The organism is Bradyrhizobium sp. 147 (assembly GCF_023073935.1).
GTDB lineage: Bacteria > Pseudomonadota > Alphaproteobacteria > Rhizobiales > Xanthobacteraceae > Bradyrhizobium.
Genome location: NZ_JADPKL010000078.1, coordinates 1 through 57,484 on the forward strand (window position 1 = coordinate 1; position 57,484 = coordinate 57,484).

The 57,484-nt window shown below is 65.0% G+C and carries 47 protein-coding genes, 1 tRNA gene and 2 pseudogenes; 20 read left to right on the plus strand and 30 right to left on the minus strand.

Annotated features, from left to right (window positions below):
• Positions 1-101: 101 nt before the first annotated feature.
• The 3 genes and pseudogenes from IVA87_RS18410 to IVA87_RS18420 all read right to left on the minus strand — a co-directional run.
• Positions 102-221: pseudogene (locus IVA87_RS18410) on the minus strand (GIY-YIG nuclease family protein); the annotation flags it as partial.
• 135 nt (positions 222-356) lie between these two features.
• A tRNA-Ala gene (locus tag IVA87_RS18415) sits at positions 357-432 on the minus strand.
• Between the two features lie 93 nt (positions 433-525).
• Positions 526-933 carry a TIGR02300 family protein gene (locus tag IVA87_RS18420; protein WP_247303920.1) on the minus strand — a complete coding sequence of 136 codons (408 nt, stop codon included), beginning with the start codon at positions 931-933 and terminating at the stop codon, positions 526-528.
• 159 nt (positions 934-1,092) lie between these two features.
• On the opposite strand from IVA87_RS18420, the gene aroA reads away from it, so the two are divergent.
• The 12 genes from aroA (at position 1,093) to IVA87_RS18480 (ending at position 13,212) form a co-directional block, all read left to right on the plus strand.
• Complete coding sequence (gene aroA / locus IVA87_RS18425) at positions 1,093-2,430, plus strand: 3-phosphoshikimate 1-carboxyvinyltransferase (protein WP_247334519.1); 1,338 nt, start codon at positions 1,093-1,095, stop codon at positions 2,428-2,430.
• The gene (gene cmk, locus IVA87_RS18430; RefSeq protein ID WP_247334520.1) at positions 2,427-3,065 is read left to right on the plus strand and encodes a (d)CMP kinase; all 639 of its coding nucleotides are present in this window, start codon (positions 2,427-2,429) and stop codon (positions 3,063-3,065) included. The genes aroA and cmk overlap by 4 nt, the downstream gene beginning before the upstream one ends.
• A 266-nt stretch (positions 3,066-3,331) precedes the next feature.
• On the plus strand, positions 3,332-5,038 hold the full coding sequence (gene rpsA / locus IVA87_RS18435; RefSeq protein WP_247276520.1) for a 30S ribosomal protein S1: 1,707 nt from the start codon (positions 3,332-3,334) through the stop codon (positions 5,036-5,038).
• Positions 5,039-5,295: 257 nt separating this feature from the next.
• A complete protein-coding gene (gene sppA / locus IVA87_RS18440) occupies positions 5,296-6,276 on the plus strand; it encodes a signal peptide peptidase SppA (RefSeq protein ID WP_247303915.1) in 981 nt (326 codons plus the stop codon).
• 173 nt (positions 6,277-6,449) lie between these two features.
• Positions 6,450-6,755 carry an integration host factor subunit beta gene (locus IVA87_RS18445; RefSeq protein WP_008539997.1) on the plus strand — a complete coding sequence of 102 codons (306 nt, stop codon included), beginning with the start codon at positions 6,450-6,452 and terminating at the stop codon, positions 6,753-6,755.
• Between the two features lie 71 nt (positions 6,756-6,826).
• The gene (locus IVA87_RS18450; protein ID WP_247303913.1) at positions 6,827-7,219 is read left to right on the plus strand and encodes a lipopolysaccharide assembly protein LapA domain-containing protein; all 393 of its coding nucleotides are present in this window, start codon (positions 6,827-6,829) and stop codon (positions 7,217-7,219) included.
• 65 nt (positions 7,220-7,284) lie between these two features.
• On the plus strand, positions 7,285-7,956 hold the full coding sequence (locus tag IVA87_RS18455; protein ID WP_247303911.1) for a phosphoribosylanthranilate isomerase: 672 nt from the start codon (positions 7,285-7,287) through the stop codon (positions 7,954-7,956).
• Positions 7,953-9,167, plus strand: coding sequence for a tryptophan synthase subunit beta (trpB, locus tag IVA87_RS18460; RefSeq protein ID WP_247334521.1), 1,215 nt, complete (start codon positions 7,953-7,955; stop codon positions 9,165-9,167). The genes IVA87_RS18455 and trpB overlap by 4 nt, the downstream gene beginning before the upstream one ends.
• The gene (gene trpA, locus IVA87_RS18465) at positions 9,164-10,000 is read left to right on the plus strand and encodes a tryptophan synthase subunit alpha (RefSeq protein WP_247334522.1); all 837 of its coding nucleotides are present in this window, start codon (positions 9,164-9,166) and stop codon (positions 9,998-10,000) included. Before trpB ends, trpA begins: the two co-directional genes overlap by 4 nt.
• A 172-nt stretch (positions 10,001-10,172) precedes the next feature.
• Positions 10,173-11,114 (plus strand): acetyl-CoA carboxylase, carboxyltransferase subunit beta, encoded by a 942-nt coding sequence (accD, locus tag IVA87_RS18470; protein WP_247303905.1) that lies wholly within the window; start codon positions 10,173-10,175, stop codon positions 11,112-11,114.
• Positions 11,111-12,454, plus strand: coding sequence for a folylpolyglutamate synthase/dihydrofolate synthase family protein (locus tag IVA87_RS18475; protein WP_247303903.1), 1,344 nt, complete (start codon positions 11,111-11,113; stop codon positions 12,452-12,454). Before accD ends, IVA87_RS18475 begins: the two co-directional genes overlap by 4 nt.
• Positions 12,455-12,471: 17 nt before the next feature.
• A complete protein-coding gene (locus IVA87_RS18480; protein WP_247303901.1) occupies positions 12,472-13,212 on the plus strand; it encodes a metallophosphoesterase family protein in 741 nt (246 codons plus the stop codon).
• A gap of 11 nt (positions 13,213-13,223) precedes the next feature.
• Here IVA87_RS18480 and IVA87_RS18485 read toward each other — a convergent pair whose 3' ends face one another.
• The 12 genes from IVA87_RS18485 to ubiE form a co-directional block, all read right to left on the minus strand.
• Positions 13,224-14,231 (minus strand): ATP-dependent DNA ligase, encoded by a 1,008-nt coding sequence (locus tag IVA87_RS18485; protein ID WP_247303900.1) that lies wholly within the window; start codon positions 14,229-14,231, stop codon positions 13,224-13,226.
• Positions 14,232-14,376: 145 nt separating this feature from the next.
• Positions 14,377-14,697: a thioredoxin gene (gene trxA / locus IVA87_RS18490; protein ID WP_074121876.1), complete on the minus strand. Its 321-nt coding sequence runs from the start codon at positions 14,695-14,697 to the stop codon at positions 14,377-14,379.
• Positions 14,698-14,764: 67 nt separating this feature from the next.
• Positions 14,765-18,274 (minus strand): double-strand break repair helicase AddA, encoded by a 3,510-nt coding sequence (gene addA / locus IVA87_RS18495; protein WP_247334523.1) that lies wholly within the window; start codon positions 18,272-18,274, stop codon positions 14,765-14,767.
• The gene (gene addB / locus IVA87_RS18500; protein WP_247334524.1) at positions 18,268-21,414 is read right to left on the minus strand and encodes a double-strand break repair protein AddB; all 3,147 of its coding nucleotides are present in this window, start codon (positions 21,412-21,414) and stop codon (positions 18,268-18,270) included. The genes addA and addB overlap by 7 nt, the downstream gene beginning before the upstream one ends.
• Before the next feature lie 223 nt (positions 21,415-21,637).
• Positions 21,638-22,360, minus strand: coding sequence for a nucleotidyltransferase family protein (locus tag IVA87_RS18505; protein WP_247303897.1), 723 nt, complete (start codon positions 22,358-22,360; stop codon positions 21,638-21,640).
• A gap of 124 nt (positions 22,361-22,484) precedes the next feature.
• The gene (locus tag IVA87_RS18510; RefSeq protein ID WP_247303896.1) at positions 22,485-22,802 is read right to left on the minus strand and encodes a PilZ domain-containing protein; all 318 of its coding nucleotides are present in this window, start codon (positions 22,800-22,802) and stop codon (positions 22,485-22,487) included.
• Between the two features lie 87 nt (positions 22,803-22,889).
• Positions 22,890-24,410, minus strand: a complete 1,521-nt coding sequence (gene tsaE, locus IVA87_RS18515; RefSeq protein WP_247303895.1) for a tRNA (adenosine(37)-N6)-threonylcarbamoyltransferase complex ATPase subunit type 1 TsaE — start codon at positions 24,408-24,410, stop codon at positions 22,890-22,892.
• Positions 24,407-26,911, minus strand: a complete 2,505-nt coding sequence (locus IVA87_RS18520) for a PAS domain-containing sensor histidine kinase (protein ID WP_247303894.1) — start codon at positions 26,909-26,911, stop codon at positions 24,407-24,409. The genes tsaE and IVA87_RS18520 overlap by 4 nt, the downstream gene beginning before the upstream one ends.
• A gap of 190 nt (positions 26,912-27,101) precedes the next feature.
• Positions 27,102-27,560: a dUTP diphosphatase gene (gene dut / locus IVA87_RS18525; protein WP_247303893.1), complete on the minus strand. Its 459-nt coding sequence runs from the start codon at positions 27,558-27,560 to the stop codon at positions 27,102-27,104.
• On the minus strand, positions 27,557-29,011 hold the full coding sequence (gene coaBC / locus IVA87_RS18530) for a bifunctional phosphopantothenoylcysteine decarboxylase/phosphopantothenate--cysteine ligase CoaBC (protein ID WP_247334525.1): 1,455 nt from the start codon (positions 29,009-29,011) through the stop codon (positions 27,557-27,559). The genes dut and coaBC overlap by 4 nt, the downstream gene beginning before the upstream one ends.
• A 56-nt stretch (positions 29,012-29,067) precedes the next feature.
• Positions 29,068-30,642 carry a 2-polyprenylphenol 6-hydroxylase gene (gene ubiB, locus IVA87_RS18535; RefSeq protein ID WP_247334526.1) on the minus strand — a complete coding sequence of 525 codons (1,575 nt, stop codon included), beginning with the start codon at positions 30,640-30,642 and terminating at the stop codon, positions 29,068-29,070.
• Positions 30,639-31,400: a bifunctional demethylmenaquinone methyltransferase/2-methoxy-6-polyprenyl-1,4-benzoquinol methylase UbiE gene (ubiE, locus tag IVA87_RS18540; RefSeq protein WP_247303887.1), complete on the minus strand. Its 762-nt coding sequence runs from the start codon at positions 31,398-31,400 to the stop codon at positions 30,639-30,641. Before ubiE ends, ubiB begins: the two co-directional genes overlap by 4 nt.
• A gap of 80 nt (positions 31,401-31,480) precedes the next feature.
• Between ubiE and mutM the strand changes: the two genes are divergently transcribed.
• The gene (gene mutM / locus IVA87_RS18545) at positions 31,481-32,362 is read left to right on the plus strand and encodes a bifunctional DNA-formamidopyrimidine glycosylase/DNA-(apurinic or apyrimidinic site) lyase (RefSeq protein WP_247303885.1); all 882 of its coding nucleotides are present in this window, start codon (positions 31,481-31,483) and stop codon (positions 32,360-32,362) included.
• Between the two features lie 136 nt (positions 32,363-32,498).
• Here mutM and IVA87_RS18550 read toward each other — a convergent pair.
• A pseudogene (locus IVA87_RS18550) lies at positions 32,499-33,864 on the minus strand (serine protease).
• Positions 33,865-34,113: 249 nt separating this feature from the next.
• Between IVA87_RS18550 and moeB the strand changes: the two are divergent.
• Positions 34,114-34,917 carry a molybdopterin-synthase adenylyltransferase MoeB gene (gene moeB / locus IVA87_RS18555; RefSeq protein ID WP_247276499.1) on the plus strand — a complete coding sequence of 268 codons (804 nt, stop codon included), beginning with the start codon at positions 34,114-34,116 and terminating at the stop codon, positions 34,915-34,917.
• 6 nt (positions 34,918-34,923) lie between these two features.
• Here the strand turns inward: moeB and IVA87_RS18560 are convergent, their stop codons facing one another.
• Entirely contained in the window at positions 34,924-35,931 is a 1,008-nt protein-coding gene (locus IVA87_RS18560; protein ID WP_247303880.1) for an aldo/keto reductase, read from the minus strand.
• A 117-nt stretch (positions 35,932-36,048) separates the two neighbouring features.
• On the opposite strand from IVA87_RS18560, the gene IVA87_RS18565 reads away from it, so the two are divergent.
• Positions 36,049-36,960, plus strand: a complete 912-nt coding sequence (locus IVA87_RS18565; RefSeq protein WP_247334527.1) for a LysR family transcriptional regulator — start codon at positions 36,049-36,051, stop codon at positions 36,958-36,960.
• On the opposite strand, the gene IVA87_RS18570 is transcribed toward IVA87_RS18565, so the two are convergent.
• Positions 36,957-37,958: a D-glycerate dehydrogenase gene (locus tag IVA87_RS18570; protein ID WP_247303876.1), complete on the minus strand. Its 1,002-nt coding sequence runs from the start codon at positions 37,956-37,958 to the stop codon at positions 36,957-36,959. The genes IVA87_RS18565 and IVA87_RS18570 overlap by 4 nt on opposite strands.
• Positions 37,959-38,299: 341 nt before the next feature.
• Between IVA87_RS18570 and IVA87_RS18575 the strand changes: the two genes are divergently transcribed.
• On the plus strand, positions 38,300-38,830 hold the full coding sequence (locus IVA87_RS18575) for an SH3 domain-containing protein (RefSeq protein WP_247303873.1): 531 nt from the start codon (positions 38,300-38,302) through the stop codon (positions 38,828-38,830).
• Between the two features lie 90 nt (positions 38,831-38,920).
• On the opposite strand, the gene irrA is transcribed toward IVA87_RS18575, so the two are convergent.
• Positions 38,921-39,412: an iron response transcriptional regulator IrrA gene (gene irrA, locus IVA87_RS18580; RefSeq protein ID WP_247276494.1), complete on the minus strand. Its 492-nt coding sequence runs from the start codon at positions 39,410-39,412 to the stop codon at positions 38,921-38,923.
• Positions 39,413-39,764: 352 nt separating this feature from the next.
• Here irrA and fabA point away from each other — a divergent pair, with 352 nt between their 5' ends.
• The 3 genes from fabA to fabI all read left to right on the plus strand — a co-directional run bounded on the left by fabA (position 39,765) and on the right by fabI (position 42,488).
• Complete coding sequence (gene fabA, locus IVA87_RS18585) at positions 39,765-40,286, plus strand: 3-hydroxyacyl-[acyl-carrier-protein] dehydratase FabA (protein WP_247303871.1); 522 nt, start codon at positions 39,765-39,767, stop codon at positions 40,284-40,286.
• Positions 40,287-40,325: 39 nt separating this feature from the next.
• A complete protein-coding gene (gene fabB / locus IVA87_RS18590) occupies positions 40,326-41,549 on the plus strand; it encodes a beta-ketoacyl-ACP synthase I (RefSeq protein ID WP_247303869.1) in 1,224 nt (407 codons plus the stop codon).
• A 138-nt stretch (positions 41,550-41,687) separates the two neighbouring features.
• On the plus strand, positions 41,688-42,488 hold the full coding sequence (fabI, locus tag IVA87_RS18595) for an enoyl-ACP reductase FabI (RefSeq protein ID WP_247303868.1): 801 nt from the start codon (positions 41,688-41,690) through the stop codon (positions 42,486-42,488).
• A 2-nt stretch (positions 42,489-42,490) separates the two neighbouring features.
• Here the strand turns inward: fabI and IVA87_RS18600 are convergent, their stop codons facing one another.
• Genes IVA87_RS18600 through IVA87_RS18610 form a run of 3 tightly spaced genes read right to left on the minus strand, consistent with a single transcriptional unit; the run spans position 42,491 to position 44,483 of the window.
• Positions 42,491-43,087 (minus strand): glutathione S-transferase family protein, encoded by a 597-nt coding sequence (locus IVA87_RS18600; RefSeq protein WP_247334530.1) that lies wholly within the window; start codon positions 43,085-43,087, stop codon positions 42,491-42,493.
• Positions 43,084-43,548, minus strand: coding sequence for a GNAT family N-acetyltransferase (locus IVA87_RS18605; RefSeq protein ID WP_247303866.1), 465 nt, complete (start codon positions 43,546-43,548; stop codon positions 43,084-43,086). Before IVA87_RS18605 ends, IVA87_RS18600 begins: the two co-directional genes overlap by 4 nt.
• Before the next feature lie 8 nt (positions 43,549-43,556).
• On the minus strand, positions 43,557-44,483 hold the full coding sequence (locus IVA87_RS18610; RefSeq protein ID WP_247303865.1) for a hydrogen peroxide-inducible genes activator: 927 nt from the start codon (positions 44,481-44,483) through the stop codon (positions 43,557-43,559).
• Positions 44,484-44,597: 114 nt separating this feature from the next.
• On the opposite strand from IVA87_RS18610, the gene katG reads away from it, so the two are divergent.
• Positions 44,598-46,766 carry a catalase/peroxidase HPI gene (katG, locus tag IVA87_RS18615; protein ID WP_247303864.1) on the plus strand — a complete coding sequence of 723 codons (2,169 nt, stop codon included), beginning with the start codon at positions 44,598-44,600 and terminating at the stop codon, positions 46,764-46,766.
• Positions 46,767-46,878: 112 nt separating this feature from the next.
• On the opposite strand, the gene pnp is transcribed toward katG, so the two are convergent.
• The 8 genes from pnp to rimP form a co-directional block, all read right to left on the minus strand.
• Entirely contained in the window at positions 46,879-49,041 is a 2,163-nt protein-coding gene (pnp, locus tag IVA87_RS18620; protein WP_247303863.1) for a polyribonucleotide nucleotidyltransferase, read from the minus strand.
• Between the two features lie 377 nt (positions 49,042-49,418).
• Positions 49,419-49,688, minus strand: a complete 270-nt coding sequence (rpsO, locus tag IVA87_RS18625) for a 30S ribosomal protein S15 (protein ID WP_008540131.1) — start codon at positions 49,686-49,688, stop codon at positions 49,419-49,421.
• A 2-nt stretch (positions 49,689-49,690) separates the two neighbouring features.
• Positions 49,691-50,812 carry a tRNA pseudouridine(55) synthase TruB gene (truB, locus tag IVA87_RS18630; protein ID WP_247334531.1) on the minus strand — a complete coding sequence of 374 codons (1,122 nt, stop codon included), beginning with the start codon at positions 50,810-50,812 and terminating at the stop codon, positions 49,691-49,693.
• Complete coding sequence (rbfA, locus tag IVA87_RS18635) at positions 50,809-51,243, minus strand: 30S ribosome-binding factor RbfA (RefSeq protein WP_247334532.1); 435 nt, start codon at positions 51,241-51,243, stop codon at positions 50,809-50,811. Before rbfA ends, truB begins: the two co-directional genes overlap by 4 nt.
• 154 nt (positions 51,244-51,397) lie before the next feature.
• Positions 51,398-54,082 carry a translation initiation factor IF-2 gene (infB, locus tag IVA87_RS18640; RefSeq protein ID WP_247303858.1) on the minus strand — a complete coding sequence of 895 codons (2,685 nt, stop codon included), beginning with the start codon at positions 54,080-54,082 and terminating at the stop codon, positions 51,398-51,400.
• A 70-nt stretch (positions 54,083-54,152) separates the two neighbouring features.
• Positions 54,153-54,836, minus strand: a complete 684-nt coding sequence (locus tag IVA87_RS18645) for an RNA-binding protein (RefSeq protein ID WP_247276482.1) — start codon at positions 54,834-54,836, stop codon at positions 54,153-54,155.
• Between the two features lie 77 nt (positions 54,837-54,913).
• On the minus strand, positions 54,914-56,524 hold the full coding sequence (gene nusA / locus IVA87_RS18650; RefSeq protein ID WP_247303856.1) for a transcription termination factor NusA: 1,611 nt from the start codon (positions 56,522-56,524) through the stop codon (positions 54,914-54,916).
• A gap of 2 nt (positions 56,525-56,526) precedes the next feature.
• Positions 56,527-57,282, minus strand: coding sequence for a ribosome maturation factor RimP (gene rimP / locus IVA87_RS18655; protein WP_247303854.1), 756 nt, complete (start codon positions 57,280-57,282; stop codon positions 56,527-56,529).
• Positions 57,283-57,484: the final 202 nt, after the last annotated feature.

Consider the following 57,484-nt stretch of genomic DNA (forward strand, 5'->3'; position numbering starts at 1 on the left):
GGCATCGGGGCATTCCTTGAATCATCGCAAAGTCCTTCTCGCAAAAGAACTTTCGCTGATTCGCGCCCCGATGCGCCTCAATACTGTGAGAAATGCGGGTTAGCGGTGTGGCTAGATTTGCCGGCATTGTGTTCCGGAATTCGCCGCTTCAAATCTTCCGTGGCGCCGATGTATTCCTGATCAGGAAAGTCAACGCTTTGGAGAATGTAGACGTACCACATTGACGGCTATCGCCTGGGTAGTCGTTAAGTGGGCGTCGCACCAGTCCGTCTTCGCCCTTCGGGCTACGCCGGACACCACGCTTCACCCTTCGGGCTCTGCGTGGCTGCGCCACGCAGAGCCCGAAGGGCGAAGCGTGGTGGAGCCAGGCGGGATCGAACCGCCGACCTCTTGCATGCCATGCAAGCGCTCTCCCAGCTGAGCTATGGCCCCTTAACTTAGACCGGATGAACCTGGTGGATCACCCCAACCGGCGAGCCCTGGTGACTCGCGCGGTGCACCCTTTTTCACAGATCAGGGCTGATCTCAAGTCTCTTCATCACCTCCGACATCACCAATGATGTCGGTCACGTCCTCATCGCCCTCTTCGTCGTCGGCAATGAAGGTCGAATCGTCGTCATCGTCGTCCTCGATGGTCTCGTCGACCTCGATGTCGTCCTCGGACTCCGGCACGACGGCCTTGACCTTGCCGGTGTTCTCCTCGGCGTCAGCCTCCTCGAGCGAGACCAACTCCTCGGCCTCTGCCGGCTCCGGCGTCGTGTCCGGGGCCATGCTGCGGGCCTCGGCGCCGCGCGACGCACGTGCGGGCGCAACCGGGGCGATCGGCACCACTTCGCCGGTATAGGGCGAGATCACCGGATTCTTGTTGAGGTCATAGAACTTCTTGCCCGTGGTCGGGCAAATACGTTTAGTTCCGAGTTCGGACTTGGCCACGGCAGGAATCCTGGGAATGTCTGAAAAGCGGTGCTTCACTTGGCTAGTTGGCGGCCCGCTGTCAATAGCGCATTACGGGAGAACGACATCCCCGTGACGGGGCACGGACCATGTGGTACCTGCCCCCAGCCCCTTAGGGGCGCATCCAAGGACACAATCTTGACCCATTCCGACCAACCGCGGCCGCTGCAGTCTCGCGCCAGCGGCCCCCTGACCGGGAAAGTACGGGTACCCGGTGACAAGTCGATCTCCCACCGCGCCCTGATCCTGGGGGCGCTCGCGGTCGGCGAGACCCGGGTTTCGGGCCTGCTCGAGGGCGAAGACGTCCTCAACACCGCCAAATCCATGCAGGCGCTGGGCGCCAGGGTTGAGCGCACCGGCGATTTCGCCTGGACGGTGAACGGCGTCGGCGTCGGTGGCTTCGCCCAGCCCAAGGCGGCGCTGGATTTCGGCAATTCCGGCACCGGCTGCCGCCTGGTCATGGGCGCCGTCGCGGGATGCCCGATCTCGGCGGTGTTCGACGGCGACGCCTCGCTGCGCAGCCGCCCGATGCGCCGGATCCTCGATCCACTCGAACAGATCGGCGCCAGGGTCGTGTCGGGCAGCGAGGGCGGCCGTCTGCCGCTGACCCTGCAGGGCGCGCGCGATCCGCTGCCGATCACCTACAAGACCCCGGTCGCCTCGGCCCAGATCAAATCGGCCGTGCTGCTCGCGGGCCTGGCTGCGCCGGGCACGACCACGGTGATCGAGACCGAGGCGAGCCGCGACCATACCGAGCTGATGCTGCAGCATTTTGGTGCCGCCATCACCTCCACGAAGGAAGGGCAGCACAGCCGCCGCATCACGCTTCAAGGCCAGCCAGAGCTGCACGGTGCCAACGTCATCGTGCCGGCCGACCCGTCCTCGGCGGCCTTCCCCGTCGTTGCCGCGCTGATCGCCGAGGGCTCCGACGTCGTCCTGTCGGACGTAATGACCAATCCGCTGCGCACCGGCCTGTTCACCACGCTGCGCGAAATGGGCGCCTCGATCGAGGAGAGCGACGTGCGACGCGACGCCGGCGAGCCGATGGCCCAGCTGCGCGTGCGCGCGTCGAAGCTGCGCGGTGTCGAGGTGCCGCCGGAGCGCGCGCCCTCGATGATCGACGAATACCTCGTATTGGCCGTCGCGGCCGCTTTCGCCGAGGGCACGACCATCATGCGCGGCCTGCAAGAGCTGCGCGTCAAGGAATCCGACCGGCTCGAGGCCACGGCCGACATGCTTCGCGTCAACGGCGTCAAGGTCGAGGTCTCCGGTGATGATCTGATCGTTGAAGGCCGCGGTCACGTGCCCGGCGGGGGCGTTGTTGCCACCCACATGGACCATCGCATCGCGATGTCCGCGCTGGTGATGGGTTGCGCGTCCGACCAGCCGGTCGGCGTCGACGACACCGCCTTCATCGCCACCAGCTTTCCGGATTTCATTCCGATGATGCGTTCGCTAGGGGCCGAGTTTTCATGATCATCGCCATCGACGGGCCCGCAGCCTCGGGCAAGGGGACGCTCGGCAAGCGCCTCGCCCACCATTACGGTTATCGTCATCTCGATACCGGCGTCATCTATCGCGCAGTGGCTTACGAGCTGATGCAGTCCGGTCACGATCTCCGCGACGAGGCAGCCGCGGTCGCGGCGGCGCTGGAACTCGACCCCGAAAAGTTCGGCAATCACGTCCTCAAGACCCAGACGGTCGGCGAGGGGGCCTCCATCGTCTCGGCCATTCCGAGAGTCCGCGAGGTCCTGGTCAATTTCCAGCGGCAATTCGCCGCCGATCCGCCCGGCGCCGTGCTCGATGGCCGGGACATTGGAACCGTGATCTGCCCCCATGCCGACGTGAAGATTTTCGTCGTCGCCGACCCCAGGGTCCGCGCTCACCGCCGGACCATGGAGGCGCGGGCGCGGGGGGAAGAGGCGGACGAGGCGGCCGTGCTCGCCGACATCATCCAGCGCGACGAGCGCGACAAGAACCGGCCGATTGCGCCTTTAAAGCCGGCGCCGGATGCTTACTTGCTTGATAACTCCCAACTGGATATAGAAGGCGGCGTCCGGGCCGCCATCGACATTATCGAGGCCGTCCGAGCGGGCCGGTCGCGGGGTTAAGCCGCAGCCGTCATTGGAGGAAGCGCCCGCTCCCGCTCTTTGAGGTCGATAACCTTCGGTCCCTATTTGGGGCCGACGCGATCCAGGCTCCGGACAAGAATTTCCACGTATCGAACGCGCGGGCCTCAGCCGGCCCGCTTCCGCTGCTCCAGCACCGAGCCGGAGCCGCGAGCGGTCGCTCGAAGGTCTTGCGGACCTTCCGACACTGCGTGTGCGATGCGCCCATGAACCCAACGGCCGGCAAGACTTCCGCAACTGGAGAACAAATGGCTTCGACTTCTGCTGATACCTATAGCCCCTCGCGCGACGATTTCGCCGCGATGCTCGACGAGTCCTTCGCAGGCGGCAACCTGCAGGAAAGCTCCGTCGTCAAGGGCAAGGTGGTTGCAATTGAAAAGGACATGGCCGTCATCGACGTCGGCCTGAAGACCGAGGGCCGCGTTGCCCTGCGCGAATTTTCCGGCCCCGGCCGTGACAGCGAGATCAAGGTCGGCGACGAGGTGGAAGTGTTCCTCGATCGCATCGAGAACGCCCTCGGCGAAGCCGTGCTGTCGCGCGACAAGGCGCGCCGCGAAGAGAGCTGGGGCAAGCTCGAGAAGGCGTTCCAGAACAACGAGAAGGTCAACGGGGTCATCTTCAACCAGGTCAAGGGCGGCTTCACCGTCGACCTCGACGGTGCCGTGGCCTTCCTGCCGCGCTCGCAGGTCGACATCCGTCCGATCCGCGACGTCGCGCCGCTGATGAACAATTCGCAGCCGTTCCAGATCCTCAAAATGGACCGCCGTCGCGGCAACATCGTCGTGTCCCGCCGCACCGTGCTGGAAGAGACCCGCGCCGAGCAGCGTCAGGAGCTGGTGCAGAATCTCGAAGAGGGTCAGGTCATCGACGGCGTGGTCAAGAACATCACCGACTATGGTGCGTTCGTTGATCTCGGCGGCATCGACGGCCTCCTGCACGTCACCGACATCGCCTGGCGCCGCGTCAACCATCCGACCGAAGTGCTCTCGATTGGCCAGACCGTGAAGGTCAAGATCATCAAGATCAACCACGAGACGCACCGCATCTCGCTGGGCATGAAACAGCTCTTGGATGATCCGTGGCAGGGCATCGAAGCCAAGTACCCGCTGGGTGCCCGCTTCACCGGCCGCGTCACCAACATCACCGACTACGGCGCGTTCGTCGAGCTCGAGCCGGGCATCGAAGGCCTGATCCACGTCTCCGAGATGTCGTGGACCAAGAAGAACATGCACCCCGGCAAGATCGTTTCGACCTCGCAGGAAGTCGACGTGCAGGTGCTGGAAGTCGATTCCGTCAAGCGCCGCATCTCGCTCGGCCTCAAGCAGACCATGCGCAATCCCTGGGAGGTCTTCGTCGAAGCTCACCCGACCGGTTCGGTGGTCGAAGGCGAGGTCAAGAACAAGACCGAGTTCGGTCTGTTCCTGGGTCTCGAAGGCGACGTCGACGGCATGGTCCACCTCTCCGACCTCGACTGGAAGCTTCCGGGCGAGCAGGTGATCGACAACTACAAGAAGGGCGACATGGTCAAGGCCGTGGTGCTCGACGTGGACGTCGAGAAGGAGCGCATCTCGCTCGGCATCAAGCAGCTCGAAGGCGACCCCTTCGCGGAGCCCGGCGATGTCAAGAAGGGCGCGGTCGTGACCTGCGAAGTGCTCGAAGTGAAGGAGAGCGGCATCGAGGTGAAGATCGCCGGTACCGACTTCTCGACCTTCATCAAGCGCTCGGAGCTCGCCCGTGACCGCAACGACCAGCGCGCCGAACGCTTTGCCGTCGGCGAGAAGGTCGATGCCCGCGTGATCCAGTTCGACAAGAAGGCCCGCAAGGTCCAGGTGTCGATTAAGGCGCTCGAAGTCGCCGAAGAAAAGGAAGCCATCGCGCAGTACGGCTCCTCCGATTCGGGTGCGACGCTCGGCGACATCTTGGGCACCGCGCTCAAGAACCGCGACAACAAGTAAGCGAAACGCACGTTTCGCTGCATCGAAGCCCCGGCGCGAGCCGGGGCTTTTTGTTGCGTGCTCGCGGCCCGGATGGAGCGCAGCGTCACCCGGAAAGTCCTTCCTCGGCCGACGATCCCGGATTGCGCTTCGCTCCATCCGGGCTCGGACGGGCCTTGTTTTCTTCAAATTGCGCCGCAATTGATGTATCGAGAATAAGCCGATGGTTACGCTGTGACGGCACAACGCGCTCCGTCTTTCATTTTGGAGATATTCCGATGTCGCTCGATTCGGACATCATCGTCGATCGCCGCAGGATCCGCCGCAAGCTAACGTTCTGGCGCGTGATGGCCGCGTTGATCGCGGTCGCGGCGATTGCGAGCTTTGCACTGATCGCGACACCAGGTGCGCGCGGCACGTTCGCGTCTGCCGGTTCGATCGCGCGCGTCCACATCGAGGGCCTGATCCGCAGCGATTCCGATCGCACCCAGGCGCTGGAGCGGCTGGAGAATTCGCAGGCCGCTGCCGTCATCGTTCACGTCAACTCCCCGGGCGGCACCACCGCCGGCTCCGAGCAGCTCTACGATTCGCTCACCCGGTTGAAGGCGAAGAAGCCGCTCGTCGTCGTGGTCGAGGGCCTCGCCGCCTCCGGCGGCTACATCACCGCGATCGCCAGCGACCACATCATCGCCCAGCAGAGCTCGCTGGTCGGCTCGATCGGCGTGCTGTTTCAATACCCCAATGTCTCCGAGTTGCTGAAGACCATCGGCGTCAAGGTCGAGGAGGTGAAGTCGTCGCCGCTGAAGGCCGCGCCCAACGGTTTCGAGCCCACCAGCCCCGAGGCGCGGGCCGCGCTCGATGCGCTGGTGAAGGATTCCTACGCCTGGTTCAGAGGCCTGGTGAAGGAACGGCGTGGCATGGATGACACGCTGCTCGAGAAAGTGGCCGATGGCCGCGTCTTCACCGGCCGTCAGGCGATCGATCTCAAGCTGATCGACCAGATCGGCGACGAGAAGACGGCGGTGACCTGGCTGGTCGAGCAGAAGGGCGTCAAGAAGGGGCTCAGCGTGCGCGATTACAAGCTCGAGCCGCGCTTCGGCGATCTGCCATTCCTCAAGACGGCCGCCGCTGTGACGCTGGAAGCGCTGGGTTTGAGCTCGATTGCGCATCAAATCGGGCAAACCGGCGTCGCGCAGGCGGTCGATCGGTTCGGAATGGATGGAATGCTGGCCCTGTGGCAGCCGGCCGCGTCAAACTGACTGGAACCGAGGCGAGCGTGCGGGGGTTTTCCCGCGTGACGGGTGCCGGCACAGCCTGCTTTTTCGGCATTTGTCACGTATTTTCACGACGCTCAATCTTGATTTAGCGTCTTGACAGATCAAGGTATTTTCACGGAAATGGTCATCCGCACGCTCCCGGGTCCTATCTCTCGATGATCAAATCCGAACTTGTTCAGCGTATCGCCGAGCACAACCCGCATCTGTACCAGCGGGATGTCGAGAACATTGTGAATGCGATTCTCGAAGAGATCGTAGCGGCCCTCGCACGCGGTGATCGCGTCGAGCTGCGCGGCTTCGGTGCCTTCTCGGTCAAGCATCGCCCTGCACGCGCCGGGCGTAATCCGCGCACCGGCGCTCATGTGCCTGTCGACCAGAAGAGCGTTCCGTTCTTCAAGACCGGCAAGGAAATGCGCGAGCGGCTGAACCGCGACCATCCGGATCCCGGCGCGGCAGATTGAGCCCGGCGTCAGGATTTTCTGCGGTCGCGCATGATGCGGCCGCAAGCTTGATTCAAGGCGAGCGAAGCGAGATGCGAAAGTTCCTGACCGCGCTGATCGTGATTCCGCTGGGCCTGCTCCTGCTGGTTTTCGCCATCGCCAACCGGCATTTCGTCACCGTCTCCTTCGATCCCTTCATGTCGGCCGACCCGTCGCTGTCGGTCACCTTGCCGCTGTTCCTGCTTTTGATCCTGGTCGCTGCCCTTGGCGTGCTGACGGGTGGATGCGCGGCCTGGCTCGGCCAGTGGCACTGGCGGCGCGCGGCGCGCCGGAATGAGGCGGATGCACGAGCTGCCAAGGGCGAACTGGCCGATCTGCGGGCCCAAATGGCCGCGGCAAGGGCCGAGTCCCAGCGCCTCCCCGTCCCCTCGGGGGTCGGCCTTTACGGGCCCATCGGGCGAGACAAGCAGCGCGCGACGTTGTAGAAGCGGCCGCAACCGAAGCCCTGTTTTCCGGCCGCGGGCCCGCGGCCTCCATCCGCTTTGAGACCATGTCCCTGCTCGTCAAAATCTGCGGCCTGTCCACGCCCGAGACGCTTGAGGTGGCGCTCGAGGCGGGTGCCGACATGGTGGGGTTCGTGTTCTTTCCGCCGTCGCCGCGGCACCTGTCGCTGGAAGCGGGACGCGATCTCGGCCGCCAGGTGAAGCGCCGTGCGCTCAAGGTCGCGCTGATCGTCGATGCCGACGATGCCATGCTCGACAACATCATGGACGCGCTGTCGCCGGACATTCTGCAGCTCCATGGCAAGGAGAGCGTGGCGCGGCTGCGCGACATCAAGCAGCGGTTCGGCCGTCCGGTGATGAAGGCGTTGCCGGTCGCCACATCTGCCGATCTCGCGGTGCTGCCCGGCTACGCCGCAGTCGCCGACCGCATCCTGTTCGATGCGCGCGCACCGAAAGATGCAACCCGCCCCGGTGGTCTCGGCGCCCCCTTCGACTGGCACCTGCTCCAAAATCTCGATGTGAGCCTGCCCTATATGGTCTCGGGCGGGCTTCACGCCGATAACGTTGCGGAAGCCATCCGCGTCACCGGAGCCGGCGGCGTCGACGTCTCCTCCGGTATCGAGAGCGCTCCGGGCGTGAAAGATCCGGAGATGATCAAGGCCTTCATCCGCGCCGCGCGCGCCAGCCAAGATACGAGCCAAGAGTTGAGTGTCCGATGAACGTCGCCAAACCCAATTCCTACCGTAGTGGCCCCGACGAGCGCGGCCATTTCGGCATTTTCGGCGGCCGCTTCGTCGCCGAAACCTTGATGCCGCTGATCTTCGATCTGGAGAAGGCCTATACCGAAGCCAAGGCCGATCCGGCGTTCCAGGCCGAGATGAACGGCTACCTCAAGAACTATGTCGGCCGGCCCTCGCCACTTTATTTCGCTGAGCGCCTGACCGAGCATCTCGGCGGCGCCAGGATTTATCTCAAGCGCGAGGAGCTCAACCACACCGGCTCGCACAAGGTGAACAATGTGCTCGGCCAGATCATGCTGGCGCGGCGCATGGGCAAGAAGCGCATCATCGCCGAGACCGGCGCCGGCCAGCACGGTGTTGCCACCGCGACGCTATGCGCTCGCTTCGGCCTCGAATGCGTGGTCTATATGGGCGCTGTCGACGTCGAGCGGCAGCAGCCCAACGTCATCCGCATGGAGATGCTGGGCGCCAAGGTGATGCCGGTGCAGTCAGGCACGCGCACGCTGAAGGACGCCATGAACGAGGCGCTGCGCGACTGGGTCACCAACGTGCACAACACGTTCTATTGCATCGGCACGGTGGCGGGCCCGCATCCCTATCCGACGCTGGTGCGCGACTTCCAGTCGATCATCGGCAACGAGACCAAGACGCAGATGCAGGAGATCGAGGGCCGCTTGCCGGACTCGCTGGTGGCCTGCATCGGTGGCGGCTCGAATGCGATGGGCCTGTTCCATCCGTTCCTCGATGATCCCTCCGTCGAGATCTTCGGCGTCGAAGCCGCCGGCCACGGGCTCACGCAGCTGCACGCCGCCTCGATCGCGGGCGGCCGTCCCGGCGTGCTCCACGGCAACCGCACCTATCTTCTCATGGATGCGGACGGTCAGATCCAGGACGCGCATTCGATCTCGGCCGGTCTCGACTATCCCGGCATCGGCCCCGAACATTCCTGGCTGCACGAGGTCGGGCGCGTCAAATATCTCTCCGCGACGGACGACGAAGCACTCGCTGCGTTCCAATTGCTGTCGCGGCTGGAAGGCATCATTCCCGCGCTCGAGCCGGCGCACGCCATCGCCAAGGTGATGGAGCTCGCGCCGAAGCGGCCTCGGGATCACCTGATGGTCGTCAATCTCTCCGGCCGCGGCGACAAGGACGTCCCGCAAGTCGGCGACATCCTGAGGGGCAAGAAGTGACCACGCGTATCGACACCCGTTTTGCCGAGCTGAAGAAGCAGGGCCGCCCGGCGTTCGTGACCTTCCTGATGGCCGGCGACCCTGATGCGGCGACGTCGCTCGAGATCATCAAGGCGCTGCCGAGGTCGGGTGCCGACGTGATCGAGATCGGCATGCCCTTCACCGATCCGATGGCGGATGGTCCGTCGATCCAGGCCGCGGGTCTGCGCGCGCTCAAGGCCGGCATGACGCTGAAGAAGACGCTCGAGCTCGTGCGCGGCTTCCGCAAGGACGACAACGCGACGCCGATCGTGCTGATGGGCTATTACAATCCGATCTACATCTACGGCGTCGACAAGTTCCTGGCTGACGCGAAGAGCGCAGGTGTCGATGGCCTCATCATCGTCGATCTGCCGCCGGAGGAAGACGACGAGCTGTGCCTGCCGGCGATGAAGGCCGGCCTCAACTTCATCCGCCTGGCGACGCCAACCACCGACGACAAGCGCCTGCCGGCCGTGCTCGCCAACACCTCGGGCTTCGTCTACTACGTCTCGATCACCGGTATCACCGGAGCGGCGGCTGCGGACTCCTCGGCGGTGAGCGAAGCCGTTGCCCGCATCAAGCGACATACCAAGTTGCCGGTCTGCGTCGGCTTCGGCATCCGCACGCCGGAGACAGCCAAGGCGATCGCCTCGCATGCCAATGGCGCCGTAGTTGGCACAGCGCTGGTCGATGCGCTCAAGAACAGCCTCGACGCCGAGGGGCGAGCGACCGATAAAACCGTTGACGCCGTCGCCGAGCTGACGGCGGCCCTGGCCCGGGGCGTCAAGGGGGCGCAGCAAGCGGCGGAATAGGCCATAGTTCCGCTTTAGCTCTTAAGTTTGAGCATGATCTTGTCGGAAAACCGCTTCACACTTTTCCGGATCATGCTCTAAGGCAGGCGATACGGCGGCTTGCCGGGCAGCGGCCCGGCCGCCATATATTCTTCAGGCGACCCGCGAGGCGGTTCGCGCATCGGAGCAAAGCATGAACTGGCTTACCAATGTGGTCCGGCCGAAGATCCGCAACATGCTGCGGCGGGAGACGCCGGAGAATCTGTGGATCAAGTGTCCGGATTCCGGACAGCTCGTGTTCTACAAGGACGTCGAGGCCAACCAGTTCGTCATCCCCGGCTCGAACTACCACGTGCGCATGGGCGCGGTGGCGCGGTTGAAGTCGATCTTCGACAACGAGACCTGGTTCGACGTCGCGCTGCCCGAGGTCACGCCCGATCCGCTCAAGTTTCGCGACGAGAAAAAATACGTCGACCGCATCAAGGATGCGCGCGCGCGCACCAACCTCAACGACGCGATCAAGGTCGGCTACGGCAAGCTCGAAGGCTCCGCCGTCGTCGTCGCCGTGCAGGACTTCGATTTCATGGGCGGCTCGCTCGGCATGGCCGCGGGCGAAGCCATCGTGCGCGGAATGGAGCTCGCGGTTGAGAAGAAGTCGCCATTCATCGTGTTTGCCGCATCGGGCGGCGCGCGCATGCAGGAAGGCATTTTGTCGTTGATGCAGATGCCGCGCACCACGGTGGCGGTGCAGATGCTGCGTGAGGCAAAACTGCCCTATATCGTCGTGCTGACCAATCCGACCACCGGCGGTGTCACCGCGTCCTACGCCATGCTCGGCGACGTGCACATCGCCGAGCCCGGCGCGTTGATCGGTTTCGCCGGCGCGCGCGTGATCGAGCAGACCATCCGCGAAAAGCTCCCCGAGGGGTTCCAGCGCGCCGAGTATCTGAAGGAGCACGGCATGGTCGACATGGTCGTACATCGCCACGAATTGCGTCCGACCCTGGCACGGCTCTGCCGCCTGCTGACCAAGGCGCCGGCGCAGGAAGGCGCGTCGAAATCGGTGCAGCCGGTCGCGAGCCCCGCGCAGATCGTATCGGCCGCCGAGACGGCGCCGGCTGCGCCCCACGCGTGAACGCGTCCTCTGACAGCACAAAGCCGCCGCTCGGCGAACTGATCGGGCGGCTGTCGGCCCTGCATCAGAAACGCATCGATCTCGGGCTCGAGCGGATGCATCGTCTGCTCGCGCGGCTCGGCCATCCCGAACGCAAGCTGGCGCCGGTGATCCACATCGCCGGCACCAACGGCAAGGGCTCCACCCTCGCCTATCTGCGCGCGACGCTGGAGGCCGCGGGCTTGCGCGTCCACGCCTATACCTCACCCTATCTCGTCCGCATCAACGAATGCTTCCGGCTCGGTCGCGTCGGCGGCGGCGTGCTCGTCAGCGACGATGAACTGCGCACTGCTCTGGAAGAGATCGAGCGCGTCAATGCCGGCGAGGCTGCGACATTGTTCGAGCTGAAGACCGCCGCGGCTTTCCTCTTGTTCGCACAGAATCCGGCCGATGTCGTGCTGCTCGAAGTCGGCCTCGGCGGCCGGCTCGATTCGACCAATGTGGTCGATGCGCCGGCGGCCTGCGTGATCACGCCTGTCAGCATGGACCACATGGACTTCCTTGGGTCGACCCTGACATCGATCGCCGGCGAGAAGGCCGCGATCATCAAGCGTGGCGTGCCCGTGATTTGTGCCGAGCAGGCTGCCGAGGCGATGACCGTGATCGAAGCACAGGCCAGGCGCATGCGCGCGCCGCTGTTTGCGGCGAACGAAAGTTGGCACGTCAATGTCGAGCGCGGACGTCTGGTCTATTCCGACGATCGCGGCCTGATGGATCTTGCGGCGCCGCGCCTGTTCGGACGCCATCAGTTCGACAATGCCGGCCTTGCAATCGCGACGCTGCGCGCCCTCCCGGGGTTCAAGATCAACCAGACGGCGTTCGAGGCCGGTATCGTCGGGGCGGAATGGCCGGCACGAATGCAGCGCATCACCTCGGGGGAGCTGCTCTCTTGGGGACCGCACGGCTCGGACATCTGGCTCGATGGTGGGCACAATGCGGAAGGCGGCCGCGTGGCCGCCGCCGCGCTCGGTGATCTCGAAGAGCGGGTGTCGCGGCCGCTGGTCGTCATCGCCGGCATGATGGCCAACAAGGACGCGCGGGGTTTTCTTGCCAATTTCGCCGGGCTTACCCGTCACATCATCGCGGTGCCGATCCCTGATGCCGAGAACGCGATGCCGGTCGACCGCCTGGCGGACGCCGCGCGCAGCCTCGGCATGCGCGTCGAGCCCGCGCCTGGCATCGAAGCTGCGCTGCGCGCATTGGCGAAGCTCGCCTACGAGGTGCCGCCACGCATTCTGATCACCGGCTCGTTGTATCTGGCCGGCCACGTGCTCGCAATCAACGGCACGCCTCCTGCATAGCGACTACGGTGACCACGATGCGTTTTGCTGCGATTGCCGACGTCCACGGAAACTACCTCGCGCTCGAAGCGGTGCTCGCCGATATCCGCACCCTCGGCGTTGCCGACGTCGTCAATCTCGGCGACATGCTGAGCGGGCCGCTCGATGCGCGCAGGACGATCGAGATCCTGATGAGGCTCGACGCCGTGCACGTGCTTGGCAATCACGACCGCTATCTGCTCGACCGCGCTCCGGAAAAGATGGGCTCGTGGGATCGTCCCGCCCATGCGCAGATCGACGCCGCGCAGCTCGACTGGCTGCGCGCGCAGCCGATGACACGGGTCTTCCGAGAACAGGTGTTCCTTTGCCACGCGACGCCCGGCAGCGACGAGGTGTACTGGCTCGATACCGTGCGTCCCGACGGCACGGTGGCGCTGTCGCCGCTCGATCGCATCGAACCATTCGCGCAAGGCATCACGCAGTCGTTGATCCTCTGCGCCCACACCCACCTTGCACGGGCCGTGCGCCTGCGCGACGGGCGGCTGATCGTCAATCCCGGCAGCGTCGGCAGTCCCGGCTTTCGGGACAAGCATCCATTCCCGCATGTCGTCGAAGCCGGCACGCCGCACGCGCGTTATGCCGTTCTCGAACTCGCTGACGGCGCTTGGCAGGTGACGTTGCGCCACGTCACTTATGATCACGAGGCCATGGCCGCGCTGGCGCGACGCAACAATCAGCCCGAACTGGCGAATGCGCTGGCGACGGGGTGGATCAAATAGCTGTGGCTACTTCACTTCAATAACTTCATCGGATCGGCCACTTTCTGCGCCAACTGCTCGAATGTGCATTGCCGCGGTGCCTTGTCGGGACGCCAGCGCAGGATCGAGGTGCCGTGGCGGAAGCGTTCTCCGCTGAAATGGTCGTAGCAGACCTCGATCACCAGCTTCGGCTTGAGCGGACACCATTTGGCCGAGCGCTCGGTGGACCAGCGGCTCGGTCCGCCCGGCGCGTTGCCGGTAAAACCGGGCTCGCCAATCAATGCCTCCAGGCAATCGGTCAGCGCCGGCTTCTCCTGCGCCTTGATCGCCGAGGTGAAGCCGACATGGTGCAGCAAGCCCTTGTCGTCATAGAGCCCGAGCAGCAGCGAGCCGACCACGTTGCGGCCGCCGATCTTGTTGCTGGCATAGCGGAAGCCGCCGACAACGCAATCGGCGCTGCGAAACTTCTTGATCTTCTGCATGCCCTCGCGCGTTCCCGCCTGGTAAGGCAGGTCGACGCGCTTGGCGATGACGCCATCCGAGCCGCCGCCCGACTGCGCCAGCCATTTTTGGGCGGTGGTGTAGTTCGTCGTCGCCGGCGAGAGACGGAAAAGGCTGTTCCTCAAATGATCTTTCGCAAATGCTTCCAGGACCGGGCGCCGCTCGCTCAGCGATTTTGCGGCAAGCTGCTTCTCCTTGGCTGTTTCGAGCAGGTCGAAGACGAGGTAGAGCGCCGGCGTATCCTGCGAGAGTTTCTTCACGCGGCTTGCCGCGGGATGGATTCGTTGCAGCAATGCGTCGAAGGAAAAGCCCTTGCCGTGCGGCACGACGATCTCGCCGTCGAGCGTGAAACGATCCGCTTTCAGGCTCAGCGCGGCGGCGACGATCTCAGGAAAATAGCGCGCGAGATCCTCGCCGGACTTCGAGCGGAGATCGACGTCGCTGCCACTGCGCGCCAGCAAGCAGCGGAAGCCATCCCACTTCGGCTCGTACTGCCACTCCTTGCCGCGCGGGATCGCCTCGACCGACCTCGCCTCCATTGCTACGAGTAAGGTCGATTTTCGGGCGCGTTTTGCGGGAGGGGCTGGCAAGGGAAGGGACTCGTCCTACGCTGAACATGTCCCGTCAACGCAAAACGGCCGGCTTTCGCCGGCCGCTTTCGAAAATAATCCTGCGCGAGGCGGATCAGACCGCGGAGGTGATCCACTGCTGAAGCTTCGCCTTCGGCGCCGCGCCCACCTGGCGGGAAGCCATCTCACCGCCCTTGAAGATCATCAGGGTCGGGATCGACATGACGCCGTACTTGGACGCGGTCTTCGGACTCTCGTCGACATTGAGCTTCACGATCTTGACCTTGTCGCCCATCGCGCCGGCGATCTCGTCGAGGGCGGGCGCGATCATGCGGCAGGGGCCGCACCATTCGGCCCAGAAATCGACGACCACGGGGCCGTTCGCCTTGAGCACTTCGGTTTCGAAATCGGCGTCGGAAACCTTGCTAACGGCCATTGGAGTACCTCACTCTGTTGAAAGAATCGGCGCGACCTGGAATCGCGCTTGGGATCATGGGGTCAACCTATGAACGGCCCCTTGCCGGGTCAAGGACGCTCACACCGAGATGAAGGGATGCCAGCGCCGCGTCCAGCGCGGGGGCCGAAATCTCCATATATTCAAGGGCCTCGGTCCAGAGCAGGACGGCGCGGACCGGCTTTTGGGGATAAAGCCGCGATAGCACTGCCCGGTACAGCGCGAGCTGCCGGACATAGGCGGCGGGTGCCTCGGCCGCGCTTCCGGGCGCCGCCCGGTTGGTCTTGAAATCGACGATCAGGACCTCCTCGGGGCGAACGACCAGCCGGTCGATCTGCCCCGACACCAGCACCGGGACGCCGCCCGGCCGCTCCAATTTGCCGATGATGGCGACCTCGGCCCTGCTGCCGGCGGCAAAGACCGGGGCGAAGCGCGGCTCAGTGATCAAGGCGAGCACCTTGTCGGCCAGCGCGGCGCGGTCGGCCTCCGGCCAGTCCGGGGCATTGCGGGCCATGAAGTCCCGTGCGGCCTCGCGCCGGCGCTCGGCGGCGATATCAGGCAGGGATTGCAGCAGCCGGTGCACCAGCGTGCCGCGTTGCAGCGCCAGCGCGCGCGACTGCACCGATTCGCCTGATCGTACGCTGCGGCCCTGTTCGGCCGACTGGCCGGAGGGGCGCAGGGCATCATCGTCGACGGTCTCGCGCGGAGCCGGCGTCCGCAGCCAGCCCGGCAGCGTGATCGTCTGGCGGACCGATGCCGCCGGTGCGCCCAGTGCCACGACATCCTCCGGCCGCGAGAACCGCGTCACCTTGCCGAGCGGCGTCTCGATGACCTGCTTGTCCAGGCCCGAGCCGGCGAGACCGGTATCGACCAGATCGTACCAGCTCAGCTTGCGGACGGTCTTCATATTGCCGGGCATGCAGCCGCCGACGATCAGGCGGTCGGCCGCGCGCGTCATCGCGACATAGAGCAGGCGGCGATATTCGTCCTCGGTCTCCTCCAGCATCGCCTTGCGCGCCTCGGCGACCGGCTTCGGGTCGTCCGCCTTGCGACCGGCCCAGACCACCACCTCGCCGCCATTGCCGCGCGGCACATGGATCAGCCGCAGCCGCTGCGAGTCCGCGGGCGAGGACGTAGTGTCCACCATGAACACGACCGAAGCCTCCAGGCCCTTGGCGCCGTGCACCGTCATCACCCGCACCTCGTCGCGCGAGATTTCCATGTCGCGCTTCACCTCGGTGTCGGCCGAACGCAGCCAGGCCATGAAGCCTTGCAGCGAGGCCGGCGCCTTGCGCTCGTAGTTCAGTGCCAGCTCCAGAAATTCGTCGAGCGCATCGTTGGCCTCAAAGCCGAGCCGGCGCAGGATGCGCGCACGGCCGCCATCGCCGCCGAGCAGCCAGGCGTAGAACGCGAACGGCGTCTCCTCGCGCGCGCGTGCCTCGCAGGCTTCCAGGCGCCGCAATGCCGTGGCGAACTTCTCGCTTGTGGCTGCATGCTCGCGAAGCGCACGGCGCAGCGATCCTTTGCGATCCCAGGCGAGGGTAAAGAGGTCGTCGTCATCGAGCCCGAACAGCGGGCTCTTCAGCGCCACCGCGAGCGCGAGATCGTCCTGCGGCAGCAGCAGCGCATCGGCGAGATTCATCAGATCGATGATGGCGATGTGCTCGGTGAGCTTGAGCCGATCGGCGCCGGCGACCGGCACGTTGGCATGCTTCAGCGCCTGGATCACGGCATCGAATGCGTTGCCGCGTCGCCGCACCAGGATCAGCATGTCGCCATAGCGCAGCGGCCGGCGTTCGCCTTCGTGCCCCGTCAGCGTGCCGCTCTCGACCAGCCGCTTGATTTCGGCCTGGATGCGATGCGCGAGCTTTACTTCGGGGCTGGTGACGGCGACGCCGTCGAAGGGGGCGCGCCAGCCTTCGATGTCCTGCCGATCGTCGGCCTCCGCGAGATCCCACAGCTCGATCACGCTCGGCCCTGCATCGGCGAGGGCGTTGTGCAGGGGGTGGCCGATCTCGACCGAATGGATGCTCTTGTAGATCTGGGGATCGCGGAAGACGTGATCGACCGAGTGCAGGATCGTGGCGCCCGAGCGGAACGAATAGGTGAAGGCGACCGGGTCGAATTTCAGCCCGGCCGCGGTGAACTTGCGGTGCAGCTCGCGCCGTCGGGCATCGAATTCGTGGGGAGCCGCGCCCTGGAACGAGAAGATCGATTGCTTCTCGTCGCCGACGGCGAAGATGGTGCGGTTCAGCCCCTCCCGCGCGCCTTCGCCTGCGGTGAACTCGGAGATGATGTGCGCGACGATGTCCCATTGCCGCGGGCTGGTATCCTGGGCCTCGTCGATCAAGACGTGATCGACGCCGCGATCGAGCTTGTAATGCACCCAGCCCGCGGAGACGCGGTCCAGCATCGCCAGCGTCTTGTCGATGAGGTCGTCGTAGTCGAGCAGGCCGCGCTCCTGCTTCTCGCGGCGGTAGTTTTGGGCAGCAGCGGTCGCGATATGTAGCAGGGCCGCGGTGCGGTCGCGCATGGTCACCGCGCGGCGCTTCTCGATCAACCCGCCGAGCCGCTGCGCCTCGGCCTCGAACAGCCGGGCCACGGACGGGTTGTGATCGCAAAACTTCTTGGTCAGCACCACCTTGCGCGGCAGCTTGTCGTCGGTAAGGAAGACGCAGAGATAGGCATCGACCTGCGCGCTGCCGGAAAAGACTTTTGCTTCGCGGAGCCGGCCGGCCTGGTCCTTGTCCGACTTGCTGCCGTCCTCCAGCGCAAGCGCGATATCGTCCCAGCGCGACCGCGGCAGGAAAGGGCCGTCGAGAATCTCCATCTCGACATCCTCGATCTGGTCGCCCGCATCGACGCCCAGCACAGCCGCCATCTGTTCGACCGCCGCTCCGGCATCGCCAGCTTGGTCGGTCCAGGCCATGAAATGATCGCGGCTGAGGCACGCCTCGCGTACGACCTCCTTGAAGGTGACGTCGGCGGCGCTCGCCATTGCCGTCAACAGTGCGCGGCCGGTGACGCTCTCGGGATCGCGCGCGGCCTCCAGCAGCACCTTCAGATTGGCGCGTTCCATCATGTCGGTCTGGTCGCGCTCGTCGATCACGGCGAAGCGTGCCGGCACGTTGGCTTCGAACGGGAACTGCTGGAGCAGGCGTGTGCACAGCGCGTGAATCGTTTGCACCTTCAGCCCGCCCGGCGTTTCCAGCGCGCAGGCGAACAGCTTTCGCGCCTCGCGCCGCAGCTTTGCACTGGGATGCGGGATGCCGACCGCGCGAATGGCTGCGTCGAGCGCAGCGTCGTCCAGCGTCACCCAATGGCCGAGCGTGGTGAACACGCGCTCGGCCATGTTGGCGGCCGCGGCCTTGGTGAAGGTGATGCAGAGGATCTTTTCCGGCGGCACGCCCGCGAGCAGCAGACGGAGGACCCGCTGCACCAGCACATGCGTCTTGCCCGAGCCCGCGTTGGCCGACACGAAAGCCGATGCGGTCGGATCGGATGCACGCGCCTGCCGCGCGCGCACCTCGTCGGGGATGGGGCGCGGTGCCTTCACCATTCCTCGATCCCCAATCCGCCGGCCGCCGACCATTCCTTGATCCGGGCGAGATCGTCATAGGTGCCGTAGCGGTTCGCCCACATCGGCAGGTTCAGCGAGGTGTAGGCCTGGTTCTCGTCCTCGAAGGCGCGGATCAGCGCCTCCAATTTGGCGCGCGCCTCGGCCGCCGCAGTGTCTGGTGGTTGCGGCTCGTCGCCTGGCTTGAACTTGAGCTCGAGAACCCGCTCCTCGCCCGGCGGATTGTTGCCGCTGAGGCGGACATAGACGAGCTGGCTCACGGACGCGCCGGCCTCGATGTCGGGGAAGCCTCCCTCGCGCAGGATCGCAGCTTCCAGCGTGAGCTGGGGCGACAGGCCCATGCGGACCTGCTTGCCGGTGGGCGGCTGCCCGGTCTTGTAATCGAGGATGGCATAGCGGCCGCCCTGGCGCCGTTCGATGCGGTCCGCGCGCGCGGAGAGGCGGAAGCTGCGCGCGTTGTCGAGCGTGATCGAGATCTCGCCGTGGGTCTCTGCCGTGATGGCCTCGATCGCATCGCGCCGCGCCGTCTCCCATTCGCCGAACCAGCGCGCGATGCGCTGGAAACGCGGCCACCACAGCGCCCGCGCCTCGGGCCGCTCCATCAGCGGGGCAAAATGTTTTTCGCCAATCGCGCGCAGCACGCGCGCGGGATCGTCCGGCAGGCGTGCCGCATAGGTTTCCGTGAACTCGCCGAGCGCGCCATGGATTGCCGAGCCGCGGTCGGCAGCCGAGAGCGGCATGTCGACGGGATCGAGCGCATCTAATCGCAAGATGCGCTTGGCGTAGATCGTGTAGGGATCGCGCAGCCAGTCTTCGATTTCGGTGACCGACATCTTGAGCGGCCGCGTCGCGCGCGGCGGTCGCGGCTCCGGCTGCTTGATCGGCCTGACCTCGTCGGGCTGGTCCATTGCGCCGGCGAACTGCACGTATTTCTCGCCGGCGCGAACTGCCGCCTTCCAGTGATGGTCGCCCGCAACCGCCTCTAACCGGTGCAGGAAGCGCGACGCCACCGCCGGCGCGCCGCCGGCCTTGGCGGAATGGGTGAGGATCACCTCGTCGGCGCCCAGCAACTGTGCGAAGTCATGCGCGGAGAGGCCGATGCGGCGCTCCGGCAGATCGAGACCGAGCTCGTGCCGCATCGGCCGGCTGAGCCAGGGATCGATGCGTGGTGCCGGTGGCCAGACGCCCTCGATTAAGCCGCCGACGATGATGCGGTCAGCCTGCATCAGGCGCGATTCCAGGGGGCCGTAGATTTGCAGCCGCGCGCCCGGCCTATCCCGCCGCCGCACCGCGCGGTCGCCGAACGCGGTCTGGAAGACATCGGGATAGTCAGGCAACGGCACCATCAACCCGCTGGTCGTTCCGCCGCGCAGCAGATCGTCGAACGCGCTGGCGAGGGCGAGGCCCTCGCGATCCTCGAAGCCGAGCGGAATGCCCTGCTCATCGCGCGACAGCTCGATCAGGATTTCGCGATGCCGGTGCGCGAGCTCGGTGAAGTCATAAGGTTTTGATGAGGCCAGGCTCTCGATCGGCGCCAATGCGTGTCGCAAGGCATCGATCAGCGCCTGGATGCGATCGAGATCCTCCGCCTTGAGCCGCGCGCGGGGCTCCGCGCGATGGAGCGCGGAGACTTCGCTGCGCCACAGCTTTGCCAGTTCGTCGCGAAAACGGTTGAATTCGCGCAACAGGCCGGCCGTGCCGGCGGGTGGGCGTGTGCCGCGCAAGACCGCGAGCTCGAGTCCTTCGATCGCCGCCTTCCATGCGCCAGGCAGCCGGCCGAGCCGGCACAGCGGATGCTTCAGCATCGCCAGGAGCGTCGGCGGCTCCAGGCCCTTGGTCGCGGCCTCTGCCGCGAGGCGGGCAAAGACACCGGCCGATGTTTCCATCAACACGTCGCCGCCGGAATCGTCGAAGGCGAGGTCCCATCGGGTCAGCGCAGCCATTACCCGCCGCGCCAGCGCGCGATCGGGCGTCACCAGCGCCGCCGATTTGTCGAGATGCCGCGCCTCGCGCATCGCGATGGCGATCGCGAGGGCTTCCATTTCGGGGTTGGGGGCTTCTACGACCGCCAGGTTCTTCATGCCGCCGGCGATCTTTGCGGCGACATCCGGCTGCTTCAGCCGGTCATGCCAAACTTCCGTCTTGACCGAGGGCCGCATCGATTCCGATGCGAGCAGATCACGCCCGCCTTCTGCCGGCGGGTGGAGAATGTCGACGTCGCTGCGCTTGATGCCAAAACGCTGCAACAGCGCATGCATGGCATATTGCGGATGGTTCGACGCCGGATGCTCCGCGAACTTGCCGATCGCATCGCGCACGCCGCCGATGGTGCGCCAGGCGTCCTCGTCGAGATCGGTGTCGAGGCCCGGCAGAACCACGGCGCCATGCGGCAGCAATGCGACCGCATGGAGGAATTTAGCGGTGGCCGGCATCGAGCCGGTTGAACCGGCCGCGATCACCGGCCCGTTCGGATGCGCGGTCAGCCGCCTGGCTTCCGCCGCGATGAGGAGATCGCGCCGTGCCGCCGGCTCGATCCGTTTGATCTCGGCGAGGTGGCCGGGCCAGGCAACGCGCGCGATGCGCAAAAATTCGAGCGAGTGCTGCCAATAGCGGTCGAGATTATCAGGCACGAGCCCATCGAGCGCGCTCCAGTCGACACCGCGCGTCACCATATCGTCGATCAGCCGTGCAAGATCGGACGCCAATGCAAGCGTCGAGGCGGGGCCGCCGACCACCAGCGGGGACAGCACCGGGCGCTTGGCCCAGGCCGCCACCAGTTGCGCCAGTGTCAGCCGCCGTTCGAGCTCGCCGAGCCGGGGCGGAATGTCGAGCGGCGTCGTGCCGGAGAACTGTTCGCCCTGGTCGGCGAAGGCGAGCTCGTCCTCGTCGATGTCGCCGAGTGCGACGATGCGCGGCAGCACCACAGCATCCGCCTTCATCTCGTCGAGGAAGATCTCGCGGACCACGCGCATCGCGCGTCGGGTCGGCAGGTACAGAGTCGCATCCGCAAGCCGCGCCGGTTCTTTGCGCGCTTCGAAGCCTTCGACCAGCCGGCCGTCGAGCAGGCTCGCGACGACAGTGCGCAGGAACGGAACTGAGATGGGAATGCTGAAAACGCGCATGGGCTGCCTGATTCGATCAGGCGCCAATATAGGCAGACAAGGTCAAATGGTCATGGGTCCGGTGAGGATCTTCCCCGCTGTTCGCTGCACCAAGACAGTGTCATCATCCGCGACAGCGGATGATCCAGTATTCCAGAGACGCCGGTTGCAAGAACCTCGCCGCCGCGGCGCACGGGATGCCCCGCCTTCGCGGGGGCATGGAAGTGGTGCAAGTGGCTAAGTCTTACGCCACGCTCTCCAGAAACGCCTCTTCAGCTGCATGCACCGCATCAGGCGTGCCGACATGCATCCAGACGCCGTCGAGCCGCAGGCCGAACAGCCGCTCCTGCTCGTTGGCGCGATCGAACATTTTTGTCAGCGAGAACTCGCCCCTGGGCGCATCGGCAAAGATCGCGGGCGACATGATCGCGGCGCCGGCATAGACGAACGGAACGACCTCCTTTTCCTTGCGCTTGCGCAAGGCCCCGTCGGGCAGCATGCCGTAATCGCCGCGGCCGCTATAGCCGATGCTGGTTGCGGTCGGCGCCATCAGCAGCAGAATGTCCATGCGCGCGGGGTCGAAGTTTTCCGCAAGCCGCGTCAGGTTCGAGCGCACGCCGTCGATCCACAGCGTGTCGGAATTGACGTGGAAGAACGGCGCATCGCCGAGCAGCGGCAGCGCCTTGACGACGCCGCCGCCGGTGCCGAGCACCTGGTTGCGTTCGTCGGAGATGGTCACGCGCGGATGCTGGCGCGATGCGGTGTGATTTATGATCTGGTCCGGCAGATAGTGCACGTTGACCACCGCCTCGGTCACGCCGGCATGGCCGAGCTTGTCGAGCACGTGGTCGAGCAGCGGCTGGCCAGCCACCGGCACCATCGGCTTCGGCATCTTGTCCGTCAACGGGCGCATGCGCAGGCCGAACCCTGCGGCAAGCACCATGGCTTTGGTCGGTTTGACGGACATTCTTCGCTTTCTCAAATCCCTCGATTTCGCTTTCGCGGCAATCCTAGCATGAGCCTCGGCCAGCCGCACCGCATCCCAACCGCCTTAATCGCCCGTCGTGACGGTTGTACGACGGGTGTTGCCGTCACGCCCCGATGGCTGTGGAGCGCACCTTTCTCTTCTTGTCGCCGAGCTTGAGGAAATTGACGCCGATCTGGTCGCCATTGACCCAGGCCAGCTCGCAGCGCCGGTACGCAAGTCCGGTGGACGACAGCAGGAGAAAAAATTCCTTCAGGTGCAGGCCTTCGACCGAGCCGTCGATGGTCAGCTTGGCGCCGGTGTCGGAAACGTCCTCCATGGTGCAATCACGCCGCCAGGTGCCGTCGATGCCCATCATCTGGGCCGGAACCCCGCGCTCGAAAACGACCCGGTTATTGCCGCGCTGATCCGCTTTCGCCGTCATCACCCTTGCTCCAGCCCCGTAACGATCCGGCTGCCTCGCGGCCAGAATAGCGACATCTTGGCTAACGGCTGGTAAATCGGACGCGGATCAGGGTTGCGGCGGCGGGACGTTGGCGAGATACCAGTCGCGCAAAGAGCCGAGCGCGGGATGCGCCAGCGAGCGCTGGAGATAGGTCCAGATCCGCGGCTGGTGACGCAGATAATGCGGCTTGCCATCGCGGCGATTCAGCCGGGCGAAGGTGCCGAGCAGGCGGGTGTTCCGCTGCGCCGACATGATGGCGTAGAGCTCGGCGAAGCCGGCGGCGTCGAAGCTTGCGTCGTTGGCGCGGCGTGCCTTGATATAGCGCGACAGCAGCGTCAGCTCGAGGCTTTCGGGCACGTCGATGCGGGCGTCCTGGAGCAACGACACCACATCGTAGGATTTCGGTCCAAGCACGGTGTCCTGGAAATCGATCACGCCGACGCGTTCGATGCCGCTGCGATTCCCAAGCCAGATCAGATTGGGCGAGTGGTAGTCGCGGATGATCCACGTCCGCGGCGCCGCCAAGGGCTTCTTCAGCAGCTCGCGCCACATCGCGAGAAACTCGGCGCGCGCCTCTTGGCTGAGCGGAGCATTGCGATCGGGCAGATACCATTCCGGCATCAGGCCGATCTCGATCAGCAGCGCCTCGGCGTCGAAGATCGGTATCTCGTAGCTCTGACCGGCGAGCGGCAAGGTTTCCGGCAGCGTCCTGCTGTGCAGCATGGCCAGCACATCGATCGCAGCCTCATAGCGTTCGGGAATCGGGCGCGGCGGATCGCCTTCGATCACGCCTTCGCTGCCGAAATCTTCGGTGATCAGAAAGCCGTGGTCGAGATCGGAATGGTGGATCGCAGGCGCAGAGATTCCCTGTGCACGCAGGCCTTCGTCGATGGCGACAAAGGGCTTTACATTTTCGGCGAGATGCACTGCGGCGCTGTAGGATTTTCCGCCATAAAGGGCCGCGCCGTCGGGGCGCTGCGGAAAGTTCATGAGAATGACGCTCTCGCCGTCGCGCCGCAGCCGCGCATAAGAGCGGGTCGAGGCATCGCCGGCCATGCGCCGACGCGTCGCATCGAGATAGCCGGAGACGTCGAGGAATTCGCGCAGCGCCTTCAGTCGCACGACTTGCGCGGCGCCCTTGCCGTAACCGGTGATGTCGGCCGCGCGCGCATTCGAGCCCAGCGCCGGCCGGTGCGTCAGCGCGATGTCGATGCGGTCTTCGGGCATCGCCGACGGCGCACGCTCTGGCCATTCGATCAGAACGAGGGTTGCGTCGGGCAGCGGCGACAGCCCGATCTCCTCGAGCTCGCTCTCGTCCTCGACGCGGTAGAGGTCAGCATGCATCACGGGGAAGGGCGGCAGCTCGTAGCCCTGCACCAGCGTGAAGGTCGGGCTCGGAACCTCCAGCGTCTCGTCACCGGCGAGATAGCGGATCAGGGCGCGCGCGGCTGCGGTCTTGCCGGCACCGAGATCGCCAGTGAGCGTGACGGCGTCGCCGGGGCCGACCAGCAGCGCGAGGTCGGCCATCAATTGCGCGGTAGCCGTCTCGTTGTGGAGCGCGACCGAGAATGTGGTTGCTTCGGTCATTCGGCGGCGTCGCGATGCGCCGCCTGGTCGGTCGGGAAGTCGCAGATCACGACCGTGCCCCGGCCGACGATCGAGTCCACCCGAACTTTGCCGCCATGCAGCTCGACGAAGGAGCGCACCAGCGAAAGGCCGAGCCCGGCGCCGCGGTGACGCGAGCCCTGCGAGCGGCTTTCGAACCAGTTGAACACCTTGTCCTTCATGTCGGCAGGTATTCCAGGCCCTGAATCTGTCACGGTGAAGACCACGCTGCGCTCGGTGCGGCGTGCGCTGATGCCGACGGTGGAATCCTGTGGAGAAAACCCGACTGCGTTGGCAAGGAGGTTATAGAGCACCTGCACCACGCGCTTCTCGTCGCCGATGAAGCTGCCGATGTCGGGCGCGATCTCGACCTTGAGGCGGATGCGGTCAGTGGCGAGGCGGTCCTGGATACCCTCGGCCGCGAGCTCGATGGCCTTGCTGACGTCGACCGGGCCGAGTTCCAGCTTCATCGCGCCGGCGTCGATGGTGGCGAGATCGAGGATGTTGTTGGTCAGCGCCAGCAACGCATTGGTCGATTTGGTGACGTAGTCGAGATATTCGGCCTGCTTCGGCGTCAGCGGTCCGGTCGAGGGATCGCTGAGGAAGTGCGCGAAGCCGATGATGGTGGTGAGCGGCGAGCGCAGCTCGTAGGAGACGTGGTGGACGAAATCCACCTTCATCTGGTCGGCGGCCTCCAACGCCTCGTTGCGCTCGCGCAGCGCGCGTTCGACATTTTCGGTGTCGGTGATGTCCTGGAACGTCAGCATGGTCGCGCCGTCATGCAGCGGGCGGATCATGCCATCGAGCACGCTGCCGTCCTTGCGTTCCAGCTTCAGCGGCACGTCGGCGCGGTTCTCGATCGAGGTGATGGCTTCGCGGATCTGGCGCCAGACCACGGGATTGTCGTAGAGCTGATGACACCAGGCTTCGACCGTCTGGATGTGCGGCTCGTCGCGCATGGCATCGCTGGACAGCTTCCACATCCGGACAAAGGCCGGATTGAACAGCTGCGCCTTGCCGTTGCTGCCGAACACCGCGACGCCTTCCGCGAGGCTGTCCAGCGTCTCGCGCTGAACCCGGATCATGCCGTCGAAGCGGCGGGCGAGCTCGAGGCTCTCGGTGACGTCGTCGAACAGATAGGTGACGCCGCCTTCGGGGTTCGGCGTGGTGACGACCGAAAGCGCGCGGCCGTCGGGAAGGTACCAGGTGTCCTTGGCGGTCTCGACCGCGCGATAGGCTTCGTGCAGCTTGGCCTTCCAGGCGCGGAAGTCCGGCTGCTCCGGCAATTTGCGCGCGGCGCGGAGCTGGTCGAGCACACTGGAATCATCAGGGTTGGCGTCGAGGAAGGTGCGGTCGAGGTCCCACAGCCGCCGATAGGAATCGTTGTAGAAGGCGAGGCGCCGCTGGCCATCGAACACGGCAACGCCCGAGGAGAGCTGGTCCAGCGTGCGGCGATGCGCTTCCGCCATGCGTACGAGGGCCGAGCTCAGCGCGTCTGCCTCGCTGGCATCGATGGCGACGCCGACACTGCCGCTGCCGACATTGACCGCGCGCACGTCATACATGCGCCGCTCACCACCGATCACGATCGGCAGCCGCGAGGTGAAGTTGGCGGCGTCCTTCAGCCCCCGGTCCATCGCGGTGCGGTTGGCGCTGTCGAGCAGCTCGAGCTTGCGCTCCTGGGCATCGATGATGCTGTTCGCCTCAGTCGCTCGGACATAGGCGGGGTTGGCGTAGGTCAGTGCGCCATTCTCCCCCTTGGCCCAGATCGGCCAGGGTGCTGCGGCGGCGAAGCCACGCAGCATCTCGGTCTCGTCGGAGAGCGCCTTGTAACGCAGATTGGTCTCGGCCAGATCGCGCCGGAGCCCGGAGAGTTCGCGAATCCGGACAATGGCCTGGCCGCCGATGGCGCGGCCGATGGCCTCGAGCGTGTGGCCATGCGCAGTCGTCAGCGTCAGTTGGAACCCATCGCCGCGCTCGCGCAGCGCATCGACCGCATGATCCATCTGGAGCGCGGGTTCCGGCGGCAGCCAGGTTCCGAATGCGAGCACGCGTTGCGGCGAGGAATCGCGCGGCAGCACCATGGAGATGTCACCGGAAATCTGCGCGCGATTGTCGCCGGCCGCCCAGGAGATCAGGATCTGCGGCTCGGCGAACAGCAGGGCGCCGAAGCGATCGGCCTGAAGTTGCAGTTCCCCGATTCGCGCGCGCAGCCGCGCCTCGTTCTTCGCCGTGCGCACGCGCGTGCGCATCAACAGGATCGCGGCCATCACCGAGAAGCCGAGCAGGGCCAGCGCAGTGGCGAGCACCGCGAGTTCCTGCCGGTTGAAATCCAGCATGATGGAGAGAGTGTCGACGAGGTCGGCGGCCTCAGCCGGCGCAGCCGGCAGCAGCGCCGCCAAAGCGCCTCCCAACAAGCCGTTGCGCACCAACGATGTGCACGACAGCAGCGTCCGACGCATCGACACGATCACGCCTGACATAGTTGCCCCAAGATCGCACGGATTTGCGCGCGACGACCCCCGTCGCGCGCGAATCAAAAGACAATACCCTCACCGTGACTCCGCCGGTAAGAGTCCAGATCGTGAACGCAAAGGCGGCCCCCCAAAAATGCCGGGCACGTTGTTCCAACGCACGTAGTTCCTCGGGTGATTCAGCCGGAGCTATCGTGCCTTAGCGGCCGGTCGAGCCGAACCCGCCGGCGCCGCGATCGGTCGCCGACAAGGTGGCGACGGGAACCAGCGCGGCCTGCACCACGGGCGCGATCACCATCTGGGCGATGCGCTCGCCGCGCTTGATCACGAAGGGGGCCTGGCCATGATTGATCAGGATCACCTTGATCTCGCCGCGATAGTCCGCGTCGATCGTGCCGGGCGAGTTCAGCACGGTGACGCCGTGCTTGGCCGCAAGCCCCGAGCGCGGCCGCACCTGCGCCTCGTGCCCGGGCGGCAAGGCGATCGCGAGGCCCGTCGGTACCGGCGCATATTGACCGGGCGCGAGCGTCAAGGGCTCGCTGTCCGGAACCGCAGCCATCAGGTCAAGGCCGGCGGCCTCGGCGGTCTGATAGGCCGGCGGCGGCAGGCCGTCGGCATGCGCGAGGCGTTGCAGTTCGACCGTGACTTTCGTGCTCAAGATGCCGGCTCCCGGGATTTGTCGGTCACGGTCTTTGCGACATGCGCGACCAGTTCGATGGCGACCTGTTCCTTGGTCATCACCGGCCAGGAATCAACTGCAAACTCGCCGTCCTTCGCGCCATTCTTGCGGCTGATCAGGTGCACGGTGTTGCGATCGCCGCCCATCACGCCGGTGGCCGGCGAGACGTCGTTGGCGACGATCCAGTCGCAGCCCTTGCGGGCAAGTTTTGATTTGGCGTTCTCAATGAGATGCTCGGTCTCGGCGGCAAAGCCGATCACCAGCGGCGGGCGCTTGTCGGCCAGCTTGGAGATGGTAGCGAGGATGTCGGGGTTTTCGACGAGCTGAAGCGGTGGCATGCCGGCCGAGGTCTTCTTCAGCTTCTGTTCGCCCTGGTTGGCGACGCGCCAGTCGGCGACCGCGGCGGCGAAGATCGCGACGTCGACGGGAAGCGCCGCCTGCACCTGCTCCAGCATCTGCTGTGCCGATTCCACATGCTTCACCGTCACGCCTTGGGGGTCGTCGAGGTCGACCGGACCGCTCACCAAAATCACCTCGGCGCCCGCGGCCTGCGCGGCGGCGGCAATGGCAAAGCCCTGCTTGCCGGAGGAGCGGTTGGCGATGTAGCGCACCGGATCGATCGGCTCATGCGTGGGACCTGCGGTGATGAGCACGCGCTTGCCGGCGAGCGGGCGCGGCACCGGCGGCCGCAGCAGCCGCTCGGCGGCATTGGCGATCTCGATGGCTTCCGACATACGGCCGATGCCGGCCTCGCCGGCTTCCGCCATCTCGCCGGAATTGGGTCCGGTCAACACCGCACCGTCGCGCTGAAGCTGCGCGACGTTGCGGCGTGTCGCCGCGTTGCTCCACATCAGCGGATTCATCGCCGGCGCCAGCAGCACCTTGCGATTGGTGGCGAGTAGGACGGCGCTGGCGAGATCATCGGCGTGACCATTTGCCATCTTGGCCAGGAGGTCGGCGGTCGCCGGCGCCACCACGATCAGGTCGCAGTCGCGCGCCAGCCGTATATGGCCGGCGTCGAACTCGCTCTGCGGGTCGAACAGGTCGGTGTAGACGCGCTCATGCGACAGCGCGGTCACCGCCAGCGGCGTGACGAATTGCTGCGCCGCCTTGGTCAGCACGCAGCGAACCTCGACGCGGCGTTCCTTCAGCCGGCGGATCAGGTCGAGCGATTTATAGGCCGCGATGCCGCCGCCGATGATCAGGGTGACGCTGGCCTCGGGAACGGCGCCGGTACGTTGCGGTGTCGGAGCTGAGGATGATGCCGCAGGTGGGACCGCAAACGGCGTCAGCGGCTCCTCGCGGCCCTCGATCAACTCCCGCAGGATGACCCGGACCTCTTCCTCGACCGACCTGCGGTTCTTGGCCGAGCGCAGCCGCAGATAGGTTTTGACGGCGTCGTCGAGCTTGCGGATGGTCAGGCTTGCCATGACGCCCTCCAACACGGAATGATCGCGATGCTATCATTCGTGTGATTGCAGTGCAATCATAGATTCCGGACGGCGATCAGGATGCCGATGAAGGTCGCGGCGATGATCCAGAGCGCCACGGTGCGCCAGCGGTTCTTGCGGCCCTCGCTGCGCCCCATCGCCGCGATGCTCTCCGGCGACAGCCTTATGCCGTCCCGCGTCATGGTCTCGAGCTGCTCCAGCACCTTCACCGACCGCTCGGCAATCTCCGGCAGCCGCATCAGCACCCGCGCAATGTCCCCGGTCCCCGCCAGCGCGCCCTGGACCCGGCCGATCGGACCGAGGTTGCGCTCGATCCATTCGCGCACCACGGGATCGGCAACCTTCCAGATATCCAGCTTGGGATCGAAAGCGCGCGCCACGCCCTCGACCACGACCATGGTCTTCTGAAGCAGGATCAGCTCGGGCCGCGTCGTCATGTCGAACAGGCCGGTGACCTCGAGCAGCAGCGTCAGCAGCCGCGCCATCGAGATTTCCTCGGCGGTGCGGTTGTGGATCGGCTCACCGATGGCGCGGATCGCTTGCGCGAAGTTCTCGACCGAATGATGCGCGGGCACATAGCCGGCTTCGAAATGCACCTCGGCGACGCGGCGGTAGTCGCGGGTGATGAAGCCGAGCAGGATCTCGGCGAGGAAGCGCCGCTCCTTCATGCCGAGCCGGCCCATGATGCCGAAATCGACTGCGACGAGACGGCCGGCATCGTCCAGGAACAGATTGCCCGGATGCATGTCGGCGTGGAAGAAGCCGTCGCGTAGCGCGTGCCGCAAAAAGCTTTGGATCACCTTGCGGCCGAGATCGGGCAGGTCGACCTGCGCCTCCGCAAGGCGCTTGTGGTCGTTCAGCGCGATGCCGTCGATCCACTCCAGCGTCAGCACGTTGTGTGTGGTGCGGTCCCAGTCGACGGTCGGCACGCGGAAGTCAGGATCGTCGCGCGTGTTCTCCGCCATCTCCGACAGCGCGGCGGCTTCGAGCCGGAGGTCCATCTCCATCGCGACCGAACGCGACATGGTGTTGATGACTTCGACGAGGCGCAGGCGCCGCGCCTCGGCCGAATAGGCTTCGGCCTTGTGCGCGACGAAGAAAAAGTCGGAGAGGTCGCGGCGGAAACGTGCGGCGACATTGGGCCGGAGCACCTTGATCGCCACCGGCCTACGGATGCCGCCCCGCAAGACCTCGCCGCGATGCACCTGTGCGATCGAGGCGGCGGCGACCGGCGGGCCGAAGCTTGCAAACACATCTTTCAGCGGCCGTTCCAGCGATATCGTGATCGTGGCTTCCGCTTCGGCTTGCGAAAACGGCGGCAGGCGGTCCTGGAGGCTTTCGAGGTCGCGCGCGATGATGACGCCGACGACGTCGGGGCGCGTTGCCAGGAACTGCCCGAGCTTGAGATAGGCCGGGCCCATGCGGGTGAGGGCGCGCGATATCCTTGGGCCGTGCTTGACGCCGCGCCGCTCGATGAGGCGCGCAAGCTTCAGCGCGAGTTGCCCGGGCGGCGGCACCAGGCTCGGATCGACCGAACCGAACACGCCCTCGCGCGCGAACACGAACGCGGCGCGGATCAGGCGCGAAATGTGGGTGATGGCAGAGATCACAAACGCCAGCCTGAATGCAGTGCGACGATACCGCCGGTGAGTGTCTGCCAGCTGACGCGAGAAAAGCCGGCGTCGCGGATCATGTCGGCGAAGGCGCCGGGCTTTGGAAACTTGCGGATCGATTCGACGAGGTACTGGTAGGACTCGGCGTCGCCCGTGACCATGCGGCCAAGCGGCGGGATCACCTTGAACGAGAACAAGTCGTAGAGGCGATCGAGCCCGGGCATGTCGACGGTCGAGAACTCCAGGCACAGGAAGCGGCTGCCCGGCTTCAGCACCCGATAGGCCTCGCGCAGCGCCAGATCGATCCGCGGCACGTTGCGAATGCCGAAAGCGATCGTGTATGCGTCGAAGCTGCGATCGGCAAAGGCGAGTGCTTCGGCGTTGCCCTCAACAAAATCGACCTGAGTCTCGAGATGCCGCTTGGAAGCGCGCTCGCGGCCGACGGCCAGCATGTCGGTGTTGATGTCGCAGACGGTGGCGTGGAAGCCAGCGCCTGCCGCCTTGGCGGCGCGGAACGAGATGTCGCCGGTGCCGCCGGCGACGTCGAGCAGTGCGAACGGCCGCTCGCTCCTCGGCGGGTCGAGCGCGTTGATCATGATGTCCTTCCAGACCCGGTGCAGGCCACCGGACATCAGATCGTTCATCAGATCATAGCGCGCGGCCACGCTGTGAAACACGTCGTTCACCAGCGTCTGCTTGTCTCCCAAGGGCACGTCCCTGAAGCCAAAATGCGTGGTTTCGCCCGGCCGATCCATTACTCTACTCCACTGGCGGACCATAGCGCGCCCGTCGCAATGGCGCTATCACACCGCTCTCATAAGGTGAATGCCCGAACATGCCTGAATTGCCCGAAGTCGAGACTGTCCGCCGCGGCCTTCAGCCCGTCATGGAGGGAGCGAAAATCCTCAAGGCGGAGGCCCGGCGGGCGGATTTGCGCTTTCCGTTCCAGCCGGACTTCGTCGCGCGGCTCAAGGGGCAGGTCGTCACCGGCCTCGGCCGCCGCGCAAAATATCTCATGGCCGATCTCGCCTCCGGCGACGTGCTCTTGATGCATCTGGGCATGTCGGGTTCGTTTCGTGTCATCAGACCGGACAACGACGCGCAGCCTGGCGAGTTTCACTATCCGCGGGCCAAGGATTCCGCGCACGACCACGTGCTGTTTCGGATGTCCTCCGGCGCTGACATCGTCTTCAACGACCCGCGCCGCTTCGGTTACATGAAAGTGATCGCGCGCGATGCGCTTGATGAAGAGCCGCTGCTGCGCGGACTCGGTCCCGAGCCGCTCGGCAACGAGTTCGATGCCGCGATGCTGGCACGGTCCTGTGCCGGCAAGACTACGAGCTTGAAGGCGGCGCTGCTCGACCAGCGTGTGGTGGCGGGGCTCGGCAACATCTATGTCTGCGAAGCGCTGCACCGCTCGCATCTTTCGCCGCGCCAGATCGCCGCGACTCTATCGACCAAGAAGGGTGAGCCGACGGACCATGCCAAGCGCCTGGTCGGCGCGATCCACACCGTGCTGAACGATGCGATCAAGGCCGGGGGATCGAGCTTGCGCGACCATCGCCAGACCTCGGGCGAGCTCGGCTATTTCCAGCACTCCTTCAAGGTCTACGACCGCGAAGGCGAGAAATGCACGACGCCTCGCTGCGGCGGCACGATCAAGCGGTTTACGCAGAATGGCCGGTCGACCTTCTGGTGCCCGAAATGCCAGAAATAACTGGCCGTGCTGATCGAGACACGGTGCGCGCCCTCTCGCGCTAGAGGGTCGGGAGCTCGCGGCTACATCGGTCTCACCACTGCCATCAACGCCTGCAGCGCGTCCGGGACACGAGAGTGGAGATGCTTGCAGCACCCTACTTCCGCACGCAGATCACGCGGACGACCGCGGCTTTGGCATCCGTCGATGTGCCATTCGCCGCGACACCGTTCGCCTTGAGGAAATCGCGCACCGTCTCCGCGGCGATCAGCACCGCCTGTGACGCCGGCACCGATGTGGCGGGACCTGCGACCGTCACCGGCTTCAGCAGCGCGATGCCCGCAAACCTGCCGTCGGCGCCGATGGCCGGGCTGCCGGAGAAGCCGAGCGCCGGCGGAGGCGACAGCGCGGAACTGCCGTTTGTCACCCGCGCCAGCGCAGCCTTGAGGCTCGACACGCCGGCCGCGCCGCCCTGGCTCTGTGGATCGGCGATGCCGATGACATCGACACTCGCCTTCGCTGCGCCGCCGGCGAGGCTGAGCGGCTTCAGGCCGCGTGCGCCGTAGACGTGCAGGAGCGCCAGATCGTGCTCCTTGTCCTCGGCGAGACGGTCGGCACTGCCATAGCCGCCGATCGTGATGGTGAGACAGCCATCGGTGACGAGGCGGTCGGCGACGATCGCGCCATCGTCGCTGACGACAATTCCGGTGCCGTAATCGACGGTCTTGCGCGGCGGCGGCGCGGCTTGTGGCCCCGACGGAAACGCATTGAAGGCGCTCGACATCGCGATCACGACCGGCTCGACAATGGTCTCGGCTGCCTGGTCGTAGAGGATCGTCATGGTGCGAACCTCGTCGCCTTTGAAGGTGCCGCGGACGTAGAACTTCTTCAGACCCTGCAATCCCGACAGCACGAAGAAGTCGGGCTTGACCACGGTGTAATCGACCTTGCGCCCAGACGGCTCCTTCTCCAGATCGGCGAGCTTCGCCGATGTCGGCTTCACCTCCTTGCGGCGGCTGAGCAGCACCTGAACCGTGCCGGTCGGGGAAGTCCATTTCGCGCCGCTGGCGTCGCTCGCCTGCTGCGGCACCAGCTTGCCGGGGATGCCGAGCCGGGCGCCGGTGGTCGGCTCGGTCACGATCTTCCAGCCGACGCTCTCCTGTTTCTTTCGTGCCGCCTCGGCCAGCGCGGCGCGCTCCTGCGGATTGAGCACGCCGGTCGGCTTGCCGCCCTTGGCCTTCTGGTACTCCTTGATAGCATTGACCATGCGCTCACTGGCGTCGCCGGTGATGGCGCCATTATACTGGATACTGGCCGACCCAGGCGAGGTCTGACTGAAGCGCCAGCCGCTCAGCTCTTGCCATGGCATCCATTGTGGCCGACGGAGTCTGCATCGCGGGAGGCTGGGTCGGCACGGTCTGGACCGTCTTCGGCTTGGTACCGGCGACCTGTGGCGCCGTCATCTGGGCGTTCGCGCCTGTGGCGGCCGCAAACATCAGTGTTGCCGCAAGCATCGATCTCATGACAAATCCAGCCAGCCCATTGAACGCCATGTCATTGAAGCACATCTCGTTGGTCGCGACCAATCTCGCGGTGGTTCAGACGGTGCCGCTCATCCTGAAGGAGCCGCGCAAGCGGCGTCTCGAAGAATGGCCGCAGGCGAGATCCGGGCCCTCATGGTTCGCCGGGCGATGCGAAGCATCGTCCGGAGAGCGCGTTCCGCGCTCCGCACCACGAGGGTCGATAGCGAGGGTGTAGAGAGGCGGACGACGATGCTGAGCCCGGACGAACTCGAACGCTATGCCCGTCATATCGTGCTGCGCGACGTCGGCGGTCCCGGACAGGCTGCGCTGAAGCGGGCCTCGGTGCTGGTGATCGGCGCCGGCGGGCTCGGCGCGCCCGCCTTGATGTATCTGGCCGCCGCCGGCGTGGGCACGCTGGGCGTGGTCGATGACGACGTGGTGTCGCTGTCCAACCTCCAGCGACAGGTGATCCATACGACGCCCGACATCGGCCGGCACAAGGTCGAAAGCGCGGCCGAGCGGATCGCGGCACTCAATCCGCATGTCCGATTCGTCGGCCACGCCACCTGGCTCAACGCCGACAATGCACTCGGCCTGATCGGCGATTACGACCTCGTGCTCGACGGCTCCGATAATTTCTCAACGCGCTATCTGGTCTCAGACGCCTGCTTCTTTGCAAAGCGGCCGCTGATCACGGCGGCGCTCGGCACCTTCGACGGCTCGCTCACCACCATCCGTGCACATGAGATGAACGAGCAGGGCGAATTTAATCCGACCTATCGCTGCCTGTTTCCCGAGGCGCCGCCGCCTGGCACGGTGCCGGCCTGTGCGGAGGCCGGCGTCATGGGAGCGCTGGCGGGCGTGCTCGGCTCGATGATGGCGCTGGAGGCGATCCGCGAGATCGTCGGCTTTGGCGACGGCCTCATCGGCCGCCTCCTGATGATCGATGCGCGCGCGATGCGCTTCGAGACGCTGCGCTATGGGCGCGATCCCGCCAATCCGCTCAACGGCGATGGGCCCGTCATCACTGATCTCAGCGCCCATCGCACCTGATCGCCGCTACCGCGTGGCCGGCTTCTCGCTGTCGAGATGCGCCATCTGTTCGGCCGCATAGCGCGTGCCGGCGGCGACATCCGGCGGAAATGCCTTTGCCAGCGCTGCGAGATGAGCCTGTGTCAGCGTCACCTTGGTTGCGCCGAGTGCTTCGGCCAGACGGGTGCGGGTTCTCGCGCCGACCAGCGGTACGATCTCCTGGCCCTGCGCCGCCACCCAGGCGATCGCAACCTGTGCCGGCGTTGCGCGGATCTCGTTCGCCACCGCGCGAAGCTGCTCCACCAGCGCGAGGTTGGCGTCGAGGTTCGCGCCCTGGAAACGCGGTGTCATCAGCCGGTAGTCCTTGCCGGCCTTGCCGCTGTCCTTCGTCCAATGGCCGCTGATCAGTCCGCGCGCCAGCACACCATAGGCCGTGATGCCAATGCCGAGCTCGCGGCAGGTCTTGAGGATATCGCGTTCGATGCCGCGCTCGATCAGCGAGTATTCGATCTGGAGATCGGCGATCGGGTGCACGGCATGCGCGCGGCGGATGGTGTCGGAGCCGACCTCGGACAGGCCGATATGCCTGATGTAGCCGGCCTTCACCAGTTCGGCGAGGCCGCCGATGGTCTCCTCGATCGGTACGTTCGGATCGAGCCGCGCCGGGCGGTAGATGTCGATATACTCGGTGCCGAGACGTTGCAGCGTATAGGCCAGGAAATTCTTGATCGCTATGGGGCGGCAATCCATGCCGGCGAATTCGCCGGCCGGGCCGCGCAGCGCGCCGAATTTGACGCTGATCTGGACCTTGTCGCGTGACGTATCCTTCAGCGCCTCGCGGACCAACATCTCGTTGTGGCCCATGGCGTAGAAGTCGCCGGTATCCAGCAGTGTGATGCCGGCATCGAGCGCCGCATGGACCGTGGCGATGGCCTCGCCGCGATCGGCGGGGCCGTAGAGGTCTGACATGCCCATACAGCCGAGCCCAAAGGCGGAAACGGTGGGGCCGGTTGAACCGAGTTTGCGCTGTTCCATGATGGCTCTCCTCGAAAGATGCGGCAGGCTGCGCCGCGTGACGAGGCCAGATATGCCCTTGGGCCATTGCGCCGATAAGCTGGACAATCCAGAATAGCTTGTTCATTCTAGCGAATAATGGCCGAGCCTGACCTGCGCGATCTCGATGTCTTCGTGGCGATCGCCCGCACCCGCAATTTCCGGCGTGCGGCGCAAGATATTCGCGTGTCGGTATCGAGCCTTAGCCAGCGGCTTCGGGACCTGGAGGAGCGCCTCGGCGTCCGCCTGATGAACCGCACCACCCGCAGCGTCGCGCTGACCGAGGCGGGCGAACTGCTGCTATCGCGCGTCGCACCCGCCTTGCGCGACGTCAGCGAGGCCTTGGATCTGGTGCGGGGCCTGCGCGAGGTCCCCTCGGGCCGCCTGCGTATCAATGCGCCGCCGCCGGCGGTCGACCTCGTGCTGGCGCCGATGGCGGGGCCGTTCCTCGCAGCATATCCGCAAATCGATCTCGACATCGTTTCCGAGAGCGGTTTCGTCGACATCGTCAGTGCCGGCTACGATGCCGGCGTGCGCTATGGCGAACATCTCGCGCAGGACATGGTGGCGATTCCGCTAAGCGGCTCGCAGCGCTATATCGTCGTCGCATCGCCCGACTACGTCGCGCGCCGCGGCAGGCCGAAACATCCGAGGGACCTGCTCGACCATGATTGCATCCGCGCACGCTACTCGAGCGGCGTCATGCACGATTGGGAATTCGAGAAGGCCGGCCAAATCGTGAAGGTGGATCCGCCGGCCAAGCTGATTTCGACCAATATGAATCTTGCCATGCGCGCTGTACTCGACGGCGCCGGCATCTGGGCAACGCTCGATGGCTACGTCCATGACGCCGTGAAGTCCGGCGCGCTGGTCAGCCTCATGGAGGACTGGTGCGAGCCGTTTCCCGGACCGCTCCTCTACTATCCGAGCCGCCGCCAGGTGCCGCCGGCGCTGCGGGCCTTCATCGATTTCGTCGCAGGTTGGCGGAAGCGCAAGACGGATGGATCCTAGAGCATGCTCGGCAGCACGCGATCCGGCGGCTTGTGGGCATCGAGGAAGGTGCGGATGTTGATGATGACCTTCTCGCCCATCTCGACGCGGCCTTCGATGGTGGCGGAGCCCATATGCGGCATCAGCGTCACCTTGCCCGCCTTGGCGAGCCGCACCAGTTTTGGGTTGACCGCGGGCTCATGCTCGTAGACGTCGAGGCCGGCGCCGCCGATCTCGCCGCCTTCGATCAGCTTGATCAGCGTGTCCTCGTCGGTCACTTCGCCGCGAGCGGTGTTGACGATGTAGGCGTCTTTCCGGATCAGCTTCAGTCGCCGCGCCGAGAGCAAATGATAGGTCGCCGGCGTGTGCGGACAGTTCACCGAGATGATGTCCATCCGCGCCAGCATCTGGTCGAGGCTCTCCCAATAGGTCGCGCCCAGCTCCTCGGCGATCTTCGGCGCGACCGGGCGGCGGTTGTGATAGTGGATCTGCAGGCCGAAGGCGCGGGCGCGGCGCGCCACCGCCTGGCCGATGCGGCCCATGCCGATGATGCCGAGCCGTTTTCCCCCGATGCGATGGCCGAGCATCCAGGTCGGCGACCAGCCTGCCCAGGGCTTTCCTTCCGTCAGGATCGAAGCGCCTTCGATCATCCGCCTGGGTACGGCGAGGATCAGCGCCATGGTCATGTCGGCGGTGTCTTCGGTCAGAACTTTTGGCGTGTTGGTGACGGTGATGCCGCGGGCATGCGCGGCTTCGACGTCGATATTGTCCACGCCATTGCCGAAATTGGCGATCAGGCGGAGCTTGCAGTCTGGCTGATTGATGACATCGGCACTGATGTGGTCGGTCACGGTCGGAACCAGCACGTCGGCGGTGCGCGCGGCTTGCGCGATCTGCTCGGCCGACATCGGCGTGTCGTCGAGATTGATCCGCGCGTCGAACAGCTCGCGCATGCGCGTCTCGACCGAGTCCGGCAGCTTGCGCGTTACAACGACGAGGGGCTTTTTCTTCACCGACATGTCCTGCCCTCATGAGGCCTCGCAGCCCGCCTCTGTCACCAAAAGCCGGCCGTTGAGGCCTCATTAACCCGGTTGTTCGACACTGCCCTTGCCGTGTCGTCCCCGGCGTTTCCTTCAAGCTCTCCCGATATTTCCGGCCCGGAAAATCGGGGCAAACTGGTTGTTCAAAGCGTCCGTCCTCTCTAGCAGAAGGCCGGGCCAAGACAAGAACCACGGGTCAGGGCTTGCGGACCTGGCTCTGGGGAACATCCGCGTGGGGCGGGACAGGGGCTGACGCGGCAGGGTTTTGGATTTTGGGGTGAGGATCCGCCTCGGGCGGGTCTTCGACAGGAGACGGGTTGATGGCGTTGGGGCGTTTTTGTTCGGTGATGGCGCTCGTTTGCACCTGGTTGATTGCCTCGGTCAGCCCCTCGCATTCGGCGAAGGACAACACCCCCCAGACCGCCAGCGGGCTGCCGGTGCCGCGCTATGTCAGTCTCAAGTCGGATCACGTCAACGTTCGCGCCGGTCCGACCAAGGACAATGACGTGGCCTGGGTCTATACCCGTGCCGGCCTGCCGGTGGAAATCACTGCTGAATTCGAGAACTGGCGCCGGGTGCGTGATTCCGAAGGCGCCGAGGGCTGGGTCTATCACTCGTTGCTGTCGGGCCGCCGTACCGCGGTCGTCACCATGAAGCACAAGGACGACCTCGCGCCGATCTACGACCGTCCCGATCCCGACAGCGCGGTCGCAGCCAAGCTCCAGGCCGGCGTCGTCACGCAAGTGAAGAAGTGCAGCGCAGGCTGGTGTCACGTCACCGGCAACGGCTTCGACGGCTGGATCCAGCAGGAGCGCCTCTGGGGCGTGTACTCGGACGAGCAGGTGAATTGACGCCGCAGGTGTCATCCCGGAACGACGGGGCAAACGAAAAATGGCCGGGACAAGCCCGGCCATGACGATCTCAGATTATCTCAGCAAATCTCAGCGCTTCTTGCGCAGGCGCACGACCATGTCGATGCGCGAGATCTCGTAACCCTCGGGCACCTCGGGCATCTTGGACAGTGCCAGATGCGGATCCTCGATATCCACCAGCTCATGGCTGTTCTCGAGGTAATAGTGGTGGTGGGTGGTGACGTTGGTGTCGAAATAGGTCTTGGTGCCGTCGACGCTGACCTGACGGAGCAGGCCGGCATCGGTGAGCTGGTTCAGCGTGTTGTAGACGGTCGCCAGCGACACCGGAACCTTGGCCAGCGTCGCTTCCTCGTAGAGCATTTCAGCCGTGAGGTGGCGCGCACCCTTGCCGAACAGGAGCCAGCCGAGCGCCATGCGCTGGCGCGTCGGACGGAGCCCGGCGGACTGGAGCATTTCGTTGACGTCGTGCCACGGGCAACCGGTCAGGGCCGGCTGGCGGCCGGACAAGAGGGCTGCGGAATGCACGTCGTCGTCGTGAGGGGGCGCGGTATTCTCGCTCATTATCCAGATTTCGGGCACGCGTGAACTATATGTCTCTGCAATATAAGGACAGAAAGATGCAGGTGCAAGTTTCTCGCAAGTAGAGAGGTTCTAATCAAACTTGGAACCGCGCGAAGCGCCGGTCATTTTACCTTCATAGACGCGCTTTGCCACTCGAAATGGCCTGTGTTAGAGAGCGCGCGGTTCCGCCTAGCCGATTTGGCGCAGCCAAGCATGGTGGCCCGGTCCGCAGTCCATCCGGGCTTGCGGGAGGTACCCCTGACGATGGCAATTGGCGTTGCTCTCCGACCGAGACGGGGCCCATTTTCGCCAAAAAACGCCGCTCAATCGAGATTAGAACAGAGGCTCGTGCATGCTGAACAGGCGCAACGGTTACGAATACGAAGATCTGCTGGCGTGTGCCCGCGGCGAAATGTTCGGCCCGGGCAATGCTCAGTTGCCGCTGCCGCCGATGCTGATGTTCGACCGCATCACGGAAATTGCCGACAATGGCGGGGAGTTCGGCAAGGGCTTGGTGCGCGCCGAGCTCGACGTGAAGCCCGACCTCTGGTTCTTCGGCTGCCACTTTAAAAACGACCCGGTGATGCCCGGCTGCCTCGGACTTGATGCGCTGTGGCAGATGGTCGGCTTTTATCTCGGCTGGAGCGGCGGCGAAGGTCGCGGCCGCGCGCTCGGCCTCAGCGAGCTGAAGTTCGGCGGCCAGGTGCTGACCGACGCGCGCAAGGTTGTGTACAACGTCGATATCAAACGCGTGATGCGCGCAAAGCTCGTGCTCGGTATCGCCGACGGGTGGCTTTCGGTCGATGACCAGATTATTTATCGCGCCAAGGATCTGAAGGTCGGCCTGTTCAAGCAGGGCACGAGCCTGGGCTGAGCGCATCACCAAGAAGGCAACGATTGAGGCGAGGCTGTCATGAGGCGGGTTGTGGTCACCGGGATGGGCATCGTCTCGTCGATCGGAAACAACACCCAGGAAGTGCTTGCGAGCCTTCACGAGGCGAAGTCGGGCATTTCGCGGGCTGAGAAATATGCCGAGCTCGGCTTCCGTTCGCAGGTACAAGGCGAGCCCACACTCGATCCATCGACGGTGGTCGACCGCCGCGCCATGCGTTTCCTCGGTCAGGGCGCGGCGTGGAATCACGTCGCGATGGAGCAGGCGATCCAGGATTCCGGTCTGTCGCCCGACGAAGTCTCCAACATCCGCACCGGCATCATCATGGGCTCCGGCGGCCCCTCGGCGCGAACCATCGTCGAGTCCGCCGACATCACCCGCACCAAGGGGCCGAAGCGCGTCGGCCCGTTTGCGGTGCCTAAGGCGATGTCCTCCACGGCCTCCGCGACGCTGGCGACCTGGTTCAAGATCAAGGGCGTGAACTACTCGATCTCCTCGGCCTGCGCGACCTCGAACCATTGCGTCGGCAATGCCTACGAGACGATCCAGATCGGCAAGCAGGACGTCATCTTCGCAGGCGGCTGCGAGGAGCTGGACTGGTCGCTATCGGTGCTGTTCGATGCCATGGGTGCGATGTCCTCGAAGTACAATGACACGCCCGCCACGGCCTCGCGTCCCTACGACGTCAATCGCGATGGATTCGTCATCGCCGGCGGCGCCGGCGTGCTGGTGCTGGAAGAGCTCGAGCATGCCAAGGCGCGCGGTGCGCGCATCTATGGCGAGATCGTCGGTTATGGCGCGACCTCGGACGGTTACGACATGGTTGCACCATCAGGCGAAGGCGCCGAGCGCTGCATGCGCATGGCGATGTCGACGGTGAAGACCAAAGTCGACTACATCAATCCGCACGCGACCTCGACGCCTGCCGGCGATCCGCCGGAGATCGAGGCGATCCGAAGGGTGTTCGGCGTCGGCGAGAAGTGCCCGCCGATCTCCGCGACCAAGGCGCTGACCGGCCACTCCCTGGGCGCCACCGGCGTGCAGGAGGCGATCTATTCGCTGCTGATGATGAACAATGGCTTCATTTGCGAGAGCGCGCACATCCAGGAGCTCGATCCCGTGTTCGCGGATATGCCGATCGTGCGCAAGCGCATCGACAACGTCAAGATCGGCACCGTGCTGTCGAACTCCTTCGGCTTCGGCGGCACCAACGCCACTCTGGTGTTTAGCCGGCTGGATGTGTGATTTAGCGATGCTGTCATGCCCGCGAAGGCGGGCATCCAGTACGCCGTGGCTTTCTCGATCTATCACATACGCCTCGGGAATTACTGGATCGCCTGCCTGCGCGGGCGATGACCCCGGAATAGTGGGAGCAAAGAAGCAATGGAAGGTTTGATGAAAGGCAAGCGCGGTCTGATCATGGGCATCGCCAATGATCATTCGATCGCCTGGGGCATGGCGAGGACGCTGCATGCCCAGGGCGCCGAGCTGGCCTTCACCTTCCAGGGCGAGGCCTTGGGCAAGCGCGTCAAGCCCTTGGCGGAGCAGCTCGGTGTCGATCTGGTGCTGCCTTGCGATGTCGAGGACATCACCAGCGTCGATGCCACATTCGCAGCGCTCCGCGACAAGTGGGGCCAGCTCGACTTCGTGATCCACGCGATCGGCTTCGCCGACAAGAACGAGCTGAAGGGCCGCTACGCCGACACCAGCCGCGAGAATTTCTCGCGCACCATGGTGATCTCCTGCTTCTCGTTCACTGAAGTCGCCAAGCGCGCCGCCGAGCTGATGACAGAGGGCGGCAGCATGATCACGCTGACCTTCGGCGCCTCGATGCGGGCGATGCCGAATTACAACGTGATGGGTGTGGCCAAGGCGGCGCTGGAAGCCTCGGTGCGCTATCTCGCCGCGGATTTCGGGCCGCGCGGCATCCGCGTCAACGCAATCTCCGCAGGCCCCATCCGTACGCTCGCCGGCTCCGGCATCGGTGAGGCGCGGGCGATGTTCGCGTTCCAGCAGAAACATGCGCCGCTGCGCCGCGGCGTCACGCTCGACGAGCTCGGCGGCTCGGCGCTGTATCTGCTGTCGGATCTGTCGGGCGGCGTGACCGGCGAGATTCACTACGTCGATTCCGGATACAACATCATCCTGATGCCGAAGCCGGACGACTTGAAGTCGCCGGACTAAATTTAGCCGGCCGCGATCTTCTCCGCGCGCTGGAACGCCGGCCGGGCCATGCAGCGCGCGAGATAGGCGTCGAAGACCGGACGCGACGGCACCATCTTGAACAGACGCACTGCGAAGTTCAGGCCCGAGCCGATGGTGATGTCAGCAGCGGAAAAATCCTCGCCCAAGATCCACGGTCCCTTCTGAAGCGCCGCTTCCAGCACGTCGAAGACCTGCGTCGCGCTGCCCCAGGCGGCGATCGAGGTCGGGATCTCGATCTTGGTGAAGATCTGGATGATGGCGGGCTCGATGCAGCTCGGCGAGAAGAACAGCCATTGCAGATAGCGCGCGCGGCGCGGATCGGTCACAGCGGGAGCGAGCTTGGTCTCGGGATAGCGATCGCCGATATAGGCGCAGATCGCAGCGGCCTCGCCGAGCGCGGCGTCGCCGTCGGTCAAGGCCGGCACTTTGCCCATCGGGTTGATCTTCAAATAATCCGGCGCCTTCTGCGCGCCGATCGAGATGTCGGTCAGCACGCGCTCGTAAGGCAGACCGCTCTCCTCCATCAACCAGAGCGTCGTGAACGAGCGCGAGCGGGGTGACCAATAAAGCTTGATCATGGCGCGTCTCCCTTGTTCTTCCATCGATAATATTTCATCACGAACCCGTTCGAGGGTTCGATCTCTTCCTTCTCGAACACGAAACCTTCGCGCTCGTACCAGCGCCAAGCCTTTTCGTTCTCGCGCACGCAGCGCAGGTACATCTCGTCAGGCAGTTGCGTGCGTGTGAAGGCGAGCAATCGCCGGCCGAGCGATTGGCCCTGATAAGCGGGCGCGACGAAAAGCATGTCGAGATAGCGCTTCGGCAGATGCAGCGCCAGCATCGCGGCGATCGTGCCGTTGTCGTCGGCGACGAACAGGCTCCAGCCGTCCTCGATCTCGCGTCGGATCCGGGCGCGGAGATTCGCCAGCAGGAAATCGCTGACCTCGGCGAGGCCGGTCGAGACCCAGCTCAGCATCCAGACGCGGGCGATCTCGTCATGTTCGTCTGCGCGCGCGGTGCGGATGATCGGTTGCGACATCCGGCAACTCAGGCTGTGAGGCTGCGCGCCGCCTGACGTGGGCGCGCCTTGCCGGCCGACAGGCACACCACTTCGGAGATTTGCAGCAGCTGTCGCGCCAGCGGGCTGGTCTTGCGCCAGACCATGCCGATAGTGCGGGATGGCTCGGGATCGCGGAAGCGCGCCAGCGAGACCGAGGCCGATCGCGTCTCCACCGGCACCGCCATCTCCGGAATCAGGGTGACGCCGATGCCGGCGCTGACCATCTGGACCAGCGTCGAGAGCGAATTCGCATCCAGCATCTCGCGCGGCGGCGCCGATTGCATATTGCAGAAGGACAGCGCCTGTTCGCGGAAGCAGTGCCCCTCTTCGAGCAGCAATAGCCGCATCTCGCGCATCATCTCGCGCGACGGCACCGGGGTGCCCTCGTCCGCGCCCGGCCGCACCAGCAGGAATTTCTCGTCGAACAGCGCGACCTCGGTGAGCGAGGGCTCGGACACCGGCAGCGCGACGATGGCGGTGTCGAGCCGGCCTTCGACCAGCTCCTGGATCAGCCGCGGCGTCATGGTTTCGCGCACGCGGATGTCGAGCTCGGGATGCATGCGCGTGAGATTCTTGGTGATCTTGGGCAGGAGGTACGGCGCGATGGTCGGGATCATGCCAATGCGCAGGCGGCCGGCGAAGCGATCCTGTGAAGCCCGGGCGAAATCGCCGAGCTCATCGACCGAGCGCAAAATTTCGCGGACGCGTTGCGCGAGCTCCTCGCCAAACCGGGTCAGCGCCACCTGCCGCGCGCTACGCTCCAGCAGCAGGCCACCGAGGGTCCCCTCCAACTCCTTGATCTGCATCGACAAGGCTGGCTGTGAGATCGAGCAGGCCTCGGCGGCGCGGCCGAAATGGCCGTGGCGCGCCAGCGCATCGAAATAGCGAAGCTGACGCAGCGTCAGGTTTATCATCAGAAAATCCTATCGCAGCGATCATTAAAGTCAACTTCCCCTGATAGGAGGCGATGCTTAGAGTGGTTCTACCTGGTCAAGGGCGCGAGTTCGCCGCCGCCAGAGGAGGTATTCATGGACGACACTTCGAAGTGCCCGTTTTCGGGCGGAAAACCCGCGCGCTCAAACCGCGACTGGTGGCCGACGCAGCTCAATATCGAGGTGCTGCACAAGAATTCCGACCTGTCCGATCCGATGGGTAAAGAATTCGACTATGCCAAGGAGTTCAAGTCGCTCGACCTGAACGCGGTCATCAAGGACCTGACCGCTCTGATGACGGACTCGCAGGAATGGTGGCCGGCCGACTTCGGTCATTACGGCGGCTTGATGATCCGCATGGCCTGGCACAGCGCGGGCACTTACCGCATCACCGACGGCCGCGGTGGCGCCGGCGCCGGTCAGCAGCGCTTCGCGCCGCTCAACAGCTGGCCCGACAACGCCAACCTCGACAAGGCGCGCCGGCTGCTGTGGCCGATCAAGCAGAAATACGGCCGCAAGCTTTCGTGGGCCGACCTGATGGTGCTCGCGGGCAACGTCGCGCTGGAATCGATGGGCTTCAAGACGTTTGGTTTCGCGGGTGGCCGCGCCGACGTTTGGGAGCCCGAAGAGCTCTATTGGGGCCCCGAAGGGACCTGGCTGGGCGATGAGCGCTACAGCGGTGAGCGTCAGCTCGCCGAGCCGCTGGGCGCGGTGCAGATGGGCCTCATCTACGTCAATCCGGAAGGTCCGAACGGCAAGCCGGATCCGATCGCCGCGGCCAAGGATATCCGTGAGACCTTCTTCCGCATGGCGATGAACGACGAGGAAACCGTCGCGCTGATCGCCGGCGGCCATACGTTCGGCAAGACCCACGGCGCGGGCGATCCGTCGCTGGTCGGTCCGGAGCCGGAAGCGGGCGCGCTCGAAGATCAGGGCCTCGGCTGGAAGAGCAAGCACGGTACGGGCCTTGCGGGCGATTCCATCACCAGCGGTCTCGAGGTGACATGGACGACCACGCCGACAAAGTGGAGCAACAACTTCTTCGAGAACCTGTTCAAGTACGAATGGGAGCTGACGAAGAGCCCCGGCGGCGCGCACCAGTGGACGGCCAAGAATGCCGAGGCGATCATTCCTGATGCCTTCGACAAGTCGAAGAAGCATCGGCCGACGATGCTGACCACGGACCTCTCGCTCCGCTTCGATCCGGCCTATGAGAAGATCTCGCGACGCTTTCTCGAGCATCCCGATCAATTCGCGGACGCCTTCGCCCGCGCCTGGTTCAAGCTCACGCACCGCGACATGGGTCCGATCCAGCGCTATCTCGGCCCGCTGGTGCCGAAGGAGACGCTGATCTGGCAGGATCCAATTCCGGCCGTGAATCACGAGCTGGTCGGCGAACAGGACATCGCCTCGCTGAAGACGAAGATCCTCGCCTCGGGTCTGTCCGTGTCGGAGCTGGTTTCGACCGCCTGGGCGTCGGCCTCGACGTTCCGCGGCTCGGACAAGCGCGGCGGCGCCAACGGCGCGCGCATCCGTCTCGCCCCGCAGAAGGACTGGGAGGTGAACCAGCCCGCTCAGCTCTCCAAGGTGCTCGGCAAGCTCGAAGCGATTCAGAAGGACTTCAACGCCTCGTCCGGCGCGAAGAAGGTCTCGCTCGCAGACCTGATCGTGCTCGGTGGCACCGCCGCGGTCGAGAAGGCCGCAAAGGATGCCGGCGTCGAGGTCAAGGTCGGCTTCACGCCGGGCCGCATGGATGCCTCGCAGGAGCAGACGGATGCAGCCTCTTTTGCACCGCTGGAGCCGCGCGCCGATGGCTTCCGCAACTATATCGGCAAGCGGCATCAGTTCATGATGCCCGAGGAGGCGCTCGTCGATCGTGCGCAGCTGCTTCGGCTCACCGGCCCGGAGATGACGGTGCTCGTCGGCGGCCTGCGCGTGCTCGGCGCCAATGCGAACGGTTCGAAGCACGGCGTCTTCACCGCCAAGGTGGGAACGCTAAGCAACGACTTCTTCGTCAACCTGCTCGACATGAGCACGCAGTGGACGCCGGCCGGCGCTGACGGCACCTATGAGGCCCGCGACCGCAAGACCAACGCGGTCAAGTGGACCGGCACGCGCGTCGATCTCATCTTCGGCGCGCACTCGCAGCTCCGCGCCTTCGCCGAGGTCTACGCCACGTCAGATTCCAAGGAGAAGTTCGTCAAGGACTTCGCCAAGGCCTGGACCAAGGTGATGAATCTCGACCGGTTCGATCTCACGGCTTGAGGCTCTGCACCTCTCCCGCTTGCGGGAGAGGGAGCGCAGCGCTCCCGGGGCGAGTACAAACAAAAGGGCGGCCTCTCGGCCGCCCTTCATGTTTTTGTCCGTGTGGCGAGACTTACTCGCCCGCCGCTTCGCGCGGGGCCTTCTCGCCCTCGGCGGCCTTCTCCTTGGCCTCGAGGTCCTCGCCGGTGGTCTGGTCGACCACCTTCATCGACAGGCGGGTCTTGCCGCGGTCGTCGAAGCCGAGCAGCTTGACCTTAACCTTGTCGCCTTCCTTGACGACATCGGAGGTCTTCTGCACGCGGTTGGACGCGAGCTGGCTGATGTGGACGAGGCCGTCCTTGGAGCCGAAGAAGTTCACGAAGGCGCCGAATTCCATCACCTTGACGACGGTGCCGTCATAGATCTGGCCGACTTCCGGCTCGGACGCGATCGACTTGATCCACTTGATCGCGGCCTTCATCGCCTCGCCGTCGCTGGAGGCGACCTTCACGGTGCCGTCGTCCTCGATGTTGACCTTGGCGCCGGTCTTCTCGACGATCTCGCGGATCACCTTGCCGCCGGTGCCGATCACTTCGCGGATCTTGTCGGTCGGGATCTTGAACGTCTCGATCCGCGGCGCGTATTCGCCGAGCTCGGCGCGGGCGTTGGTGAGCGCCTTGGCCATTTCGCCGAGGATGTGGATACGCCCATCCTTGGCCTGCCCGAGGGCGACGCGCATGATCTCCTCGGTGATGCCCTCGATCTTGATGTCCATCTGGAGCGAGGTGATGCCCAGCTCGGTGCCGGCCACCTTGAAGTCCATGTCGCCGAGATGGTCCTCGTCACCGAGGATGTCCGAGAGAACCGCGAAGCGCTTGTCTTCGAGGATCAAGCCCATCGCGATGCCCGCGGTCGGCCGCTTCAACGGCACGCCGGCGTCCATCAGCGCCAGCGAGGCGCCGCAGACCGACGCCATCGACGAGGAGCCGTTGGATTCGGTGATCTCCGACACCACGCGGATGGTGTAGGGGAACTCGTGATGCGGCGGCAGCACCGGGTGGATCGCGCGCCAGGCGAGCTTGCCGTGGCCGATCTCGCGGCGCTTGGTGCCGCCGAGGCGGCCGGTCTCGCCGACCGAGTAGGGCGGGAAGTTGTAGTGCAGCAGGAACGTTTCCTTGTACGTCCCCGACAGCGCGTCGATGTACTGCTCGTCCTCACCGGTGCCGAGCGTGGTCACGACCATCGCCTGGGTCTCGCCGCGGGTGAACAGCGCCGAGCCGTGGGCGCGGGGCAGCACGCCGACTTCGGCGACGATGTTGCGCACGGTCTTGGAGTCGCGGCCGTCGATGCGCTTGCCGGTGTCGAGGATGTTCCAGCGGACGATTTTGGCCTCGAGTTCCTTGAACACGCCGGCGATGCGGAGCTTGTCGTATTTCGGCTCCTGCCCTTCCGGGAAGTAGTGGGCCATCACCTTTTCCTTGGCGAGGCCGACGGCGGCATAGCGCTCCTGCTTCACGGGGATTGCGTAAGCGGCGCGCAGCTCCTGCTCGATCAAGCCGAGCATTTCCTTTTCGATCGCCGAATTGTCGATCACGGTGACTTCGCGCGGCTCCTTCGCGGCCTTCTCGGCGAGCTCGATGATCGCGTTGATCACCGGCTGGAAGTGGCGATGACCGAACATCACCGCGCCGAGCATGATGTCTTCGTTGAGCTCCTTGGCTTCTGATTCCACCATCAGCACGGCGTCGGCAGTGCCGGCCACCACGAGGTCGAGCTGGGTGTCGACCATCTCGTCCAGCGTCGGGTTGAGGACGAATTCGTCATTGGCAAAGCCGACGCGGGCTGCGCCGATCGGGCCTTTGAAGGGCGCGCCGGACAGCGTCAGCGCGGCGGAGGCCGCGACCATCGCCACGATATCGGGATCGTTTTCCATGTCGTGCGAGAGCACGGTGACGATCACCTGGGTCTCGTTGCGCCAGCCGTCGACGAACAGCGGGCGGATCGGGCGGTCGATCAGGCGGGAGACCAGCGTCTCCTTCTCGGTCGGACGGCCCTCGCGCTTGAAATAGCCGCCGGGAATGCGGCCGGCAGCGTAGGTCTTCTCCTGGTAATCGACGGTGAGCGGCAGGAAGTCGACGCCTTCGCGCGGCGCCTTCGCCGCGACGACGGTGGCAAGCACCACGGTCTCGCCATAGGTGGCGACGACGGCGCCGTCGGCCTGGCGGGCGATCTTGCCGGTTTCAAGCTTGAGAGGGCGTCCGCCCCAGTCGATCTCGACTGAATGCTTATTGAACATAGGAGGTCTTCTTTCATGGGTTCTCGAAAGAAGGGACGCTTCGAAAAACAAAAACCATGCGCAAGATTGCGGGACGCTGATCGGCGTGATGACCAGCGGCCTGCGATCCTGCCATGGTTTTTGGATTTCGGATGGCGTCCATCCTTTCGGGTCATACGGGCGCCTTGCCCGTTGTGCCCAGCCGCCGGATTGCTGCTGGACTGTCAGTCGGCACGAACGCGAACACCGAACCGTGGTCTTCGTCATCATGCCCCGGATGCCAACCGTCGACGGCTCGCATCCGACGCGCACGCAGCCTCAATCAAAAACCTTTAAAGAAGCGCTTTCGTTCGAAACCACGCGCGAAAACGCGCGCCAGTGGCGCGCGCAGGAACTCTTTAGCGACGAATGTTGTGCTTCTCGAGCAGCGCCTTGTACCGCGCCTCGTCCTTCTTCTTGAGGTAGTCGAGGAGCGAGCGGCGGGTGGAGACCAGCTTCAAGAGGCCGCGACGCGAATGGTTGTCCTTCACGTGGGTCTTGAAATGGTTGGTGAGATTGTTGATGCGTTCCGACAGGATCGCGACCTGAACCTCGGGCGAGCCGGTGTCACCGGCTTTGGTGGCATTCGTCTTGATGACTTCCGCTTTGCGTTCTGCGGCAATCGACATCGTCAATTTCTCTCGTTGCGACCGGGGCTGGCAGTCAGGCCGGTCAGGTTGAACACACGCTTGGGGATGATTTCGCCATTGCCAACTTCGGCAAGCGCCAAAAGACGGCCTGCCACCGTGACATAGACTGTGCCGCTACAAGTGGGCGCATCCCGTCCGCGCAACAAAACGGCCTGGCCCCGGTGGAGCCTTGCCGCATCAGCCCGAGTGACGGCCAGTGCCGGGATGTCGTCCAGCGCGGTCTCAACGGGCAAAAGCGCGTCGGCGAGGCTGCCCTCGCCGGACGCGGCTCTATGGCACAAAGCCTCCAACTGATCCAGCGGAATCATGTCGTTTTCGCCAAATGGGCCGACCAGGGTCCGCCGCAGCGCGCAGATATGGCCAAAAGTGCCGAGAATCCGGCCCATATCGCGGGCCAGCGCCCGCACATAGGTGCCCTTGCCGCACTCCGCCTCGAACACGGCCCGGTCGTTATCCGGTTGATCCACAAGGGCTAAATGATGAATCTCGACGGGGCGGGGCGCCAGCTCCACGACCTCGCCGTCGCGCGCGAGGTCATAGGCGCGCTCGCCCTGAACCTTGATCGCGGAATAGCGCGGCGGGATCTGCTCGATCACCCCGGTGAACCGGGGCAACAGGGCCAGGATGGCGTCCCGGGTCGGGCGCTGGTCGGAGGTCGCGGTCACCCGCCCTTCGACGTCGTCGGTATCGCGCTCCTCGCCCCAGCACACGGTGAACTGGTAGCGCTTGCGGCCGTCCATCACGAAGGGGACGGTCTTGGTGGCTTCGCCGAGTGCGATCGGCAGGCCGCCCGAGGCGAGCGGATCGAGCGTGCCGGCGTGTCCCGCGCGCTTGGCGTTGAACAGGCGCTTGAGCACCGCGACAGCTTGCGTCGAGGTCATCCCGATCGGCTTGTCGAGCACCACCCAGCCGTGGACGTCGCGCCGGTCGCGGCGCGGCTGGTTGCCCTTCTGCTGCTGCTTGGCGCGGGGATCGTTGTTGACGCGGCGCGGCTCCTGGTACGGCTGAGACTTGCTGCCCAGATCCGCAAAATTATTTGTCTGCACGTCGCGTTGATCGGCCTGTTCGCCGCTGATCGTGTCGTGAGCCGGGTCCATCGTCATCGTTCTTCTTCCCGATCCGAATCCGGATCCTGTTCCAGGTCCTTCTGCACCGCAGGTGTTCGCAAAAGCTTCTCGATCCGTTCCGCTTCATCGAATCGCTCATCGACGCGGAAGCGAATGTCAGGTGCAAATTTCAGGTTAACGCGCCGCGCCACTTCGCCACGCAGGAACTTCTTGTTGCGCTCGAGTGCGCTGATGACGATCTCGGTGTCGCGGCCACCGAGCGGCATCACGTAGATCGTCGCGAGCTTCAGGTCGGGCGACATCCGCACCTCCGGCACGGTGATGATGTGACCTTCGAGATCCGCATCATGCACGTTGCCTTGCGCCAGAATCTCGGCCATCGCATGGCGAACCTGCTCGCCGACGCGCAACTGGCGTTGCGAGCCTCCGCCGGGCGCGGAACTCTTCTTCTGATGATGGCGTGGCATTCTCGAAAATCACCTCGTCATGCCCGTGTTTGGGACACGGGCATTGTCGTTTGTCCTGTTGAAACGAAGAGGGGTGGATGGCCGGAAAATCCGGCCATCGCACTCCCGCAATCTCAGTTCAAAAAGGATCCGAACGCTTCGGTAAGATTTGGACTTACAGGGAGCGCTGGATCGTCTCCACGCGATAACACTCGATCACGTCACCGGCTCGCATGTCGTGATAGTTCTCGAAGGCCATGCCGCATTCCTGGCCCGACTGGACTTCCTTCACTTCGTCCTTGAAGCGCTTCAGCGTCGAGAGCTTGCCTTCGTGCACGACCACGTTGTCGCGGATCAGGCGCACATTGGCGCCGCGTTCCACGGTGCCGTCGGTGACGCGGCAGCCGGCGACCTTGCCGACCTTGGAGATGTTGAAGATCTCCAGGATCGCGGCATTGCCCAGCATGGTTTCGCGCAAGGTCGGCGCGAGCAGGCCGCTCATCGCCTTTTTCACGTCGTCCACGAGGTCGTAGATGATGTTGTAGTAGCGGATCTCGATGCCGTTGCGCTTGGCCGCCGCGGCCGCTTCCTTGTTGGCGCGAACCGAGAAGCCGATGATCGCGGCGTTGAAGCCTTCCGCGAGCGTCACGTCGGATTCCGAAATGCCGCCGACGCCGGCATGCAGGATGCGGGCTGCGACTTCGTCGGTGCCGAGCTTCTCCAGTGAGCCGAGGATCGCTTCCAGCGAGCCCTGCACGTCGGCCTTGATGATCAGCGGGAATTCCTTGCGGCCCGCGGTCTTCAATTGGGACATCATCTGCTCGAGCGAACCGCGCATGCCGGAGATCGAGGCAGCCGCGTTCTCGCGCTTCTGATGCGCGCGATAGCTGGTGATCTGGCGGGCGCGGGCTTCGTTCTCGACCACCGCGAGACGATCGCCGGCTTCCGGCGGACCGTTGAAGCCGAGCACCTCGACCGGCACCGAAGGACCGGCCTCCTGCACCGTCTCGCCCTGATCGGAGATCAGCGCGCGGACGCGGCCCATCTCGGCGCCGGCGACGATGATATCACCGACACGGAGCGTGCCGCGCTGGACCAGCACGGTCGCGACCGGACCACGGCCGCGATCGAGCTTGGCCTCGATCACAGTGCCTTCGGCCGGACGCTCCGAATTGGTCTTGAGGTCGAGGATTTCGGCCTGCAGCGCGATCATCTCGAGCAGCTTGTCGAGATTGGTCTTGTTCTTGGCGGATACCTCGACGTCGACGACTTCGCCGCCGAAGGATTCGACCTGAACCTCGTGCTGGAGCAGCTCGGTGCGGACGCGCTCGGGCTTGGCATCGGGCTTGTCGATCTTGTTGATGGCAACGATGATCGGCACGCCTGCCGCCTTGGCGTGGTTGATGGCTTCGACCGTTTGCGGCATCACGCCGTCATCGGCCGCGACCACCAGCACGACGATGTCGGTGACCTTGGCGCCGCGGGCGCGCATCGCAGTGAACGCAGCGTGGCCGGGCGTGTCGATGAAAGTGATCTTCTTGCCGCTCTCCGGCGACAGCACCTGATAGGCGCCGATATGCTGGGTGATGCCGCCGGCTTCGCCGGAAACCACGTTGGCATGGCGCAGCGCATCGAGCAGCGAGGTCTTGCCGTGGTCGACGTGACCCATCACGGTCACGACAGGCGAACGCGGTTCGGTATCGGTGGAATCGTCGACTTGGTCGAACAGGCCCTCTTCCACGTCCGAGGCGGCAACGCGCTTGACCGTGTGGCCGAGCTCTTCCGCGATCAGCTGCGCGGTGTCGGCGTCGATCACGTCGGTGATCTTGTGCATCGCGCCCTGCTTCATCAGCATGCGGATGACGTCGACCGCGCGCTCGGACATACGGTTGGCGAGCTCCTGGATGGTGATCGCTTCCGGAATCGTCACCTCGCGGATGAGCTTTTCCTTGGGCTCGTTCGAGGCGTGGCCCTTGAGGCGCTGGGTGCGGCGGCGGAACGAGGCGATCGAACGCTCGCGCACCTCATCGGCATTGAGCGCGGTGACGACGGTGAGGCGGCCGCGCTCCTTCTGCGGGCCGGGCTTGTGGGTGGTTTTGGGGGCGGCCGCAGGACGCGCGACACCGCCGGGACCGCGACGGATCTGGCGCGGACCATCGTCCTCGTCGGGTCCGGCCGCAACCGCGGGAGCGCGCCCCGCCGGGCCAGCCGGCCGCTGAGTGGTCGTTGTCGGGCGCGCAGTGGTGGTCGCCGCAGGTCGCGCCGTACCTGGCGCGGAGCGGGGAGCGCTAGTCGCCGGAGCTGCCGTTGCGGGACGTGCGGCAGAAGGCTGCTCGCCTTCGCCAAAACGCTTCTTGGCCTCGGTCTCGGCCTTCCGCTTGGCTTCGTCCTCGTGGCGATGACGCTCATCCTCGGCCTTGCGACGGGCTTCGGCGGCTTCGCGCTCGGCGCGTTCGGCAGCCTCGCGGGCAGCGCGGCGCTGCGCCTCTTCCTCGGCCTGGCGGCGTTCCTCGACCTCGCGCAGCTTGGCATCGGCCAGCGCGCTGGCGCGGGCCGAACGCTCGTCTTCGGTCAGGGTACGCAGCACCACCCCGGAACCGGCGTTGCGCGGTGGGGCGGGCGGCGGGGCGGAGCGCGAGGGCGCGGGCACGGCCGGTGCCGGTTTCGCGGTCACCTCGGGCGCGTGCGGCTCGGGGCCGTCGCCAATGCGGCGCTTGCCGCGCTTCTCGACCACGACCTGCTTGCTCCGGCCGTGGCTGAAGCTCTGGCGCACGGTGCCCGTTTCGACGCGCGGCTTGAGCGATAGCGTCTTGCTCGGAACGCTCAGCTTCTTGTCGCCAGGGGTCTTGGTATCAACCATTCAGCAGTCCTAATCCTGATCTGTTGTCGTTGTGCGTTGCCGCACCGTCATATCGGTTCGTCGTTGTCTCTCAGAAATCCTGGCCGTGTTTTTCGGCCGTCTTGTCATCGTCCGCCATCCGGTATCGGACCAGCATCTGGCTACGTGACAGGAATGACCTGCTCGCCGGGCCCGCGAGCAGCGCAGCATGTATCACATTTGACCGGGTCAGTGCCAAATCCAATTCTATCGATTTCAGCGCGGTGACGACGGGAATCTGCGGCTTGGCGCCGCGATTTCCGGCATTTTGACGCGCCAGCATGTCCAATTTGCGGATTCCGTCCGCGGCCCCGTCGCTGGCGTGGATCAGGACCTCGACCGTACCTTCCCGAAGGGCGCTCTCGACCTTGCCGAAGCCGGCCACGACCTGGCCCGCCTTGGCAGCGATCCCAAGGGCTTCCGTCACGCTCCGAACCAGGAGCGCTTCGATGTCGGCGGGAAGCGTCTGAGGGGCCCGCAGCTCGCGCTTGAAGGCCTTGTTAAATTGGTGACGCCGCACGGCTTCCGCAACCACCTGGCGTGAGGCGGTGATCCACATGCCGCGTCCGGGCAGCTTACGCTTGAGATCGGGAACTATGTCGCCTTGCGGCGAGACGACGAAGCGGATCAGCTCGTCGATCGGCCGGACCTTGCGGCTGACCGCGCACATGCGCATGGTCGCGGACCTTTCGGTCCGCGGCCCATGGTCGAGTTCGCTGTCAGTGCTGGCGAGCATCCGGGTGACATCCTCCTTCGCCTTCTAAGTCGCGTGTTCTTTACGCAAAACCGGCCTCCACTTTTGCTGAACACGCCTTAAGCCGGCTGATCTTCAGTCGCCTCAGCCTCCTCAGCGGGCTTGGCAAGATCGGCCTCGGTGATCCAGCCGGCCTTGACGCGGGCCTGCATGATCATCGCTTCGGCATCGTCGCGGGAGATGTCGATGCCGTCGAGCGCACCAACGTGCTTGGTTGGCTCGCTGCCTTCCTTGCGCTCGGTCCAGCCGACCAGATCGTCGGTGGCGCAGCCGGCGAGATCGTCGACCGTCTTGATGTCGTTCTCGCCGAACTTCACCAGCATTTTCGAGGTCACGCCGGGCACGTCCTTGAGGGCGTCCTCGACGCCGAGTTCCTTTCGCTTGGCCTCGAGCTCGGCTTCCTGCTGCTCGAGATGTTCGCGGGCGCGGTTCTGCAGCTCCTGCGCGGTCTCCTCGTCGAAGCCCTCGATGCTGGCGAGTTCCTTGACGTCCACCATCGCGAGTTCCTCGACCGAGGTGAAGCCTTCGGACGCCAGCAACTGGCCGACCACTTCGTCGACGTTGAGCGATTCCATGAAGACGCGGGTGGAATTTTCAAAGTCGGCCTGGCGACGCTCCGATTCCTCCTGCTCGGTCAGGATGTCGATGTCCCAGCCGGTGAGCTGCGAAGCCAGACGCACGTTCTGGCCGCGGCGGCCGATCGCCAGCGAGAGCTGGTTGTTGGTGTCGGGCACGACGACCTCGATGCGCTCGCGGTCTTCGTCGATGACGACCTTGGAGACTTCGGCCGGTGCCAGCGCGTTGACCACGAAGGTCGCGATGTCGGGCGACCAGGGAATGATGTCGATCTTCTCGCCCTGCAACTCGTTCACCACCGCCTGCACGCGCGAGCCGCGCATGCCGACGCAGGCGCCGACCGGATCGACCGAGGAATCTCGGGAAATCACGCCGATTTTCGCGCGCGAGCCGGGATCGCGGGCGACCGCCTTGATCTCGACGATGCCATCATAGATCTCCGGCACCTCCTGCGCGAACAGCTTCGCCATGAATTGCGGATGAGTGCGGGAGAGGAAGATCTGCGGGCCTCTCGTCTCGCGGCGGACGTCGAAGATATAGGCGCGGACACGGTCGCCGTTGCGGAAGACTTCGCGCGGCAGCATCTCGTCGCGACGGATGATGGCTTCACCACGGCCGAGATCGACGATCACGCTGCCATATTCGACGCGCTTGACGACGCCGTTGACGATGTCGCCGATGCGGTCCTTGAATTCCTGATATTGCCGGTCGCGCTCGGCCTCGCGCACCTTCTGCACGATCACCTGCTTGGCCGACTGGGCGGCGATGCGGCCATATTCCAGCGGCGGCAGCGTGTCGGCGATAGTGTCGCCGACCTGGGCACCGGGATTGGCGCGCTGTGCATCCACCAGCGAGATCTGGTTCGAAGGGTTTTCGACCTTCTCGACCACAAGCATGTGGCGCGACAGCCGCAGCTCGCCCTTCTTCGGGTCGATCTCGGCGTGAACGTCAGTCTCGCTGCCGTAACGGGCCCGCGCCGCCTTGGCGATGGCATCCTCCATCGCGGCGATGACGATGCCGCGGTCGATCGATTTCTCGCGCGCAACGGCGTCCGCGATCTGGAGCAATTCAAGTCGATTGGCGCTGACTGCCATGGCTAGTCTCCTTCGTCAGGCTCGATCTCGCCCCGTCGCGCACGTTCGGCGGCCAGGCGATGCTTCTTTGTATTGGTCGGTGCCGGCTTTTTTTTCGGCTTGGTGTTCTTGGTGATCTTCTCGCTGATCTGGGCGTGCGGCGCCGGAGGCGGCTCGAGGCCGAGATTGCGACGCATCTCGCGCGCCTCGGCCTTGCCGCGGCGCATGGATTCCGCAATCAGCTCATCGGTCAGCACCAGCCGCGCCTCGCCAATATCCTCCATGGTCAGGAGAACGTCGGCGTCATCGCCGGCCTTGACGTCATCGCGATGCAGATGCACGCGATCGCCTTCGACAGCACCGAGCGTGCCGCGGAACCGCTTCCGCCCCTCATGGGCGACCGCCATCTCGACCTTCACCAGATGTCCAGCATAGCGCTCGAAATCGGAGCGGCGCACCAGCGGCCGGTCGATTCCCGGTGAGGAGATTTCCAGCCGGTAGGCGCGATCGATGGGGTCGGCGACGTCGAGCACAGGCGACAGCGCCCGCGAGATCGCCTCGCAATCCTCAATCTGCATCGAGCCGTCCGGCCGCTCGGCCATGATCTGCACCGTGCAGCCGGCCTCTCCGGAAATACGGATACGCACCAGCCGATAGCCCATGCCCTGGAGCACGGGAGCTGCGACCGCGGCCACCCGGGCCGCGACGCCCGGCTCGACCACGAGCCGCGGCTCGGCCAGCAATTCGGCATCCGTGGAACCAGGGTTCGGTTCGGTCATAGCAGGGGTCAGGCGCTCGATGGTTAAGGCTGGGTTAATGTCAAAGCCCGCTTCGGAACTCTCCCGACAACGCATCGGGCCGCATCCTCCGCCAAGCCGCGTTCAGGTAATAAAAAAGAGCGGGTCCTTTCGGGCCCACTCTCACTACGCGGATCGTATGAGAAGATGAATTGCCGCTGATATAGCCCTTTCGCCCCTCCCG

What these genes read in the sequence shown, in the direction of transcription:
- cmk (WP_247334520.1), top strand. Translation starts at nt 2,427, where the DNA reads ATGATCATCGCCATCGACGGGCCCGCAGCCTCGGGCAAGGGGACGCTC.
- rpsA (WP_247276520.1), top strand. Translation starts at nt 3,332, where the DNA reads ATGGCTTCGACTTCTGCTGATACCTATAGCCCCTCGCGCGACGATTTC.
- sppA (WP_247303915.1), top strand. Translation starts at nt 5,296, where the DNA reads ATGTCGCTCGATTCGGACATCATCGTCGATCGCCGCAGGATCCGCCGC.
- IVA87_RS18445 (WP_008539997.1), top strand. Translation starts at nt 6,450, where the DNA reads ATGATCAAATCCGAACTTGTTCAGCGTATCGCCGAGCACAACCCGCAT.
- IVA87_RS18450 (WP_247303913.1), top strand. Translation starts at nt 6,827, where the DNA reads ATGCGAAAGTTCCTGACCGCGCTGATCGTGATTCCGCTGGGCCTGCTC.
- IVA87_RS18455 (WP_247303911.1), top strand. Translation starts at nt 7,285, where the DNA reads ATGTCCCTGCTCGTCAAAATCTGCGGCCTGTCCACGCCCGAGACGCTT.
- trpB (WP_247334521.1), top strand. Translation starts at nt 7,953, where the DNA reads ATGAACGTCGCCAAACCCAATTCCTACCGTAGTGGCCCCGACGAGCGC.
- accD (WP_247303905.1), top strand. Translation starts at nt 10,173, where the DNA reads ATGAACTGGCTTACCAATGTGGTCCGGCCGAAGATCCGCAACATGCTG.
- IVA87_RS18480 (WP_247303901.1), top strand. Translation starts at nt 12,472, where the DNA reads ATGCGTTTTGCTGCGATTGCCGACGTCCACGGAAACTACCTCGCGCTC.
- IVA87_RS18485 (WP_247303900.1), bottom strand. Translation starts at nt 14,231, where the DNA reads ATGGAGGCGAGGTCGGTCGAGGCGATCCCGCGCGGCAAGGAGTGGCAG.
- trxA (WP_074121876.1), bottom strand. Translation starts at nt 14,697, where the DNA reads ATGGCCGTTAGCAAGGTTTCCGACGCCGATTTCGAAACCGAAGTGCTC.
- addA (WP_247334523.1), bottom strand. Translation starts at nt 18,274, where the DNA reads ATGGTGAAGGCACCGCGCCCCATCCCCGACGAGGTGCGCGCGCGGCAG.
- addB (WP_247334524.1), bottom strand. Translation starts at nt 21,414, where the DNA reads ATGCGCGTTTTCAGCATTCCCATCTCAGTTCCGTTCCTGCGCACTGTC.
- IVA87_RS18505 (WP_247303897.1), bottom strand. Translation starts at nt 22,360, where the DNA reads ATGTCCGTCAAACCGACCAAAGCCATGGTGCTTGCCGCAGGGTTCGGC.
- IVA87_RS18510 (WP_247303896.1), bottom strand. Translation starts at nt 22,802, where the DNA reads ATGACGGCGAAAGCGGATCAGCGCGGCAATAACCGGGTCGTTTTCGAG.
- tsaE (WP_247303895.1), bottom strand. Translation starts at nt 24,410, where the DNA reads ATGACCGAAGCAACCACATTCTCGGTCGCGCTCCACAACGAGACGGCT.
- IVA87_RS18520 (WP_247303894.1), bottom strand. Translation starts at nt 26,911, where the DNA reads ATGTCAGGCGTGATCGTGTCGATGCGTCGGACGCTGCTGTCGTGCACA.
- coaBC (WP_247334525.1), bottom strand. Translation starts at nt 29,011, where the DNA reads ATGGCAAGCCTGACCATCCGCAAGCTCGACGACGCCGTCAAAACCTAT.
- ubiE (WP_247303887.1), bottom strand. Translation starts at nt 31,400, where the DNA reads ATGGATCGGCCGGGCGAAACCACGCATTTTGGCTTCAGGGACGTGCCC.
- mutM (WP_247303885.1), top strand. Translation starts at nt 31,481, where the DNA reads ATGCCTGAATTGCCCGAAGTCGAGACTGTCCGCCGCGGCCTTCAGCCC.
- moeB (WP_247276499.1), top strand. Translation starts at nt 34,114, where the DNA reads ATGCTGAGCCCGGACGAACTCGAACGCTATGCCCGTCATATCGTGCTG.
- IVA87_RS18560 (WP_247303880.1), bottom strand. Translation starts at nt 35,931, where the DNA reads ATGGAACAGCGCAAACTCGGTTCAACCGGCCCCACCGTTTCCGCCTTT.
- IVA87_RS18565 (WP_247334527.1), top strand. Translation starts at nt 36,049, where the DNA reads ATGGCCGAGCCTGACCTGCGCGATCTCGATGTCTTCGTGGCGATCGCC.
- IVA87_RS18570 (WP_247303876.1), bottom strand. Translation starts at nt 37,958, where the DNA reads ATGTCGGTGAAGAAAAAGCCCCTCGTCGTTGTAACGCGCAAGCTGCCG.
- IVA87_RS18575 (WP_247303873.1), top strand. Translation starts at nt 38,300, where the DNA reads ATGGCGTTGGGGCGTTTTTGTTCGGTGATGGCGCTCGTTTGCACCTGG.
- irrA (WP_247276494.1), bottom strand. Translation starts at nt 39,412, where the DNA reads ATGAGCGAGAATACCGCGCCCCCTCACGACGACGACGTGCATTCCGCA.
- fabA (WP_247303871.1), top strand. Translation starts at nt 39,765, where the DNA reads ATGCTGAACAGGCGCAACGGTTACGAATACGAAGATCTGCTGGCGTGT.
- fabB (WP_247303869.1), top strand. Translation starts at nt 40,326, where the DNA reads ATGAGGCGGGTTGTGGTCACCGGGATGGGCATCGTCTCGTCGATCGGA.
- fabI (WP_247303868.1), top strand. Translation starts at nt 41,688, where the DNA reads ATGGAAGGTTTGATGAAAGGCAAGCGCGGTCTGATCATGGGCATCGCC.
- IVA87_RS18600 (WP_247334530.1), bottom strand. Translation starts at nt 43,087, where the DNA reads ATGATCAAGCTTTATTGGTCACCCCGCTCGCGCTCGTTCACGACGCTC.
- IVA87_RS18605 (WP_247303866.1), bottom strand. Translation starts at nt 43,548, where the DNA reads ATGTCGCAACCGATCATCCGCACCGCGCGCGCAGACGAACATGACGAG.
- IVA87_RS18610 (WP_247303865.1), bottom strand. Translation starts at nt 44,483, where the DNA reads ATGATAAACCTGACGCTGCGTCAGCTTCGCTATTTCGATGCGCTGGCG.
- katG (WP_247303864.1), top strand. Translation starts at nt 44,598, where the DNA reads ATGGACGACACTTCGAAGTGCCCGTTTTCGGGCGGAAAACCCGCGCGC.
- pnp (WP_247303863.1), bottom strand. Translation starts at nt 49,041, where the DNA reads ATGTTCAATAAGCATTCAGTCGAGATCGACTGGGGCGGACGCCCTCTC.
- rpsO (WP_008540131.1), bottom strand. Translation starts at nt 49,688, where the DNA reads ATGTCGATTGCCGCAGAACGCAAAGCGGAAGTCATCAAGACGAATGCC.
- truB (WP_247334531.1), bottom strand. Translation starts at nt 50,812, where the DNA reads ATGACGATGGACCCGGCTCACGACACGATCAGCGGCGAACAGGCCGAT.
- rbfA (WP_247334532.1), bottom strand. Translation starts at nt 51,243, where the DNA reads ATGCCACGCCATCATCAGAAGAAGAGTTCCGCGCCCGGCGGAGGCTCG.
- infB (WP_247303858.1), bottom strand. Translation starts at nt 54,082, where the DNA reads ATGGTTGATACCAAGACCCCTGGCGACAAGAAGCTGAGCGTTCCGAGC.
- IVA87_RS18645 (WP_247276482.1), bottom strand. Translation starts at nt 54,836, where the DNA reads ATGCTCGCCAGCACTGACAGCGAACTCGACCATGGGCCGCGGACCGAA.
- nusA (WP_247303856.1), bottom strand. Translation starts at nt 56,524, where the DNA reads ATGGCAGTCAGCGCCAATCGACTTGAATTGCTCCAGATCGCGGACGCC.
- rimP (WP_247303854.1), bottom strand. Translation starts at nt 57,282, where the DNA reads ATGACCGAACCGAACCCTGGTTCCACGGATGCCGAATTGCTGGCCGAG.